This window comes from Mumia flava (assembly GCF_002797495.1).
Lineage (GTDB): Bacteria > Actinomycetota > Actinomycetes > Propionibacteriales > Nocardioidaceae > Mumia > Mumia flava.
The window spans coordinates 1,810,741-1,867,476 of sequence record NZ_PGEZ01000001.1 but is presented as its reverse complement, the minus strand read 5'-3'; the positions used below and the strand labels follow the sequence as shown (position 1 = coordinate 1,867,476).

53 protein-coding genes and 2 tRNA genes (2 of these 55 cut by a window edge) are annotated in these 56,736 nt (G+C 73.1%); 34 read left to right on the top strand and 21 right to left on the bottom strand.

The genetic code is table 11. From position 1 onward, the window contains the following. The 11 genes from pcaH to CLV56_RS08755 form a co-directional block, all read left to right on the top strand. Positions 1-595: the 3' portion of a protocatechuate 3,4-dioxygenase subunit beta gene (gene pcaH, locus CLV56_RS08805; protein WP_039358429.1), read on the top strand. Its footprint begins 194 nt before the window's first position; 595 of the gene's 789 nt are visible here — the last part of the coding sequence; its start codon lies off the left edge, out of view; it ends in the stop codon at positions 593-595. Beyond that, entirely contained in the window at positions 592-1,188 is a 597-nt protein-coding gene (gene pcaG / locus CLV56_RS08800) for a protocatechuate 3,4-dioxygenase subunit alpha (RefSeq protein WP_100414707.1), read from the top strand. Before pcaH ends, pcaG begins: the two co-directional genes overlap by 4 nt. Positions 1,189-1,193: 5 nt before the next feature. Next, entirely contained in the window at positions 1,194-2,483 is a 1,290-nt protein-coding gene (locus tag CLV56_RS08795) for a lyase family protein (RefSeq protein WP_039358426.1), read from the top strand. Continuing rightward, positions 2,480-3,733 (top strand): bifunctional 3-oxoadipate enol-lactonase/4-carboxymuconolactone decarboxylase PcaDC, encoded by a 1,254-nt coding sequence (pcaDC, locus tag CLV56_RS08790; RefSeq protein WP_039358424.1) that lies wholly within the window; start codon positions 2,480-2,482, stop codon positions 3,731-3,733. The genes CLV56_RS08795 and pcaDC overlap by 4 nt, the downstream gene beginning before the upstream one ends. Positions 3,734-3,795: 62 nt before the next feature. Next, on the top strand, positions 3,796-4,983 hold the full coding sequence (locus tag CLV56_RS08785; RefSeq protein WP_039358420.1) for a thiolase family protein: 1,188 nt from the start codon (positions 3,796-3,798) through the stop codon (positions 4,981-4,983). Continuing rightward, the gene (locus tag CLV56_RS08780) at positions 4,983-5,675 is read left to right on the top strand and encodes a 3-oxoacid CoA-transferase subunit A (RefSeq protein ID WP_039358417.1); all 693 of its coding nucleotides are present in this window, start codon (positions 4,983-4,985) and stop codon (positions 5,673-5,675) included. Before CLV56_RS08785 ends, CLV56_RS08780 begins: the two co-directional genes overlap by 1 nt. Beyond that, positions 5,672-6,376: a 3-oxoacid CoA-transferase subunit B gene (locus CLV56_RS08775; RefSeq protein ID WP_039358414.1), complete on the top strand. Its 705-nt coding sequence runs from the start codon at positions 5,672-5,674 to the stop codon at positions 6,374-6,376. The genes CLV56_RS08780 and CLV56_RS08775 overlap by 4 nt, the downstream gene beginning before the upstream one ends. 68 nt (positions 6,377-6,444) lie before the next feature. Then, entirely contained in the window at positions 6,445-8,916 is a 2,472-nt protein-coding gene (locus tag CLV56_RS08770) for an FtsX-like permease family protein (RefSeq protein WP_039358411.1), read from the top strand. Next, positions 8,913-11,576: an FtsX-like permease family protein gene (locus CLV56_RS08765; RefSeq protein WP_039358409.1), complete on the top strand. Its 2,664-nt coding sequence runs from the start codon at positions 8,913-8,915 to the stop codon at positions 11,574-11,576. Before CLV56_RS08770 ends, CLV56_RS08765 begins: the two co-directional genes overlap by 4 nt. Positions 11,577-11,581: 5 nt before the next feature. Next, on the top strand, positions 11,582-12,496 hold the full coding sequence (locus tag CLV56_RS08760; RefSeq protein WP_039358406.1) for an ABC transporter ATP-binding protein: 915 nt from the start codon (positions 11,582-11,584) through the stop codon (positions 12,494-12,496). Then, positions 12,493-13,182 carry an ABC transporter ATP-binding protein gene (locus CLV56_RS08755; protein WP_039358403.1) on the top strand — a complete coding sequence of 230 codons (690 nt, stop codon included), beginning with the start codon at positions 12,493-12,495 and terminating at the stop codon, positions 13,180-13,182. The genes CLV56_RS08760 and CLV56_RS08755 overlap by 4 nt, the downstream gene beginning before the upstream one ends. Positions 13,183-13,240: 58 nt before the next feature. Here the strand turns inward: CLV56_RS08755 and CLV56_RS08750 are convergent, their stop codons facing one another. From CLV56_RS08750 to CLV56_RS08740, 3 genes are read right to left on the bottom strand one after another with little or no spacing between them, the layout of a single operon-like run. Then, a complete protein-coding gene (locus CLV56_RS08750) occupies positions 13,241-14,197 on the bottom strand; it encodes a PDR/VanB family oxidoreductase (protein WP_039358400.1) in 957 nt (318 codons plus the stop codon). Beyond that, a complete protein-coding gene (locus CLV56_RS08745; RefSeq protein ID WP_039358397.1) occupies positions 14,197-14,412 on the bottom strand; it encodes a hypothetical protein in 216 nt (71 codons plus the stop codon). Before CLV56_RS08745 ends, CLV56_RS08750 begins: the two co-directional genes overlap by 1 nt. Further along, entirely contained in the window at positions 14,409-15,485 is a 1,077-nt protein-coding gene (locus tag CLV56_RS08740; RefSeq protein WP_039358521.1) for an aromatic ring-hydroxylating oxygenase subunit alpha, read from the bottom strand. Before CLV56_RS08740 ends, CLV56_RS08745 begins: the two co-directional genes overlap by 4 nt. Before the next feature lie 75 nt (positions 15,486-15,560). Between CLV56_RS08740 and CLV56_RS08735 the strand changes: the two genes are divergently transcribed. The 6 genes from CLV56_RS08735 to CLV56_RS08710 all read left to right on the top strand — a co-directional run bounded on the left by CLV56_RS08735 (position 15,561) and on the right by CLV56_RS08710 (position 20,861). Next, complete coding sequence (locus CLV56_RS08735; RefSeq protein WP_100414704.1) at positions 15,561-16,403, top strand: IclR family transcriptional regulator; 843 nt, start codon at positions 15,561-15,563, stop codon at positions 16,401-16,403. Between the two features lie 186 nt (positions 16,404-16,589). Then, positions 16,590-17,561: an ABC transporter substrate-binding protein gene (locus CLV56_RS08730; RefSeq protein ID WP_039358393.1), complete on the top strand. Its 972-nt coding sequence runs from the start codon at positions 16,590-16,592 to the stop codon at positions 17,559-17,561. Beyond that, positions 17,558-18,382 carry an ABC transporter permease gene (locus tag CLV56_RS08725; protein WP_100414703.1) on the top strand — a complete coding sequence of 275 codons (825 nt, stop codon included), beginning with the start codon at positions 17,558-17,560 and terminating at the stop codon, positions 18,380-18,382. The genes CLV56_RS08730 and CLV56_RS08725 overlap by 4 nt, the downstream gene beginning before the upstream one ends. After that, positions 18,379-19,158, top strand: coding sequence for an ABC transporter permease (locus CLV56_RS08720; protein ID WP_039358389.1), 780 nt, complete (start codon positions 18,379-18,381; stop codon positions 19,156-19,158). The genes CLV56_RS08725 and CLV56_RS08720 overlap by 4 nt, the downstream gene beginning before the upstream one ends. 2 nt (positions 19,159-19,160) lie before the next feature. Next, positions 19,161-20,027, top strand: a complete 867-nt coding sequence (locus CLV56_RS08715; protein ID WP_039358514.1) for an ABC transporter ATP-binding protein — start codon at positions 19,161-19,163, stop codon at positions 20,025-20,027. A 36-nt stretch (positions 20,028-20,063) separates the two neighbouring features. Then, complete coding sequence (locus CLV56_RS08710; protein WP_100414702.1) at positions 20,064-20,861, top strand: IclR family transcriptional regulator domain-containing protein; 798 nt, start codon at positions 20,064-20,066, stop codon at positions 20,859-20,861. 15 nt (positions 20,862-20,876) lie between these two features. On the opposite strand, the gene CLV56_RS08705 is transcribed toward CLV56_RS08710, so the two are convergent. Genes CLV56_RS08705 through CLV56_RS08690 form a run of 4 tightly spaced genes read right to left on the bottom strand, consistent with a single transcriptional unit; the run spans position 20,877 to position 24,746 of the window. Continuing rightward, entirely contained in the window at positions 20,877-22,415 is a 1,539-nt protein-coding gene (locus CLV56_RS08705; RefSeq protein ID WP_039358387.1) for an acyl-CoA synthetase, read from the bottom strand. Between the two features lie 27 nt (positions 22,416-22,442). Next, positions 22,443-22,898 (bottom strand): MaoC family dehydratase, encoded by a 456-nt coding sequence (locus CLV56_RS08700; RefSeq protein ID WP_039359211.1) that lies wholly within the window; start codon positions 22,896-22,898, stop codon positions 22,443-22,445. A gap of 43 nt (positions 22,899-22,941) precedes the next feature. Further along, positions 22,942-23,838 (bottom strand): amidohydrolase family protein, encoded by an 897-nt coding sequence (locus CLV56_RS08695; RefSeq protein WP_039359214.1) that lies wholly within the window; start codon positions 23,836-23,838, stop codon positions 22,942-22,944. Beyond that, a complete protein-coding gene (locus CLV56_RS08690) occupies positions 23,835-24,746 on the bottom strand; it encodes an SDR family NAD(P)-dependent oxidoreductase (protein ID WP_039359216.1) in 912 nt (303 codons plus the stop codon). The genes CLV56_RS08695 and CLV56_RS08690 overlap by 4 nt, the downstream gene beginning before the upstream one ends. Before the next feature lie 105 nt (positions 24,747-24,851). Between CLV56_RS08690 and CLV56_RS08685 the strand changes: the two genes are divergently transcribed. Then, positions 24,852-25,697 carry a PaaX family transcriptional regulator gene (locus CLV56_RS08685; RefSeq protein ID WP_211288022.1) on the top strand — a complete coding sequence of 282 codons (846 nt, stop codon included), beginning with the start codon at positions 24,852-24,854 and terminating at the stop codon, positions 25,695-25,697. Between the two features lie 51 nt (positions 25,698-25,748). Here the strand turns inward: CLV56_RS08685 and CLV56_RS08680 are convergent, their stop codons facing one another. Further along, positions 25,749-26,369, bottom strand: coding sequence for a hypothetical protein (locus CLV56_RS08680; protein ID WP_039359220.1), 621 nt, complete (start codon positions 26,367-26,369; stop codon positions 25,749-25,751). Between the two features lie 116 nt (positions 26,370-26,485). Continuing rightward, positions 26,486-26,947 (bottom strand): MarR family winged helix-turn-helix transcriptional regulator, encoded by a 462-nt coding sequence (locus tag CLV56_RS08675; protein ID WP_100414701.1) that lies wholly within the window; start codon positions 26,945-26,947, stop codon positions 26,486-26,488. Between the two features lie 134 nt (positions 26,948-27,081). Between CLV56_RS08675 and CLV56_RS08670 the strand changes: the two genes are divergently transcribed. Beyond that, positions 27,082-28,056 (top strand): ABC transporter substrate-binding protein, encoded by a 975-nt coding sequence (locus CLV56_RS08670; protein WP_039359223.1) that lies wholly within the window; start codon positions 27,082-27,084, stop codon positions 28,054-28,056. Between the two features lie 10 nt (positions 28,057-28,066). After that, positions 28,067-29,872 (top strand): tannase/feruloyl esterase family alpha/beta hydrolase, encoded by a 1,806-nt coding sequence (locus tag CLV56_RS08665; protein WP_100414700.1) that lies wholly within the window; start codon positions 28,067-28,069, stop codon positions 29,870-29,872. A gap of 72 nt (positions 29,873-29,944) precedes the next feature. On the opposite strand, the gene CLV56_RS08660 is transcribed toward CLV56_RS08665, so the two are convergent. The 5 genes from CLV56_RS08660 to CLV56_RS08640 all read right to left on the bottom strand — a co-directional run bounded on the left by CLV56_RS08660 (position 29,945) and on the right by CLV56_RS08640 (position 32,686). Beyond that, positions 29,945-30,031, bottom strand: a tRNA-Ser gene (locus CLV56_RS08660). 64 nt (positions 30,032-30,095) lie between these two features. Then, the gene (locus CLV56_RS08655) at positions 30,096-30,578 is read right to left on the bottom strand and encodes a hypothetical protein (protein ID WP_039359226.1); all 483 of its coding nucleotides are present in this window, start codon (positions 30,576-30,578) and stop codon (positions 30,096-30,098) included. A gap of 4 nt (positions 30,579-30,582) precedes the next feature. Continuing rightward, positions 30,583-30,671 (bottom strand) — tRNA-Ser (locus CLV56_RS08650). A 102-nt stretch (positions 30,672-30,773) separates the two neighbouring features. Then, positions 30,774-31,859, bottom strand: a complete 1,086-nt coding sequence (locus tag CLV56_RS08645; protein WP_100414699.1) for a hypothetical protein — start codon at positions 31,857-31,859, stop codon at positions 30,774-30,776. Further along, entirely contained in the window at positions 31,856-32,686 is an 831-nt protein-coding gene (locus tag CLV56_RS08640) for a carbon-nitrogen hydrolase family protein (protein ID WP_039359227.1), read from the bottom strand. The genes CLV56_RS08645 and CLV56_RS08640 overlap by 4 nt, the downstream gene beginning before the upstream one ends. A gap of 45 nt (positions 32,687-32,731) precedes the next feature. Here CLV56_RS08640 and mobA point away from each other — a divergent pair, with 45 nt between their 5' ends. The 7 genes from mobA (at position 32,732) to CLV56_RS08605 (ending at position 37,845) form a co-directional block, all read left to right on the top strand. Then, positions 32,732-33,307 carry a molybdenum cofactor guanylyltransferase gene (gene mobA / locus CLV56_RS08635; RefSeq protein ID WP_039359229.1) on the top strand — a complete coding sequence of 192 codons (576 nt, stop codon included), beginning with the start codon at positions 32,732-32,734 and terminating at the stop codon, positions 33,305-33,307. Then, on the top strand, positions 33,304-33,564 hold the full coding sequence (locus CLV56_RS08630) for a DUF6457 domain-containing protein (RefSeq protein WP_100414698.1): 261 nt from the start codon (positions 33,304-33,306) through the stop codon (positions 33,562-33,564). Before mobA ends, CLV56_RS08630 begins: the two co-directional genes overlap by 4 nt. Positions 33,565-33,596: 32 nt before the next feature. Then, a complete protein-coding gene (locus CLV56_RS08625) occupies positions 33,597-34,574 on the top strand; it encodes an NAD(P)H-quinone oxidoreductase (RefSeq protein ID WP_039359231.1) in 978 nt (325 codons plus the stop codon). Then, a complete protein-coding gene (locus CLV56_RS08620) occupies positions 34,571-35,446 on the top strand; it encodes an aldose epimerase family protein (RefSeq protein WP_039359233.1) in 876 nt (291 codons plus the stop codon). The genes CLV56_RS08625 and CLV56_RS08620 overlap by 4 nt, the downstream gene beginning before the upstream one ends. 14 nt (positions 35,447-35,460) lie before the next feature. Beyond that, positions 35,461-36,018, top strand: coding sequence for a bacterial proteasome activator family protein (locus tag CLV56_RS08615; RefSeq protein ID WP_039359235.1), 558 nt, complete (start codon positions 35,461-35,463; stop codon positions 36,016-36,018). Positions 36,019-36,200: 182 nt separating this feature from the next. Beyond that, entirely contained in the window at positions 36,201-36,794 is a 594-nt protein-coding gene (locus CLV56_RS08610) for a WhiB family transcriptional regulator (RefSeq protein ID WP_157805117.1), read from the top strand. Between the two features lie 139 nt (positions 36,795-36,933). Continuing rightward, positions 36,934-37,845 carry a sulfite exporter TauE/SafE family protein gene (locus tag CLV56_RS08605; protein WP_039359237.1) on the top strand — a complete coding sequence of 304 codons (912 nt, stop codon included), beginning with the start codon at positions 36,934-36,936 and terminating at the stop codon, positions 37,843-37,845. 267 nt (positions 37,846-38,112) lie between these two features. Here CLV56_RS08605 and CLV56_RS08600 read toward each other — a convergent pair whose 3' ends face one another. Both CLV56_RS08600 and serS read right to left on the bottom strand, forming a co-directional pair. Then, on the bottom strand, positions 38,113-38,925 hold the full coding sequence (locus tag CLV56_RS08600; protein WP_100415100.1) for an HAD family hydrolase: 813 nt from the start codon (positions 38,923-38,925) through the stop codon (positions 38,113-38,115). 2 nt (positions 38,926-38,927) lie between these two features. Continuing rightward, entirely contained in the window at positions 38,928-40,202 is a 1,275-nt protein-coding gene (serS, locus tag CLV56_RS08595) for a serine--tRNA ligase (RefSeq protein ID WP_039359240.1), read from the bottom strand. 43 nt (positions 40,203-40,245) lie between these two features. Between serS and CLV56_RS20845 the strand changes: the two genes are divergently transcribed. Beyond that, on the top strand, positions 40,246-41,844 hold the full coding sequence (locus tag CLV56_RS20845; protein WP_170224774.1) for a bifunctional phosphatase PAP2/diacylglycerol kinase family protein: 1,599 nt from the start codon (positions 40,246-40,248) through the stop codon (positions 41,842-41,844). A 184-nt stretch (positions 41,845-42,028) separates the two neighbouring features. Continuing rightward, positions 42,029-43,249: a DUF6801 domain-containing protein gene (locus tag CLV56_RS08585; protein WP_039359242.1), complete on the top strand. Its 1,221-nt coding sequence runs from the start codon at positions 42,029-42,031 to the stop codon at positions 43,247-43,249. Positions 43,250-43,669: 420 nt separating this feature from the next. On the opposite strand, the gene CLV56_RS08580 is transcribed toward CLV56_RS08585, so the two are convergent. Together CLV56_RS08580 and CLV56_RS08575 are read right to left on the bottom strand one after the other, a co-directional pair. Further along, positions 43,670-46,165 (bottom strand): glycoside hydrolase family 65 protein, encoded by a 2,496-nt coding sequence (locus CLV56_RS08580; RefSeq protein ID WP_100414696.1) that lies wholly within the window; start codon positions 46,163-46,165, stop codon positions 43,670-43,672. Next, positions 46,162-46,971: an HAD family hydrolase gene (locus tag CLV56_RS08575; protein WP_100414695.1), complete on the bottom strand. Its 810-nt coding sequence runs from the start codon at positions 46,969-46,971 to the stop codon at positions 46,162-46,164. Before CLV56_RS08575 ends, CLV56_RS08580 begins: the two co-directional genes overlap by 4 nt. A gap of 128 nt (positions 46,972-47,099) precedes the next feature. Between CLV56_RS08575 and CLV56_RS08570 the strand changes: the two genes are divergently transcribed. The 3 genes from CLV56_RS08570 (at position 47,100) to CLV56_RS08560 (ending at position 51,155) form a co-directional block, all read left to right on the top strand. Beyond that, complete coding sequence (locus tag CLV56_RS08570; RefSeq protein ID WP_281254209.1) at positions 47,100-47,924, top strand: ABC transporter ATP-binding protein; 825 nt, start codon at positions 47,100-47,102, stop codon at positions 47,922-47,924. A 91-nt stretch (positions 47,925-48,015) separates the two neighbouring features. Continuing rightward, entirely contained in the window at positions 48,016-49,005 is a 990-nt protein-coding gene (locus CLV56_RS08565) for an iron-siderophore ABC transporter substrate-binding protein (RefSeq protein ID WP_039343511.1), read from the top strand. A gap of 53 nt (positions 49,006-49,058) precedes the next feature. Further along, the gene (locus CLV56_RS08560; protein WP_100414693.1) at positions 49,059-51,155 is read left to right on the top strand and encodes an iron ABC transporter permease; all 2,097 of its coding nucleotides are present in this window, start codon (positions 49,059-49,061) and stop codon (positions 51,153-51,155) included. A 30-nt stretch (positions 51,156-51,185) separates the two neighbouring features. Here CLV56_RS08560 and CLV56_RS08555 read toward each other — a convergent pair whose 3' ends face one another. The 3 genes from CLV56_RS08555 to CLV56_RS08545 all read right to left on the bottom strand — a co-directional run bounded on the left by CLV56_RS08555 (position 51,186) and on the right by CLV56_RS08545 (position 54,593). After that, the gene (locus CLV56_RS08555) at positions 51,186-51,845 is read right to left on the bottom strand and encodes a class F sortase (protein ID WP_039343514.1); all 660 of its coding nucleotides are present in this window, start codon (positions 51,843-51,845) and stop codon (positions 51,186-51,188) included. Between the two features lie 7 nt (positions 51,846-51,852). After that, complete coding sequence (locus CLV56_RS08550) at positions 51,853-53,019, bottom strand: DUF6801 domain-containing protein (protein ID WP_100414692.1); 1,167 nt, start codon at positions 53,017-53,019, stop codon at positions 51,853-51,855. Between the two features lie 92 nt (positions 53,020-53,111). Further along, the gene (locus tag CLV56_RS08545) at positions 53,112-54,593 is read right to left on the bottom strand and encodes a PucR family transcriptional regulator (protein ID WP_170224773.1); all 1,482 of its coding nucleotides are present in this window, start codon (positions 54,591-54,593) and stop codon (positions 53,112-53,114) included. 84 nt (positions 54,594-54,677) lie between these two features. On the opposite strand from CLV56_RS08545, the gene gabT reads away from it, so the two are divergent. Together gabT and CLV56_RS08535 are read left to right on the top strand one after the other, a co-directional pair. Continuing rightward, a complete protein-coding gene (gene gabT, locus CLV56_RS08540; protein WP_039343520.1) occupies positions 54,678-56,042 on the top strand; it encodes a 4-aminobutyrate--2-oxoglutarate transaminase in 1,365 nt (454 codons plus the stop codon). After that, positions 56,039-56,736, top strand: partial view of an NAD-dependent succinate-semialdehyde dehydrogenase gene (locus CLV56_RS08535; RefSeq protein WP_100414691.1) — the beginning only. Its footprint extends 787 nt past the window's final position; the window shows 698 of its 1,485 coding nt (coding positions 1-698); its start codon is at positions 56,039-56,041; its stop codon lies off the right edge, out of view. The genes gabT and CLV56_RS08535 overlap by 4 nt, the downstream gene beginning before the upstream one ends.

Genomic DNA, 56,736 nt, shown 5'->3' with positions numbered 1-56,736 from the left:
CATCGAGGTGTGGGCGCCGTGCTTCGGGCACAGCGACGTCGACCCGCTCGAGGCCGACCTGACGATCCAGCACGCGGGCGAGCCGGTCGGCGAGCGGATCGTGGTCACGGGCCGGATCGTCGACGGCGAGGGTCGTCCGGTCCGCCACCAGCTCGTCGAGGTCTGGCAGGCGAACGCGGGCGGTCGCTACATCCACAAGCGCGACCAGCACCCTGCGCCGCTCGACCCGAACTTCACCGGTACGGGCCGCTGCCTGACCGACGGCGACGGGAACTACCGGTTCCAGACGATCAAGCCCGGACCGTACCCGTGGAAGAACCACCACAACGCCTGGCGGCCCGCGCACATCCACTTCTCGCTGTTCGGGCGGGAGTTCACCCAGCGGATGGTCACCCAGATGTACTTCCCCGGCGACCCGCTCTTCTCCCTCGACCCGATCTACCAGTCGATCACCGACGCCAAGGCCCGCGAGCGGCTCGTCGCAACCTACGACCACGACGTCACGACGCACGAGTGGGCGACCGGCTACCGCTGGGACATCGTCCTGACCGGCAGCCACCGCACGTACCTGGAGAGCGAGGACGAGCACGCATGAGCAGCGACGCCACGACCGACACGCCGAGCGACGCCAGCCCGACCCTGACCGCGACGCCCGGTCAGACCGTCGGCCCGTTCTTCGGGTACGCGCTTCCGTACGACGGCGACTCCGAGCTCGTCGCGCCGGGCACCCCGGGTGCGGTGCGGCTCGGCGGGACCGTCGTCGACGGCGCCGGCCGACCCGTACCGGACGCGCTGCTCGAGATCTGGCAGGCAGGGCCGGACGGCTCGGTCTCGCGCCGGACCGGGTCGCTGCGCCGCGACGGCTGGACGTTCACGGGTTTCGGTCGCGCGGCGACGGACAACGACGGCCGCTACACGTTCACGACCCTGACCCCGGGTCCGACCGAGCCCGGTGCCGCCGCGTTCTGGGCGGTCACGATCTTCGCGCGGGGCCTGACGAACCGGCTGTTCACCCGCGCGTACCTGCCCGGTGACGACGGGGCGCTCGCCTCGGACCGGCTGCTCGCGTCGCTGCCGGCCGACCGGCGCACGACGCTCGTGGCGTCGCCCGACGAGCACGGTTACGTCTTCGACGTCCGGCTCCAGGGTGCGGGAGAGACCGTCTTCCTGTCGTTTCCGGGACACTGACCCCTATGGGGGATCTGCTGTGGCCCGGTGACGAGCGAGCCGGCGACCTCGCGTCCGACGACGCGTTCCTCGCCGCGATGGTCCGTGTCGAGCAGGCGTGGCTCGACGCCCTGCACGGAGCCGGGGTGGCGCCGACGTCGACCGACCTGCTCGGTCTGGTCGGGCTCGCCGACGCCGACGCGCTGGCGTCGGCTGCAGAGGCGGGGGGCAACCCGGTGATCCCCCTGGTCCGCACGATGCGCGAACGCCTGTCCGAGCGCGGCGACGAGCAGGCGGCGCGGTGGCTGCACCGCGGCCTGACCAGTCAGGACGTCGTCGACACGGGCCTCGTCCTCGCCCTCGGCGACGCCGCTGACGCGGTGCTGGACGAGATGGCCGCACAAGCGCGCGCACTCCTCGGGCTCGTCGAGCGGCATCGGGCGAGCGCGATGACCGCACGCACGCTGACCCAGCACGCCGTCCCGACGACCTTCGGACTTCTGGCGGCGACCTGGCTGACCGGGGTCCTGGATGCCGCCGACGACCTGCGGCGGGTGCGCTCCGCGCTGCCGATCGCGTTCGGCGGCGCGGGTGGCACGATGTCGGCCGCGACGACGCTGGTGCGAGACGCCGCCGTCGGTGCGCGACCGGTCCACGCACCCCCGGCCGACCGGGCGGCCCTGGAGCTGGTGGCGCGGTGCGCGCGTGCGCTGGGGCTGGCGGTGCCGACGGCCCCGTGGCACGTCGTACGGTCGCCGCTGACCCGTCTCGGCGACGCGCTCGTCACGTGCAGCGACGCGTGGGGGCACATCGCCTCCGACGTGCTCGCGCTGGGGCGACCCGAGATCGGTGAGGTCGCCGAGCCGGCCGCGGACGGGAAGGGCGGCTCGTCGACCATGCCGAACAAGCGCAACCCGGTCCTGTCGGTGCTGATCCGCCGTGCTGCGATCGCCGCACCCCCGCTCGCCTCGACCCTCCACACCGCGGCGACGCTCGCCGTCGACCAGCGCTCCGACGGCGCCTGGCACGCCGAGTGGGGCACGGCACGCACGTTGGCGCGTCGGGCGCTGGTCGCCGCGTCGCACACCACCGAGCTGCTCGCCGGTCTCGAGGTCGATCCGCGTCGGATGCGCGAACGACTGGAGGGCGTCGGCGCGGAGGTCACCGCCGAGCGCCGCTCGATGGCGGCCCTCGTGGGGAACGCCCCCGCCGCCGACTCGCCCGACCTGATCCTGCCCGACGACCTCGGAGCCGCCGACGCGATCGTCGACGTCGTCCTGGCCCGGGCCCGTACCTCCCTGGAGATCACCGGATGACCGTCCCCACCCTTCCCGCCACCGAGCTCGCCGGCGACGCGTCGCGGCCGCTGCTGATCGTCGGACCGTCGCTCGGCACCACGTGCGCGACCCTGTGGGCGTCCACGGCGCGGCTCCTCGGCGACGTGTTCCACGTCGTCGGCTGGGACCTGCCCGGTCACGGCGGGGCGCCGGTCGGCGGTGCGTTCACGATGGCCGAGCTGGCCCGGGGCGTGCTCGAGCTCGCGGACCGGGTCGGTGTGGCGCGCGGCGACGCGGGGACCTTCGCGTACGCAGGCGACTCGGTCGGGGGCGCGGTCGGGCTGCAGCTTCTGCTCGACGACCCCGACCGCGTCGATGCGGCCGTGCTGCTGTGCACCGGCGCGAGGATCGGCGACGAGGCGATGTGGCGCGACCGGGCGGCACTCGTCCGGACCTCGGGGACGCCCTCGATGGTGGCGGGATCGGCCGAGCGGTGGTTCGCGCCCGGGTTCCTCGACCGCGAGCCGGCGACCGGGTCGGCGCTGCTGCACGCGCTCAGCGACACCGACGACGAGGGGTACGCGCAGGTCTGCGACGCCCTCGCGACCTTCGACGTACGGGGCCGGCTGGGTGAGATCGCGACACCGGTCCTGACGATCGCCGGTGCGCACGACGGCCCGACGCCGCCGGAGTCGCTGGCGGCGATCGCGCACGGGGTTCAGCACGGGCGGTCCGTGGTGCTCGGCGAGGCCGCTCATCTCGCCCCCGCGGAGGCGCCCGAGACCGTCGCCGCGCTCCTGCGGGGTCACCTCCAGCCCGTCCCGACCCCGATTCGTCGAGTTGCGGAGCCTTCTGCGGATGCGGATCGCGCCGCAACTCGACAAATCGCGGACGGGGCGGACGGGGACGCGTACGCGCGGGGGATGGCGGTGCGGCGGGCGGTGCTCGGGGATGCGCACGTCGATCGGGCCACCGAGCGGGCCGACGACCTGACCGCGCCCTTTCAGGAGCTGATCACGCGGTACGCGTGGGGCGAGGTCTGGGGACGTGACGGCCTGGATCGCCCGACCCGTTCGATGCTCACGCTCGCCCTGCTGGCCGCGCTCGGGCACGAGGCCGAGCTGGCGATGCACGTCCGGGCGGCGCTGCGCAACGGCCTGACCCGTGAGCAGGTCGCGGAGGTGCTGATCCACACCGGGGTCTACGCAGGGGTGCCGGTGTCGAACTCCGCGCTCGGCGTGATGCAGCGGGTCTTCGCGGAGATCGACGCCGCCGACGGCGCACTTTGATAGTCTGTTCATGGAACGCACGGATGTTCGCGCAGCGAACGCCCACAGTCTGAGGAGGCGTGATGCCGGCCTACGTGTACGACGCGGTCCGGACCCCGTTCGGCCGCTACGGCGGGGCTCTGTCGGGTGTACGCCCCGACGACCTCGCAGCCACCGTGGTGTCCGCGACGCTGGCCCGCTCGCCCGGGCTGGACGCGGCCGCGATCGACGACGTCGTCTGGGGCAACGCCAACGGCGCCGGTGAGGAGAACCGCAACGTCGGGCGGATGGCCGCCCTGCTCGCCGGCCTCCCCACCAGCGTCCCCGGCGTCACCGTCAACCGGCTCTGCGGCTCCAGCCTGGATGCGGCCATCGCCGGGTCCCGCGCGATCGAGTCCGGCGACGCCGACGTGGTCCTGACGGGCGGCGTCGAGTCGATGAGCCGTGCCCCGTGGGTGCTGCCGAAGCCGTCGCGCGCCTTCCCCGCCGGCAACGTCGAGGCGGTCTCGACCACGCTCGGCTGGCGCCTGGTCAACCCCGCGATGCCGAAGGAGTGGACCGTCTCGCTCGGCGAGGCCAACGAGCAGCTCCAGGAGCGGTTCGGGATCACCCGCGAGCGGCAGGACGCCTTCGCCGCGCAGTCCCACGGTCGCGCCCACGCGGCCTGGGAGGCCGGTCACTACGACGACCTGGTGGTCGGCGTCGACGGCGTGGACCTCGTACGCGACGAGGGGATCCGCCCCGACTCCTCGGCCGAGACCCTCGCGAAGCTGCGCCCCGCGTTCCGTCCCGACGGCACGATCACCCCCGGCAACGCCTCCCCGCTCAACGACGGCGCGTCGGCCGTGCTGCTCGGATCCGCCGACGCCGCCCGTACGATCGGGCGCGAGCCGCTCGCCCGGATCGCCGGCCGCGGCGTGATGGCGCTGGACCCGCAGGAGTTCGGGTACGCCCCGGTCGAGGCCGCCGACCGCGCGCTCGCGCGTGCCGGGATCGGCTGGGACGCCGTCGGGGCCGTGGAGCTCAACGAGGCGTTCGCCGTGCAGAGCCTGGCGTGCGTCGACGCCTGGCCGGTCGATCCCGAGATCGTCAACCAGTGGGGCGGCGCGATCGCGATCGGTCACCCGCTCGGCGCGTCGGGCGGCCGCATCCTCGGCACGCTCGCCGCCGTGCTCCGCGCGACGAACCAGCGCTGGGGCGTCGCGGGGATCTGCATCGGCGTCGGGCAGGGCCTCGCCGTCGTCCTGGAGAACGAGGGGGCGGCGTCCTGATGCAGGTGCTCGACGCCGACGCGGCCGTCGCGGACATCGCCGACGGCGCGACCGTGCTGATCGGCGGGTTCGGCAAGTCCGGGATGCCGTTCACGCTGATCGACGCCCTCGTACGGCAGGGTGCGCGCGACCTCACCGTGGTCAGCAACAACGCGGGCAACGGGACGACGGGGCTCGCGGCGCTGCTCGCGGCGGGGCAGGTGCGCCGGATGGTGTGCTCGTTCCCGCGCCAGTCCGACTCCTTCGTCTTCGACGACCTCTACCGCGCCGGCGAGATCGAGCTCGAGGTGGTCCCCCAGGGCAACCTCGCCGAGCGGATGCGTGCCGCCGGTGCCGGGATCGGGGCGTTCTTCACCCCGACGGGCTTCGGGACGATCCTCGCGGACGGCAAGGAGACCCGACGGATCGACGGGCGCGACCACGTGCTGGAGTACCCGCTGCGCGGCGACGTCGCGCTGGTCGCCGCCCGCAGGGCCGACGGGGCCGGCAACGTCGTGTACCACAAGACGGCCCGCAACTTCGGTCCCGTGATGGCCACCGCGGCGGCGACCACGATCGTCGAGGTCGACGACGTGGTCGAGGTCGGCGGGATCGACCCCGAGGCCGTCGTCACCCCCGGCATCTTCGTCTCCCGCGTCGTCGCCGTCGGTGCCGAGCAGCGGATCGCCGCTCGGGAAGGAGCCGCAGGATGACCACGACCGACGCCGAGACCCGTACGGCCGAGCACGCCGACCGCGGACCGCTCAGCCGGGACGAGATGGCCGCCCTGGTCGCGCGGGACATCCCCGACGGCGCGTACGTCAACCTGGGCATCGGTCAGCCGACGAAGGTCGCCGACCACCTCGCGGCGGGATCGGGCGTCGTCCTGCACACCGAGAACGGGATGCTCGGGATGGGTCCCGCTGCCCACGGCGACGACGTCGACCCGGACCTGATCAACGCCGGCAAGGTTCCGGTGACCGAGCTGCCCGGGGCGTCGTACTTCCACCACGCCGATTCGTTCGCGATGATGCGCGGCGGCCACCTCGACGTCTGCGTGCTCGGGGCGTTCCAGGTCTCGCAGGACGGCGACCTCGCGAACTGGCACACCGGCGCGCCCGACGCGATCCCGGCCGTCGGTGGCGCCATGGACCTCGCCGTCGGCGCGAAGGACGTCTTCGTGATGATGACGCTGTTCGCGAAGGACGGCTCGAGCAAGCTCGTCGAGCGGCTCACCTACCCGGCGACGGGCCTGGGCTGCGTCAGCCGGGTCTACGCCGACCTCGGCGTCTTCGACGTCGGCTCCGACGGGGTGGTCGTCCGCGAGACCTACGGGACGACCGTCGACGCTCTCGCCGAGCGGCTCGGCGTCGTCCTGCGCCTCAGGGAGGGGGCCGGCGCCGCCGCCGACTGATCCGTCCTTCCCGGTCGAGGGGCGACCTCGCGAGCACCTAGACTGACCGCCGGCCGAGAGGAGGACCGGTGGGGTCGTGGGGACTGGGCTGGAGACGCGCCCGAGCCCACGCCTGGCTGCTCCTCGCCGTCGCCGTCACGGCAGCCGCGCTGACCGCGGTCGCCGGTGGCCTGGCCGCCCTCGGCAGCGAGCGCAGCGACCGCGCCGTCGCGACCGCGCTGCGCGCCGAGCCCCCGCGCGACGCCGCCGTCCGGGTCGAGGCGCCCAGCGACCTCGTCGACCAGGTCGCCGCCGGCGACGCGGTCGCGACGACCGCCGTACGGGCGGGGTTGCGTGCCACCCGTTCGGAGGTCAGCGACGCGTTCGTGGCCGACGGGCGGGCTGTGTTCGCGGCCGACCTGCCCGACCTGGGCACCCGGGCCGATCTCGAGTCCGGACGGTGGGCGAGCACGGACGACGAGACGACGCTGCCGGAGTCCGCGGCCCGGCGCCTGGGCGTCGGCGCGGGCGAGGTCGTCCGGCTGGGCGAGCGCACGCTGAGGGTGACCGGGACGTGGCGTGCCCGTGACCCGCGCGACCCGGTCTGGTTCGCCGATCCGTGGGCCGGGTCCGGAACGGAGGTCGGGGCGGCCGGGCCGTACGTCGTCTCGGCGGCCACCCTCGCGACGCTGCCCGCGGCGCGGACCACCGTCTGGACGTTCACGGTGCCGCCGGGGACCGCGCGGGACCGTCTCGGGGCCCTGACCGAGAACCTCCTCGACACCGAGTCCGAGGCCGCGGACAGCCAGCTGCGGACCGAGGGCGGTCTCGGCGACCGCCTCGAGGACGTCACGCGGGCCGATGCGGCCGTCACGGCCGTGCAGCGCGCGGCCGCGGTGCTCGTCCTCGCCGTCGGCGCGATCGCGCTCGGCGCCGTGCTGGGCACGCTCCGGACAGCCCGCGCCCGCGAGGCGGAGCTGCTGCGGGCCCGCGGCGGGTCGCGGGTCCAGCGACTGCTGTGGCACGCGGGCGACGCGGCGGCGGTCGGCGTCCTCGGGTGGGTCGCAGCCGCCGTGGCCGTCGGTGCGCTCGTCGGACCGCCGGGCGGCGGCGCGCTCACGCTCTGCGCCCTGGTCGTCCTCGCGACCTGCTGGGCTGCGACCGGACGCGGCGAGCCGAGGGCACCGTCCGGTGCGCCGGCGCTGCTCGGCGTGCTCGTGGTGGGCGGTGCCACGCTCACGGCCGCGCGGCTGGTGACGACCGGCGAGGTGACCGCGACCGGGCCCGGCGGCACGCCGCGTCCCGACGTGCTGGCCGTCGTCGCGCCCGCACTGGTGCTCGGTGCGGCCGGGCTGCTCGCCGTCGCACTGGCCCGGCCTGCCCTCGGGCGGGCCACGCGGCTGGTCGCGCGCACGAGCGCGCGGCTGGCTCCGGTGCTCGCGCTGCGGACGGTCTCCCGCAGTCCCCGGGCCGTCGGCGCGACGGTCAGCCTGGTGGCGCTCGCCGTCGGGACCGTCGTGGTGGCCGCGGTCGCCGCCGGGGCCACGGCCTCCCTGGGAGAGCGCACCCGCGCGGCGTCGGTCGGGGCCGACGTGCGGGTGGATCTCGACGTCGAGCCGCTGGTGCGGGAGGCGAGCCCCGCCGTCGACCCGGACGACTTCGCCGACCTGCCCGGTGTCGCGGAGGTCCGGCCCGCGGTGTCGACCCAGGCGCGGGTCGCCGACGTCGAGACCAGCCTGTTGGCGGTGGGAGGTGCCGCGACGGACCGTACGGCGGTGGACGCGGACACCGAGGAGGGTGGGGTGGTCCCGATCGACGTCAGCACCGACCTCGCCGACGCGGTGGCGCTCGCGCCGGGCGACCGCCTCGACGTCGCGGTGCCGGCTGCGACCGCGTCGTTCCCCGCCGTGGTCCGCGGGGTCACCGACACCCTCGACGGCATCGACGGACGCAGCGGGATCGTGGCCGATCTCGACGCCGTGACCGCGGCGCTGACCCGGCCCGCACCGCTCGCCGTCGACACCCTCCTGCTCACCAGCACGGATCCCGTCGCGAGCGCGGACGCGGTGGTCGGGACCGCCGACCGGCCCGCCGCGGTCACGCTCGCCGCGGGGTCCTCCGACGGCTGGGACGACGTGGTCCGCGCGACGTGGACGTGGACCGGCCTGGGCGTGGCTGCCCTCGCCGCGCTGGGGCTCACCGCGACCGTGCTCGCGTCGGCCGCCGGGCGACGCCGGGAGACAGCCGTGCTGCGTGCGCTCGGCGCCGGTGCGTCCGAACGGGTCCGGTCCCGGCTCGCCGAGCTGGCTCTGACCTGCACGATCGGTGCGGTCGCGGGTGCTGTCGGCGCCGTGGTCGTCGGCGCCGCCGTGATCGCTCCCCTGGCGCGCGCGATCGTGCCCCGGGGGTCGCCGGACCTGGCGTTCGCACCCGACCCCGAGCTCGGCCCGCTCCTCGCCGGCGTCGCTCTGCTGCTCGCCGCCGTGCTCGTCGCGGCGTCGGTCACGGCGCGGGTGGTCGCGCACCAGCGGGGCCCCGGGCCGCGCGAGGAGGACGCGTGAGCGCCCCCGGTCCCGCCCGCCTGCTCAGCCGGGTCGCGCGCGCCGTGCGGCTCCCGCTCGCCGCCACCGCGGCCGCGACGTTGCTGCTCGCTCTCCTGGCGACGGCCGCGCCCGGCGCGCTCGGTGTGCTGCTCTCGGACGCGCAGGGCTACCGCATCGGGCAGCTGGTGCCCTCGGCCGCGGACCTCGGCGCCTCCGTCCAGGTCGTCCCGTCGACCGCGATGACGACGGACGACTGGCAGCCGATGCGCGGCGCTCTGAGCGACGTGCGCGACGAGATGGGGCCGCTGCTGCGCTCGGCGACCGGCGACGCGATGGTGACGGTGACCCTCGACGGCCGTACGGCGACCCCCGTCGCGCCCGACCGGCCTGCCCCGCCGTCGACGCTCGTCGTCGGTGTCGATCCTGACCTCGCGTCCCACGCCCGGATCGTCGACGGACGCGCACCCGAGCCGCCGTCCGGTCGGCGCGGCGTCGTCGACGTCGTGCTCGCCGGCTCGGTGGCCGAGGCGATGAGCTGGCACGTCGGCGACGTCCGGCTGCTCACCGGGACCAGCCTGGACGACCGCAGGTTCCGGCTGACGGGGATCTACGAGCCGGTGGAGCCGGACGGGCCCTTCTGGCGGCACACCTCGGCGGCGGTCGAACCGGTGGTGGTCGACCCGTACGGCGACAAGATCGTCACCGGTACGGGCTGGGTCGCGCCCGACGCGCTGCCCGGTGTGGTCGATCCGGGCAGCCGTGACGGACGTACGGACGTCTGGTTCCCGTTGGACGCCACCGACCTGCCGGCGGCACAGGCACCGCGACTGCTCGACGAGCTCGCCGCCTTCACGAGGATCGGGTTCACCCTCGAGCGCGCGAGCGACCAGGCGCAGGGGGGTGTCTTCGTCGGGTCGGCGGACCTCCGGCTGGCGTTCAGCACGCAGACGAGCGAGGCGCTGCGCCAGGCCCAGGTGTCCGCGTCGTCGACCACCGCGCTCGTGGCCATGCTCGCCTGCGGTCCCGCGTTCGCCGGCCTGTGCGTCCTCGTCCTCACCGCCGGGCTGGTCCGTGACCGCGCGCGCGGCCTGCTCGAGCTGGCCCGTGCGCGCGGTGGCTCCGGTCCCCAGCTGGCGCTCGGCGGTGCGGTGCTCGGACTCGCGATCGGCATCCCGGGTGCTCTCGCCGGCGCTCTCGCGGCCCTCGCGCTGCTGCCGCCGGAGGCGGCGACGCCGTGGTGGCCCGCCGTGATCTGCGCGCTCGCTCCCGCTGTGGTGCTCGCGGCCGTCGCGACGCCTCGCCCCTCGGTGGTCGCGCGGGTCCCCCGTATCGCCGTCGAGGGCGGCGCCGTCGCGCTCGCCCTCGCCGCGCTGGTCGCGCTGCGCCAGGGCGGCCTCGGCGGCGCGACGGGGCTCGACCCGCTCGCGGTCGCCGTGCCGCTGCTGGTCTGCCTCGTGGCCGTGCTCCTCGCAGCGCGGGTGCTGCCGCTGCTCGCCCGCGGCGCGGTCGCGTGGCAGTCGCGCAGGCGCGGTCTCGTCGGGCTGCTGGGCGCGGCCCGGGCGCGCGACGACCGGGTGTCGACGGTCGCGCTCGCCGCGGTCGTGGCGGCGCTCGCGATCGCGGTGTTCAGCGGCACCGTCGTCGCCACGCTGGACGCCGGGCGGGTGGCCACGGCGCAGGAGCGGGCGGGCGCCGACGTCCGGGTCGACGGAGAGGACCTCGACCCCGCGGCGGTGCGACGCCTCGGCGAGACCCCGGGCGTACGGACGGTCGCGACCGTCGCCACGACCGCGCACGTCTCACTGGCCGACCCCTCGGGCACGGCGTACGTGAGCCGGGTGCTGGTCGACGCGGACGCGCTCGGCGCGGTGCAGACGGGACTCGCGGGGGCGGTCCCGGCGGTCGACACCCTCGGCGAGACCGTCGACGGGCGGGTCCCGGTCGTGGTCTCGAGCGCGGTGGCCGACCGCCTCGACGGTGCGGAGGACGTGGAGGTCGACGGCGTGCCCGCTCGCGTGGTCGGCGTGGCCCCGTCGGCGACCCCTCTCGCCACGACCCGGACCTGGGTGCTGATGGACTCCGGGGTGCTCGGCGACGCCGCACCCGGGTCGGTCCCGGTGACGACGGTGCTCGTCGACGTCGACCCCGGTGCCGAGCCGGCCGTCGCCGCCGAGGCGCGCGACCTCGTCGCACCGGCCGAGGTCACGACGGTCCGGGCGCAGGAGGCTGCCCTCGACGGCGACCCGTCGGTGGCGGGCGTGCACCGGGCCGCGCTGTGGTCGGCGGCGGTGTGCGCGGCGCTCGTGGTCGTGGTGATCGCGATGGCGCTGCTGGGCGGAGGGGCGGCGCGGGCTCGAGACCTCGCCGTCGTGCGTGCGCTCGGCCTGTCGCGCGTGCGCGAGCGCGGGCTGCCTGTGTGGGAGGTCGGCCTGATGTCGGCGGCGGCCGCGACGGCCGGCTCGGTCGCCGGTCTCGCCCTCGGGCTGCTGGTCCTCGGCGAGATCGACCTCCGTCCGTTCACCGGCGCCGAGATCCAGCCGGCGACGACGCTCGCGCTCGGGTGGTGGCTGGTGGTGGTCGGAGGGCTGGTCGTGGCGACCGCGCTCGGGGCGCTGCTCGCGGCCGTCGGCGCGGGGCGCTACGACGTCGCCGACACGTTGCGGATGATGGAGGAGTGAGGCCGATGCCGAGTTCGACGAGCGAGCGGGACACGACGGGCGCGATCGCGTGCTCGGACCTGGTCCGGGTCTTCAGCACACGCGGCGTCGAGGTGCAGGCGCTCCAGGGCTTGAGCCTGGAGGTGGCGAGCGGGTCGGTGATGGCCGTCGTCGGCTCCTCGGGATCGGGCAAGTCGACGCTGCTGCGGATCCTGTCGGGCCTCGATGCGCCGACCGCGGGCCGAGCCACCGTGGCGGGGCACGACCTGCTCGAGATGGGCTCGGCCGAGCGGCTGGAGTTCCGGCGGCACAGTGTCGGGTTCGTCTGGCAGCAGACCGCACGCAACCTGCTGCCGTACCTCACCGCGGCCGAGAACGTCGCGCTCGCGTGCACGATCGGCCGGCAGTCGCGGTCCGCCCGGTCGGCGACCACGAGGGAGCTGCTGTCGCTGCTCGCCATCGAGGACTGCTCCGACCGGCGTCCGCCCGAGCTGTCGGGCGGGCAGCAGCAGCGGGTCGCGATCGCCGTGGCGATGGCGAACGCGCCGCGTGTCCTGCTGGCCGACGAGCCGACCGGCGAGCTCGACGACGCGGCGAGCGCCGAGGTCCTGGCAGCGATGAACCAGGTGAATGCCGAGCGCGGCACGACCGTCCTCGTCGTGACCCACGACGCGACCGTGAGCGACCACGTCGAGCGGACGGTCCAGATCCGCGACGGGCGCACGTCGAGCGAGGTGCTGCGCACGACCACGGTCGACGAGACCGGCGCCGACCGGGTGGTCGCGCGGGAGTACGCGGTGCTCGACCGGGTCGGCCGGCTCCAGCTCCCGGACGAGTTCACCTCGCGCCTCGACCTGCGTGACCGGGTCCGTCTCGAGCTGGAGCCCGATCATGTCGGGGTGTGGCCGGCCGACGAGGAGACCGAGGAGGGGGGACGGTGACGGGGTCAGGTCCCGTGCTGCGGGCCGAAGCGGTGAGCCGGACCTTTCGGACCCCGGCCGGGGACGTCCACGCGGTGCGTGGGGTGACCCTCGAAGCGCACTCCGGTGAGCTGGTCGTGGTCCGGGGGCCGTCCGGCTCGGGCAAGACCACGCTGCTCAACCTGCTCGGCGGTCTCGACGTGCCGACGGACGGGACGGTCCGGCTCGCCGGGACCGACACCGGGGCCGCGTCCGAGGCCGATCTTCTGGCGCTGCGCCGCGACACCGTCGGGTTCGTGTTCCAGTCGTTCGGGCTGCTCGGCGTGCTGACGGCGCTCGAGAACGTCGAGGTCCCGCTGCGGGTCCGCAGGCTCGCGGCGTCCGAGCGGAGCGCGCGGGCCTCGGAGGCGCTGCGGCTCGTCGGCCTCGGCGACCACGGCGAGCAGCGCCCCGACGAGCTGTCGGGCGGACAGCAGCAGCGCGTCGCGATCGCGCGGGCGCTCGCGGCGGACCCGGCCGTGCTGATCGCCGACGAGCCGACCGGTCAGCTCGACAGCCGGACCGGTGAGGCGGTGATGGAGCTGGTCGTCGGGCTCGTCCACGAGCGCGGGCTCGCCGCCGTGATCGCGACCCACGACGCCGCCGTGGTGGCCCGGGCGGACCGGGTCGTCACCCTCCACGACGGCGCCCTCCTTCGCGCCGTGTGACGCCAGCCCCGGTTCTACCGGGGCGAAACGGTGCCGGCGTCACACAGCGCGAAGGGGATCAGCGTTCGAGGACGAGCCGGTCGCAGCCGCGCTCGGCTCGTGAGACGCACAGGAGCATCACGTCGTGCGCGGCCTGCTCGGCTGCGGTGAGCAGCGAGTCGCGGTGGTCGACCCGACCGCCGAGCACCCCGGTCTCGCAGGTGCCGCACGTCCCTTCCTCGCACGAGCTGAGCACGTCGACACCGGCGTCGCGCACCGCGTCCAGGATCGTACGGTCGGGCGGCACCGTGACCTCGAGCGCCGACTCGACGAGCTCGACCACGAACGACGTCTCGCCGTCGGGATCGACCTCCCGCTCCTTCGGCGCGAACCGCTCGACGTGCAGCGACCCGACCGGCCAGGAGGCGCAGCGCTGCTCGACGGCGCGCAGGAGCGGCTCGGGTCCGCAGCAGTAGACCAACGCATCCGTACGGGGTGTTCCGAGGATCGCCTCGAGGTCGAGCATCCCGACCTCGTCGGCGGGGTGCAGCCGGACCCGGTCGCCGTACCGCGCCACGAGCTCCGCCCCGTACGCCATCGAGGCGCGGCTCCGGCCGCCGTACTCCAGCCGCCAGTCGGCGCCGGCCGCGTCGGCGGCCGCGATCATCGGCAGCAGCGGGGTGATCCCGATCCCGCCCGCCACGAACACGTACGCCTCCGCGTCGGCCAGCGCGAAGTGGTTGCGCGGGCCCCGGGCACGAACGGTGTCGCCGACGGCCAGCACGTCGTGCACCCAGCCCGACCCGCCGCGGCCCTCGGGCTCGCGCAGCACCGCGACCCGCCAGGCGTGCAGATCGTCGACGTCGCCGCACAGCGAGTACTGCCGGACGAGGTCCCCGACGTGCAGGTCGATGTGCGCGCCCGCGGTCCACGGCGGCAGGGCGGCGCCGCCCGCGTCACGCAGCACGACGGCCCGTACGTCGTCCGCCGGTGCCTCGACCGCGGCGACGACGAGCTCGAGGTCGTGCTCGGACATCACGCGTCCACGTCCGGATGGGTGTCGGGGTGGTCCAGCAGCCACTCCCACAGGGCGATCGGCTCCTCGGCCTCGCGCGACGCGCCGCACCAGCAGTAGCCGACGAGGATGTCGGTGTTGAGCTTCCAGACGATCCGGAACACCTTCGGGCCCGTGAGCATCTGGGTCGGCGCGGGCAGGTCGGCGCGCACCGGGCCCGTGCCCTCGACGGTCACGTCGACGCCCCGGCGGGCGCCGGCGTACCGGCCGCGGCCTCGGCCCGACCCGCCTCGACCTGGCGCTCGAGGATCCGTCGCGCGGCGAGGCCACCGGCGTCGATGTTGATGCTCAGCTCCTGGTAACGGTCCTTCTCCCCCTCCACGACGACCTCGAGCACGTCGAGCGCCTCGACGTCCTGGAGCACCACCGTGCGATTGTTCTCCGCGAGGAAGGCCGAGACCTCCTCGTCGTCGAGAGCGAAGTCGCGCGCGACCATCCAGAAGTCGTGCGTCGAGTGCTCGGTCTCCGGCGTGATCGCGTAGACGACCTCCACGTGGAAGGCCTGGTCGTCCGGGCCCTCGGCTGGCGGCAGCACCCCGACCGGCGCGATCCGGCTGTGCAGCAGGTAGAGGCACGGCGGGTGGTACTCGATGTCCTGCCAGCGAGTGATCCGCCCCTGGATCCCGGTGGACTTCGCGTAGAACGGCGGGCAGGCCGCGTCGTCCATGTGCCGGCTGACGTAGACGACGTCCGCCTCGTCGTCGACCTCGGTCGTGATCGGCGTCTCGGCGACCTCGGGCGTCCCGATGTAGCCGCCGTGGAGGTAGGTCTCGTGCGACAGGTCGAGCAGGTTGTCCACCAGCAGCTGGTAGCGCGCCTTCAGCGGCTCCATCCCCCGTACGGTCGTGTGGTCGGGGTGGTCGAGCCACGGGGCGCGCGGGATCAGGGCGTCGTCGGCGCGCTCCTGATCGCCGATCCAGACCCAGATCAGCGAATCGACCTCGCGGACCTCCCACGTGGGGATCCGGGCGGTCCGCGGGATGCGCTTCTGCGCCGGTGCGGCGACGCACGCGCCGCGCTGGTCGTAGGTGAACCCGTGGTAGCCGCACACCACCTGGTCGTCGACGAGGTGGCTGCGCGAGAGCGGGTAGCGCCGGTGGACGCAGCGGTCGGCGAGCGCGACCACCTCGCCCTCGCTGGTGCGGTAGAACACCAGCGGCTCGTCGCAGATCGTGCGCCCGAACAGCTCGTGGGTGATCTCGCTGCTGTACGCGGCGACGTACCACTGGTTCATCGGCCAGCTCGGCATCGTGGTCTCCTCGGACGGGTACGGGGCGCTGACCAGCGTGCCCCGCGGCACGTGACCTGTGGCACAGTGTTTCCGGTGACCGGAAGACGCTCAGGTGGCGAGGCGCCGACGTCCCTGGCGACGAAGGCGCTCACGATCCTCGCCTCCTTCACACCCGAGCGGCCGCGCCTCACGTTGTCGGAGCTGGCCCGGGAGTCGGGCCTCGCCCTCACCACCACGCACCGCGTCGTCGGCGACCTGCTCGCCTGGGGCGCGTTGGAACGCGGCAGCGACGGTGCGTACCAGATCGGTCTGCGGTTGTGGGAGACCGCGTCGCTGGCGCCGCGCGGGACGCCTCTGCGCGAGGTGGCGCTGCCGTACATGGAGGACCTGTACGAGGCCACCCACGAGAACGTCCAGCTCGCGGTGCGCGAGGACCTCGAGGTCGTGTACGTGGAGCGGCTCACCGGACGTGGCGCGGTGCGGGTGCTCACCCGGGTCGGGGGACGCTTCGCGCTGCACGCGACCGGGGTCGGGCTCGTGCTGCTGGCGCACGCGCCGACCGACGTGCAGGAGGAGGCGCTGGCCGGGCCGTTGCGCCGCTGGACCGACCTGACGATCACCGACCCGGCGCGACTGCGGGCGGTGCTCGCCGAGGTGCGGCGTACCGGGGTCGCCGTGAGCGACCGACAGGTCACGGTCGACGCGCTGTCGGTGGCGTGCCCGGTCCACGGCCGTGGCGACCGGGTGCTCGCTGCGCTCTCCGTGGTCGTGCACGCCGACACGCCGGTCCACGCCGTACGTCCGGCCGTGCAGGCAGCGGCGCGTGGCATGTCCCGAGCGCTCGGCGCTCCCTCGGCGCTGCGCCGCCCCGAGGGCATCCGCCCCCGCCCCTCCCGACCCCGATCTGGGCGATCTGGGGAAGAACCGCCGCTGTGATTCCGCCCGTACCGCCCGGATCGCGGTCGGGAGGGGCGGGTCAGGAACGGGTCGACGTGCACACGGCGCGAAGGGCTGGGCCGAGTGGTTGACGTGGGTCACATCGCGTGGGTACGTTCGATCTAAGAACGACTGTTCGACATGCGAACATCCCCGACGAACCACCACCCCCGCACGGAGGCTCCCATGACTCGCAAGCGTTCGATCGCCGCCGCCGCGGCAGCCCTCGCTGCCTCGGCCGCACTCGCCGCGTGTGGCGGCGGCGACGACGGCGGTGACGGCGGCAGCGGATCGGAGACCGACCAGGTGACCGTCGGCGTGATCCCCATCGTCGACGTCGCGCCGATCTACCTCGGCGACGAGCAGGGCTTCTTCGAGGACGAGGGCATCGACCTCACGCTGGAGACGGGCCAGGGCGGTGCCGCGATCGTGCCGGGTGTGGCGTCGGGCCAGTTCCAGTTCGGCTTCAGCAACGTGACCTCGCTGATCCTGGCGGAGAGCCAGGACCTGCCGCTGACCATGGTCGCCCCCGGCAACAGCACGACCGGCGAGGTCGGCGACGACTTCGGTGCCGTGGTCGCGCCGGAGGGGAGCGACATCGCCGAGCCGGCGGACCTCGCCGGCAAGCGCGTCGCCGTCAACACCCTCAACAACATCGGCAGCACGACGATCAACAAGGTCGTCCGTGACGACGGCGGTGACCCGAGCACGATCGAGTACGTCGAGCTCGGCTTCCCCGACATGCCCGGCGCACTGTCGAACGGCCAGGTCGACGCCGCGTGGGTCGTCGAGCCGTTCCTCGCGATCACCGAGGGTCAGGGCGCGACGCCGGTCGCCTGGAACTTCGCCGCGACCGACCCCGAGCTGATGATCGCCGCGTACTTCACCTCCGAGCAGACGGCGCAGTCCGACCCCGACCTCGTCGAGCGCTTCACGAACGCGATGGAGGAGTCGCTGCAGTACGCGAGCGACAACCCGGACGAGGCGCGCGCCATCCTCTCGTCGTACACGGAGATCGACGCCGAGACCGCCGAGCAGCTGACGCTGCCGACGTGGCCGACCGAGATCAACGAGGACTCGGTGCAGCTTCTCGCCGACCTCGCCCTCGAGGACGGGCTGATCGACTCCGAGCCCGACATCGAGGCCATGCTGCCGTGACGGCGGACGCCAACGCGCCGGTCTCCCGAGGGGCGCGGCTCCGGCCGTCGTCCCTCGGGGGCGGGACTCTCGGCCTGCTCGGGATCGTGACGTTCATCGTCTTCCTCGAGCTGCTCCCCCGCACCGGCCTCGTCGACGAGCAGTTCCTCCCGCCGTTCTCCTCGATGGTCGCCGCCCTGGTCGAGGAGATGCAGGCGCCGGCGTTCTGGAGCGCGCTGGGATCGACGATCACGGGGTGGGCGATCGGTCTGACCATCGCCTGCGTGGCCGCGACGGTGCTGGGCATCGTGATCGGGTCGGTCGGCGTGCTCCGTCGGATGACGGCCTCGACCATCGAGTTCCTCCGTCCGATCCCGTCGGTCGCCCTGATCCCGCTCGCGGTGCTGGTCTACGGCACCCAGATGCAGGCGACGCTGATCCTCGTGATCTACGCGAGCTTCTGGCAGATGCTCGTGCAGGTGATCTACGGGGTGCAGGACGTCGACCCGGTCGCGAGCGACACCGCACGCTCGTTCCGGTTCGGCCCGCTGCGCCGGGTCCGCGCGGTGCTGTGGCCGACCGCGCTCCCGTACGTCGTGACCGGCTTCCGGCTCGCGGCGGCGGTCGCGCTGGTGCTCGAGATCACCGGTGAGCTGATCATCGGGAGCCCCGGTCTCGGCAAGCGGATCGCCATCGCCCAGACGTCCGGAGCGGTCGACACCATGTTCGCCCTCGTCATCGTGACCGGTGCGCTCGGCGTCGTCGTCAACCTGCTCGCCCGCGCCGCGGAGAGGCGGCTGCTGCGCTGGCACCCCTCGGTCCGATCGGAGGTCCCCGCATGATCGGCCGCATCGGGATGCGCCTCGTCGAGATCTTCGCGCTGCCCGTCGTGCTGACCGCCCTGTGGTGGGTCCTCAGCGCGGACAGCACGAACTTCTTCTTCCCGCCACTGTCGTCGATCGTCGACGTCTTCGTGCCGACATGGTTCGAGGGCCGGATCCTCGACGACGTCGTCCCGAGCCTCCTGCGGCTCGCGGCGGGCTACCTCCTGGCGCTGCTGGTCGGGATCCTCCTCGGCAGCGCGATCGGGTCCTCGACGCGGCTGCGCCAGTTCTGCGAGCCCGTCCTGGAGTTCCTCCGTGCGATCCCGCCGCCGGTCCTGGTGCCGATCCTCATGCTCTTCGCCGGCGTCGACAACACGATGAAGGTGCTGGTGATCTTCTCCGGCTGCATCTGGCCGATCCTCCTCAACACCGTCGAGGGTGTCCGCGGGGTCGACCCGGTGCTGCGCGACACGGCTCGGAGCTACCGGATGCCCTGGCGCACGACGTACGTCCACCTGGTGCTGCGCGGCGCGAGCCCGCGGATCGCTGCCGGGGCCCGCCAGGCGCTCGCGATCGGCATCATCCTCATGGTGATCAGCGAGATGTTCGCCGCGACCAACGGGATCGGGTTCACCACGATCCAGTTCCAGCGGAGCTTCGCGATCCCGGAGATGTGGAGCGGCATCATCCTGCTCGGCTTCATCGGGCTCGGGCTGTCGCTGCTGTTCCGGTTCGCCGAGTCGCGGGTGCTGCGCTGGTACGAGGGCATGCGACGCCAGGAACGGGAGGGATGATGATGTCAGAGACCGCCACCGAGAAGAGGACCACGACCGTGCCTGTCCTGGACGTCCGCGGAGTCAAGAAGGTCTACGCCGGGTCGGGCCGCAGCGTCGAGGCTGTGCGCGACCTGACGTTCGAGGTCTCCAGTGGTGAGCTGGTGTGCATCGTCGGCCCGTCCGGGGCCGGCAAGACCACGCTCCTGCGCTGCATCGCCGGCCTGCTCGAGCCGACCGAGGGGGAGGTCGTTCTCGAGGGCGAGACCGTCACCGGTCCGCCGTCGGACATGGCCGTCGTCTTCCAGGAGTACGGACGCAGCCTGTTCCCGTGGATGACCGTGCAGCAGAACGTCGAGCTCCCGCTCAAGGCGCGTCGGACGCCGCGCGGCGAGCGTGACGCGCGGGTCGCCGACGCTCTCGACGCGGTCGGACTGTCCGACGTGACGCACGCCCACCCGTGGCAGCTGTCCGGCGGCATGCAGCAGCGGGTCGCGATCGCCCGCGCGGTCGCGTACGGCCCGAAGGTGCTGATGATGGACGAGCCGTTCGCGGCGGTCGACGCGCAGACCCGCGCCGACCTCGAGGACCTGGTCCGCAGCATCTGGAAGCGGCTGGGTGTCACCGTCCTGTTCGTCACCCACGACATCGACGAGTCGGTCTACCTCGGGGAGCGGGTGCTGGTGCTGTCGAGCTCGCCGACCGTCATCCTCGAGGACGTGGCGATCGACCTGCCGGACGAGCGCACGCAGCTCGAGACCCGGTCGTCGCCACGGTTCTCCGAGCTCCGCTCCGAGGTCTACGAGCTCGTCCAGCGCGCCAAGCGCGGCGAGCGGCCGCGCTCGGAGGACTCGTCGGCAGGCAGCTCCCCCGAGGACACAGGTGCGTGAGACCGGCGTCGACCGGGGCCCGGGGCGGGTGCCGGCGTGACGGACCCCGAGCAGACCCGTCCGGTCGAGTCGGTGCAGTCGTTGCAGCGGGGACTGGCCGTGATCCGCGCCTTCGACGCCGACCATCCGCGGATGACGCTGTCGGAGGTGTCCCGTCAGGCGGACCTGAGCCGCGCGACCACGCGTCGGTTCCTGCACACGCTGGTCTCCCTGGGCTACACGGCGACCGACGGGCGTGAGTTCTGGCTGACGCCGCGGGTGCTCGAGCTGGGCTACGCCTACCTGTCGAGCGTGTCGCTCCCCGAGATCGCGACACCGCACCTGCGACGGCTCACCGACGACGTGCACGAGTCGTCGTCGGTCTCGGTGCTGGACGGCTCCGACATCGTCTACGTCGCCCGGGTTCACACGCGGCGGATCATGACGGTCGCGATCAGCGTGGGGACGCGGTTCCCCGCGTACGCGACGTCGATGGGTCGCGTGCTGCTCGCCGGGCTCCCCGACGACGAGCTGGACGCGGCGCTGCCCGCCGGCGGGCTGGCGGCACTCACGCCGCGCACGATCACGGATCCCGACGAGCTCCGCGCCGAGCTGGTGCGGGTGCGCGCGCAGGGGTGGGCGTTCCTGGACCAGGAGCTGGAGCTCGGGCTGTGCGCGGTCGCGGCGCCCGTGCGCGACCGCGACGGCCGGGTGGTCGCCGCGGTGAACGTCTCGATCGCGACCTCGGGCGGACAGAGCGAGCAGGCCCGGGACCGGCTGCTCCCGCACCTGCTGTCCACGACGGAGGCGATCGAGCACGACGTGCGCGTCACCGCGCACGCGCGCGACGTCTGAGGCGCCGCCGCCGGTCTACCGGGGGTCGTCGGTCATCGTCCGCAGGTCGGGCTTGCGGACCTTGCCCGAGCCGGTGCGCGGCAGGTCGTCCACCAGGTGCCAGTGCGCCGGCACCTTGTAGCCCGCGAGGCGGGTCCGCGCGAACGCCCGCAGGTCGTCGACGTCGAGCCGGGCACCCGGGCGCGCCACGACGTACGCCGCGCCGACCTCGCCCCAGCGCTCGTCCGGCACGCCGATCACGGCCGCCTCGGCGACGCCGTCGTGGGCGAAGAGCACCGCCTCGACCTCGGCCGGGTAGACGTTCTCTCCGCCGGAGATGAACATGTCCTTCACCCGGTCGACGATCGTGAGGTAGCCGTCGTCGTCGACGGTCGCGACGTCGCCGGTACGCAGCCAGCCGTCGGTGAACGCGGCGGCGGTGGCGTCGGGGCGGTTCCAGTAGCCGGGCGTGACGTTCGCGCCTGCGACGAGCACCTCGCCGGGCACCCCGGGCGCGACGTCGGCCCCGTCGGCGTCGACGACGCGGACGTCGACGAAGAAGCACGGCGTCCCGGCGGTCCCGGCCTTCGCGATCGACTGCTCCGGACGCAGGAACGTCGCGCCCGGCGCGGTCTCGGTCATCCCGTAGCCCTGGCAGAACGTGAGCCCACGCTCCTGGTAGGTGCGGATCAGCGACTCGGGGACCGGTGCGCCGCCCGACATCACCGTGCGGATGCTCGACAGGTCCGCACCGGACCAGCGTGGTGACTGGGCGAGGCCGGCGAACATCGCGCTCACCCCGAACATCCAGGTCACCCGGTGCTCGGCGATCAGGTCGAAGCAGGCGTCGACGTCCCAGGTCGGCATGATCACGCAGGTGCCGCCCTTGAGGATCGTCGGGATCAGGGTCTGGTCGAGCGCGGCCACGTGGAACAGCGGCGCGCCGACCAGCGTCACCTCGTCGGTCGCCACGTCGACGTCCACGAGCAGGTTGATCGCGTTCGCGAGCAGGTTGTCGTGGGTGAGCACGGCGCCCTTGGGCCGACCCGTGGTGCCCGAGGTGTAGAGGATCAGGGCCGGGTCCGACGCAGCGACCGGCACGTCGACCGCGGGCACCCGGGACGGGTCGTCGTCGGCGCCGCTGCTCGCGAGCAGGTCCTCGTACGCCTCGTCGCCCGCGCCCGGCGCGCCGAGGGCGATCCGCGCACCCGCGTACGCCTCGAGCGCGGCGACCGCGTCGGCGTTCTCCGGTGCATGCACCAGGAGGCTCGCGCCGCTGTCGTCGAGCATGTACGCCACCTCGGGTGCCGCGAGCCGGAAGTTCAGCGGGACGAAGATCGCGCCGAGCGCGTGCGTCGCGAACATCGTCTCGACGAACGCCGGGTGGTTGGGCCCGAGGTAGGCGACGCGGTCCCCCGGGTCGATCCCACGTGCCCGCAGCGCGTGCGCGAGCGCGGTCACCCGGGCGTGCAGCGCGGCGTACGTCGTGGTCCGCCCGCCGTAGACCAGCGCGGTCGCCTGCGGCGTCGACCGGCTCCGGCGGGCCGGCCACGACCCGATTCCCTGGTTGCGCACGACGTCCCCTCCCCTGCGGCGCCCGCCTCAGGCGTACTGGCGGTAGATCGCCTCGGCGATGCAGGCGGGCTTGGAGCCGCCTTCCACCTCGACGGTGAACGTCACGCGCATCTGGACCCCGCCGGGCACGTCGTCGACGTCGCCGACCTTCCCGACCAGACGGATCTTCGAGCCGACCGGCACCGGCGCGGGGAAGCGGACCTTGTCGAGGCCGTAGTTCACGCCCATCGAGACGCCGTCGATCACGAGCAGCTCGTTGAACAACGGGATGATCAGCGACAGCGTCAGGTAGCCGTGGGCGATGGCTGTGCCGAACGGACCGTCCTTCGCCTTCTCGGGGTCGACGTGGATCCACTGGTGGTCGCCGGTGGCGTCGGCGAAGGTGTTGACGCGCTCCTGGGTGATCTCCATCCAGTCGCTCGCGCCGAGGTCGGAGCCGGCCAGCGCCTTGATCTCGTCGATCCCGTTCACGGTGGTGGTCATGCGGGTGGTTCCTTTCTCCAGGGGGTACGGATGGCCGCGCGCGTCAGCCGGTCAGGCCGAGCAGGCGGGCGGCGTTGTCCTTGAGGATCTTCGGGCGGACCTCGGGCTTGATCTCCAGCCGGTCGAAGTCGGCCATCCAGCGGTCGGGCTTGATCACCGGGAAGTCGGAGCCGAACAGCACCTTGTCCTGCAGCAGCGAGTTGGCGTACCGGACCAGCTGCGGCGGGAAGTACTTCGGCGACCACCCCGACAGGTCGATGTGCACGGTCGGCTTGTGGGTCGCGATGGCGAGGGCCTCGTCCTGCCAGGGGAACGACGGGTGGGCCAGGATGATCTTCATCGTCGGGAAGTCCACGGCGACGTCGTCCACGAGCATCGGGTTCGAGTACGCGAGCCGGATCCCGCCGCCGCCGGGGACGCCGGCCCCGATGCCGGTCTGGCCGGTGTGGAAGAGCGCGACGGCGCCGAGCTCCTCGATCGCCTCGTAGAGGGGGTAGGCCATCGGGTCGTTCGGCGCGAAGCCCTGGATGCTCGGGTGGAACTTGAAGCCCCTGACTCCGTGCTCCGTGACGAGCCGCCGTGCCTCGGCGACCGCGGCGCGGCCCTTGTGCGGGTCGATGCTCGCGAACGGGAGCAGCACGTCGCCGTGCCGGGCGCAGTCCTCGGCGATCTCGGTGTTGGAGATCCGCGGCCACCCGGTGGCGTGCTCGGCGTCGACGGTGAACACCACGGCGAGCATCGAACGCTCGCGGTAGTAGTCGGCCATCTCGTCGATCGTCGGCTGCCGGTGGCCGTGCGCCTTGAAGTACTCCTCGGACGCGCCGAACAGCGCCGGGCTCAGCGAGCCGTGCCCGTCGCGCGAGACCTCCGCGTGGGTGTGGACGTCGATCGCGGCGACCGCGTCCAGGTCGAAGGTCGGCCGGTCGGTGGGCGCGGTCACGACTGCGGCACCGTCGGGGCGGGAATCCCGTAGGTCTCGGCCTGGTCGCCGAGGTCCGCGGACCACGCGTCGGCGATGTCCTCGGCGCTCCAGCCGCCGTCGCGGAAGGCGACGGCCTTCTCGCTCGGGTGCGACCACACCGCCAGCCGGTCGCCGCCGAGGCCGATCGCCTGGCCGGTGACACCCTTGGACGCGTCGGAGGCGAGGTAGACGAGCAGCGACGCGACGTCCTCGACGGTGCCGAGGCCCTCGTCCTTGCGCATCCAGTCCGGGTACGGGCTGCCGGTCCGCTCCGCCTCCTCGATCACCGGCCCGAAGGCCGGGATCGTCTTGGTCATCTCGGTCGCGGCGACCGGGACGATCGCGTTCACGTCGATCCCCGCCTTCGCGAGCTCCATCGCCCAGGTCCGCGCGAACGCCACGATGCCGGCCTTGGCAGCCGCGTAGTTCGTCTGGCCGAAGTTGCCGCGCTGCCCGGCCGGCGAGGAGACCACCACGATGCTGCCGCCCTCGCCCTGCTCGCGCATCCGTACGGCCGCGGCCCGGGCGCAGGTGAACGTGCCGCGCAGGTGGACGTCGATCACGGCGTCGAAGTCGTCGTCGGACATCTTCCAGAGCACGCGGTCGCGCAGGATGCCGGCGTTCGTGACCATCGTGTCGAGCCGGCCGTAGGTGTCGACGGCGGCGGCGACGAGCGCGTCGGCGGTCTCGGTGGTGCCGACCGCGGCGGTGACGCCGGTGGCGCGCCCGCCGGCGTCGCGGACCGCCTCGACGACCTCGTCGACGACCGTCGCGTCGACGTCGTTGACGACGACCGAGGCTCCTGCGCCGGCGAGCGCCTCGACGTACGCACGGCCGAGCCCGCGGCCGCTCCCGGTGACGACGGCGACCTTCCCGGTCAGATCCATCGTGTGACCCCTCTCTCGGTCTGCTGGCTTGCCCGGCCAACTTAGGCACTTCTACGACGAACGTCAAGATTGTGCCCAACTTCGATCCGGTCTATCCTCACGCCCGTGGAGACCGACCGGATGCCGTCCGGTCTCGCCGAGGAGTCGTCGTCGGCGAGACCGCAGTCGCTGATGTTCAGCTTCCTGGGCGTGTACGTGCTCGGAGCCGGTGTCGCCGTCTCCTCGGGGAGCGTCATCGACGTGTTCGGGCGGGTCGGCGTCTCCGAGGAGGCGGTCCGCTCGACGCTCGCGCGGATGGTCAAGCGCGGGCTCCTGGCCCGCCACCGGGACGGGCGGCGGGTCTACGTCGGGCTCACCGATCGGGCAGAGGACGTGCTCGAGGACGGACAGGCACGGATCTGGAAGACCGGCGCGGTCAACCGCGACTGGGACGGCACCTGGACGGTCGTGTCGTTCTCGCTGCCCGACACCCGGCGCCGCGAGCGGCACGAGCTCCGCTCCCGCCTGGTCTGGGAGGGATTCGGCCCGCTGCACAGCGGCCAGTGGATCGCTGCCGGTGCGCGTCCGGTCGATGCGGTGGTCGCCGAGCTCGGACTGGCCGAGCACGTGACGGTGCTGTCGTCACGGGCGGCGGCGCCGACCGACGATCGCGACCTGGTCGACCGTGCGTTCGACACCGACGCGATCGCGGCCCGCTACCGCGCGTTCGTGGACCGTTGGGGCGCAGCGGCCCCGTTGCCCGGGCTTCCCGACGACCTCGCGCGCCAGCTGGTGCTGCACACCGACTGGCTGCAGCTCGTCCGCCAGGATCCTCACCTGCCCGCGCAGCTGCTCCCCGACGACTGGCCGGCGATCCGCGCCGACGAGATCTTCCGCGAGCTCGCCGCTGCGTACGACGCGTCCTCGGCGCTGATCGCCGACGCCGTGCTGGATGTGATCCCGGTGGCCTAGTCGTCGCGCGAGCCGGCCGAGGGTGGGCTCGTCCGGACGGGCGGCGAACCGTCAGACGACCGGGTTGCCGCGGAGCCAGTAGTCCAGCGTGTCCCCGGCGTCGACGGCCTCCTGCGAGGTCGTCGGCGCCACTCTCGGGTCGGTCGCGATGTCGACCAGGGTGTCGGTCGGGATCGGAAGGTCCAGGTCCCGCGGGTCGCTCGTGATGGCAGGGCCGGAGTACTTGACGAGCACCGTGTGGGTGCCGAGGTCGGCGACGACGACCACCAGGCCGGGGTCCTCCTGCGGGGAGAGCTCGTCCCACGTCACGGTCACGCCGCCGCCGAGGTCCGCGCAGAGTCCGTCGTCGCACGCAGGTTTCTGCCGAGGACCCTCCGGCGAGACCCCGACCGTGACGATGTTGCCCTCGCCCGCGAAGTTGATCGATGCCGCCACGGCGCGCTTCGGATGGGGGAAGGCGCGCCGGTAGTCGTCGGCCGCCCAGTCGACGCCGGCTCTGGTCGGCTCGAGGTCGACGTGCTCCGCCACGACGTACGCGAGGGAGCGCGGCGTCGCCGTGGAGTCGCCGCCCTCGGGCTCGTCGGCACCGATCACCACCACCAGCACGACGCCGATCGCGAGGACGACGGCGGCCAGGCTGCCGGTGATGAGCGCGGTGCGGGAAGACCTCACGATGACTCCTCCTGGGCACGGCCCTCCGTCCGGGAGCGTGGCCTGCAGCCGGGCGGGTCGTGCGGATCGGGGGGGCAGCGAGCCTACCGGCGCGGGCGCAGCGGGCCGCTGCCGCCTCAGTCGGAGCGGTTGGTGACGACGCGGCGCAGCAGGGCGTGGAGGGTTGCGCGCTCGGCCGCGTCGAGGGACGCGAGCGTACGGTCGAGCGCGGCGTCGGCGAGCGCGCGAGCCTCGGCGTAGCGGATCCGGCCCTTCTCCGTCGCGCACACCAGGCGGTTGCGCCGGTCGGTCTCGTCGGGGCGGCGCTCGACGAGTCCCTCGCCGACCAGGTCGTCGACGAGGGCCACGATCTGGCTCGGGTTGAGCTGGAGGGTGTCGGCGAGGCGACGCTGGTTGATCCCGTCGACGCACGCGACCAGCTCGAGGATCGAGAACGTCCGGGCGCGCAGCGCCACCGTCTCGAGGGCGACGTTGACGTTGCGTCCCGCGGCCGCGGCGGCGACCGACAGCATCAGCCCGGTGTCGCCGACGACCGCGGTCGCGGGGTCCTCGACGGTGCCTCCGGTGGTCTCGCTCATCTGGTCTCCTCGCGGCGCCCGTGCGGTGTCTTCACGATCTTAGGGTCGCAGAAATATGTCAAAAGAAGAATCGTTGACATTCTGAATCATCGGCTCCATGCTGTGACGCATCACACATCTTGGAGGACGGATCCATGAGACGACTCTGCATCGCGGCGGGCCTCGCGCTCGCGCTCTCCCTCACCGGCTGTGGTGGGGACGACGACTCCGACAGCGCCGACGCCGACGGCGTGCGCACCGTGTCGGTCGGCATGCTCCCGATCGTTCCGACCGCGGCGATGTACGCCGGGATCGAGGAGGGATTCTTCGAGGACCACGGGATCGAGCTCGAGATCGAGACCGGCCAGGGCGGCGCCGCCCTGCTCCCGGCCGTGATGTCGCAGGAGCTCGACTTCTCCTCGAGCAACCCGGTCTCGCTCCTCACCGCACGCGACAAGGGCCTGGACGTCCGGGTGATCACGAACTGGTCGGACGAGAAGGAGACGCCCGAGGAGGCCGTCAACGCCGTGATCGCCGGGGCGGACGGGGGCCTCGACAGCGCGGCCGACCTCGAGGGCAAGACGGTCGCGGTCAACACCCTCAACTCGATGGGCGACCTCACGATCCGCGAGGCCGTCCGGCAGGACGGCGGCGATCCCGACGCGGTCGAGTTCCTCGAGCTCGGCTTCCCCGACATGCCCGCGGCCCTGGCCGGCGGACGGGTCGACGCCGTGTGGGTCCCCGAGCCGTTCATGGGGATGCTGCTCGCGGAGGGCAACGTCATGGTGACCCCGCCCTGCGTCGTCGCCGCCCCGGGGATGGCGCTGCAGTACATGTTCACCTCCGGCACGCTCGCCGAGGACGACCCCGAGCTGGTCGAGGACATGACCGCCGCACTGAACGAGACGCTCGAGTTCGCCGAGGAGAACCCGGACGCCGTCCGCGCCCAGATCACCTCGGTCAACCCGAACATCCCCGAGGAGGCGGCCGCGAACCTCAAGCTCGAGGGATTCGGCACCGACCTGCGGCTCGAGCAGGCGGAGACGATCGGCGCCCTGATGGCCGAGGAGGGGTGGATCGAGAACGATCCCGACATCGACGGCCTCTTCGCGAGCGCGGACCAAGGGTGAGGGAGCCACGATGACGACCACCCCCGAACGCCGGCTGGCGGCCGGCACGACCGCGCTCGTCGCGGCGCTCGGCCTGGGACTCGGCGCCGCGAGCGCTCAAGCGACCCCGGCCGGGAAGGGCCACGGCCCGAAGCACGGCACCCCCCGGGTCGCGCCGGCCCAGCCGGGCACGCTCGAGGCGTGCGAGACGCTCGCGTCCTTCGCCTACCCCGGCACGACGATCACCGCGGCCGAGACCGTGGCCGCGGGCACGCTGACCAACGCCGGCGAGCCCGTCGGCGAGCACTGCCGGGTCACCGGGTTCATGAACGAGAGGGTCAGTCCGGTCGACGGCCAGACGTACCGGATCGGCTTCGAGATGCGTCTGCCGACCGACTGGTCCGGCCGCTACCTCTACCAGGCCAACGGCGGCATCGACGGCAGCGTCGTGCCCGCGACCGGCACGTTCACCGGAGGCCAGCTCGAGAACGGCCTCCAGACGGGCTTCGCCGTGCTCAGCTCCGACGCCGGCCACACCGGATCGAGGGGCCCGCTGTTCGGTCTGGACCCGCAGGCGCGTCTCGACTACGGCTACCAGGCCGTGGGGACGTTGACCCCGATGGCCAAGAGCCTGGTCGAGGCGGCCTACGGCCGCGCCCCCGACACGTCCTACATCGCCGGCGGCTCCAACGGGGGCCGGCACACGATGGTCGCGTCGGCACGCTACGCCGACCAGTACGACGGGTTCCTCGCGATCGCGCCGGGCTTCAACCTGCCGCAGGCGGCGGTCGCCCAGATCTGGGGTGCCCAGCAGTACGCCACGGTCGCCTCCGACGGCGGGGATCTCGCGACCGCGTTCACCCAGGACGAGCGCCAGGTGGTCGCCGACGCCGTCGCTCGCCGGTGCGACCGTCTGGACCGGCTGCGCGACGGCATGGTCCAGGACGTCGCCCGCTGTCAGGACGTCTTCGACCTCGACCGCGACGTGCCGACCTGCGCCGAGCAGCGGGACGGCAGCTGCCTGACGCGCGAGCAGAAGGAGGTCGTCAGCGACATCTTCGCCGGTGCGCGCACGAGCGACGGCGAGGCGATCTACAGCTCGTTCCCGTACGACCTCGGTCTGACGCAGTCCGGCTGGGCAGGCTGGGAGTTCGGGGCGTCGGTCTCGCTGGATCCCGGCGCTGCCGGTCTGATCTTCTCGACACCGCCCGAGTCGCCCGGCATCCTGGCGGACTCGCGGGGCTACGCGCTGAGCGTCGACGTCGACGGTCTCGCGTCGGCGATCTACGCGACGAACGAGCTGTACACGGAGAGCGGCATGGAGTTCATGACGCCGCCGAACCCGACGGACCTCGACACGCTGCGCGACACCGGCGCGAAGATGATCGTCGCTCACGGGACCGCCGACGCGGTGTTCTCGTCCGACGACACCGCACGCTGGTACACCGAGCTCGAGCGGGCCTACCGCAACAAGGCCGACGACTTCGTCCGCTACTTCGAGGTGCCCGGCATGGGGCACGTACGGGGTGGTCCGGCGACCGACCAGTTCGACGGGCTCGGAGCGCTGATCGCCTGGGTCGAGGGTGGGGACGCCCCGGACCGGATCGTCGCGACCGCCCGTGGTGAAGGCAACCCCGGCGGCGTGAACGCCGAGGTGCCGGCCGACTGGGCGGCGGACCGGTCGCGGCCGCTCTGTCCGTACCCGTCGGTCGCTCGCTACCGCGGCGGCGACCCGGACGTCGCCTCCAGCTTCGTCTGCAAGCCCAGCGGGGGCGGGAAGGGGATCGGTCACGGCCACGGACACCGGCACGGTCCCGGCCCGGGGGCGAGGCCCTAGCTCGCCCGGACCCTCGGAAGTGACGAACGCCGACGCGGCACGTGGAGAACCACGTGCCGCGTCGGCGTATTGCGGAGGTGGCGGGATTTGAACCCGCGAGAGGTTTCAACCTCAACCCGCTTAGCAGGCGGGCGCACTAGGCCACTATGCGACACCTCCCGGGTGCGGCCCCAGCGTACAAGGTGCCCGGCGCGCGTGCGCCGACTGGGTCCGCGGACGGGTTTCAGGCGGGCGGCTCGAGCGGTCGGTATCCGTGCCCTGCGTCGAGACGGGCGCGGATCTCCCGCTGGAGCTCCAGGGCCCGCGGTCCGAGCAGCGCCATCGGCACGCGCGTGGTGCGTCCCTGCTCGAGCCCGATCACGAGATCGGTGCCGCCGTGCTCGTTGGGCTTGTCGTCGACCCGCTCGACCAGGGTCCACGCCGCCGACCGCACGCCGGCGTCACGGAGCCGGTGGACCTGGTACCCGCTGGTCGTGAGCGTGATGATCCGGGCCGGCCTCAGCACCGCCACGAACGACACGACCACCGTCAGTCCGCACACCACCGCGACGACGAAGCCCCAGACCTGGGCGGCGCCGCCGATCGTGAGCAGCACGGCGGCGAGGATCGCGAGCGCCGCGGCGATCATCATGCGCACGCCGAACAGCCGCATCGCGTGGACGAGGGCGAGGCGGTACGTGCTGGTGCTCTTCGTGGTGTCGTTCATGGGGCAGAGGGGGCGGGATTCGAACCCGCGGCTGACATCTCTGCCAGCGACCGCTTTCAAGGCGGTTCCGATCGGCCACTCCGGCACCCCTCCTCGGACCGTCGCCGTGGCGTCGACCCGGTGCCGATTGTTCCATCCGCGCCCGTGCACGGTGGTTCGAGGGGCCGGGGCGGAGGCGGTGCCGTCGCGGCGGGGCTACTTCAGGGCGTGGGACCGCGCGGGCTCCGGACGGATCTCGTCCTGAGCCGAGGCGCGGCGTGCGGCGCGCTGCCCGGACTTCGAGGTCGAGCCCGGATCGAGCGAGCGGATCACCAGGCCGATGGCCAGGCCGAGGATCGCCGAGTAGAGGGTCGACAGCGCGACGTAGGTGGTGTCGGCGTTCGGGGACGCGAGCGCGGTGGTCATCACCGCCGTGCCGACGACGCCGAACGCGCACATCCACCAGCCCTGGCGGCGGTGCGAGCGCGTGCTGATCCCCCAGACCAGCGCGGGGAAGCCCACGAGGACCTCGGCGGGACGCGGGACGCCGCCGGTGGTGTCGTGGAGCCACGCCGCCGTCCGGTCGATCGCGTCGACGACCTCGGCCGAGCCGTACTGGCGGACGGCGGTGCTGTAGAGCAGCACGAGGGCGAGCAGGGCGGCGCCGCCGATGATCAGGGCGACGCCGCGGCGGCCGAGCCCGTGCAGTCCCGCTCCCAGGCTCCAGACGATCCCGAACGTGATCGCGAGCGCGACGATCAGCACGATCAGGTAGTAGCGGCGGTACTCGACGGTGGCGTCCCATGCGGCCACGGCGGCCGTGCCGCTGCTGGCGACGACGAGTGCGATCACGTACTCCCGGACCACCGACCCGACCCGGGCCGCGGGCCGGGTGATCAGCACCGCCCAGACGGCCGCGAAGACGGCCGCCACCACGGACCCGGCGGCGATCGCCCAGGACCAGGTCGTGAAGAGCGCGACGCCGACGAGTGCGAGCGCGAGCACGCCCCACAGCGTCGCGCGTCCGCCGCTGCGGCGGGCGGTCCCGACGACGAAGACGACGGTCAGCAGCCCCGCGCCGTAGCGCGCGAAGGTGTCGGGAAACCCGACGGCGACGACCGAGGTGAGCGCGACGGCGAACCCGGCGAGCCAGGCGAGGAACAGCCCGCTGATCCCGGCCGCGCGCAGGGCCTTGACGGTGAAGCGCGGCTCGCGCACGGGCGGGATGTAGCTGAGCGTGTCCGCCGCGCGCCGGCGCGGCGCGGCGCGGCGACCGCCCTGCTGGGTGCGAGCACCGCTCATGCCGGGGCTCCGCCGGTCGAGCCGGACGTGATCCGGCGGTTGGCGAGCGAGGGGTTCGTGCGGCGCGCGAGGGTGAGGCGGTCGGTCGTCAGGCTCGCCCGGACGACGCCCGGTGCCTCGCCGGCCGAGGCGACGACCACCCCCAACGGGTCGACGGCCATCGTGCGGCCGACGTATCGCCCGCACTGGTCGGCCGCGATCACGTCGACGGTGTTCTCGATCGCGCGCGCTCGCAGCAGGGTCTCCCAGTGGTCTTCCTTGAGCGGACCACGCACCCACGCGGCCGGCACGCAGAGCACGTCCGCGCCCGCGTCGACGAGCATCCGCGACATCTCGGGGAAGCGCAGGTCGTAGCAGGTCATCAGGCCGACGCGGCGCCCGGCGACGTCGACCACGACCGGGGAGACCGCTCCCGCCGAGAGTCGCTCGGACTCGAGGTAGCCGAACGAGTCGTACAGGTGGATCTTGCGGTACGCCGCGCGCAGCGAGCCGTCCGGGCCGAGCGCGACGAGGGTGTTGTACGGGAGGGAGCGGTCGCTCTCGGCCGCTCCGGTGCCGTCGGTCGGGCGCTCGAACGTGCCGGCGACGACGGTGGCGTCGAGGCGTTGCGCGTGCTGCGCCAGCAGGGTGACGAAGGGACCGTCGAGCGTCTCGGCGTCGGCCGCGAGGTCGTCGTCGGGGTCCCCGAAGTCGCGCATCGACGCCTCGGGAAGCACCACGAGGTCGAGGCGATCCGATCCGTCGAGGCGGCCGAGGACCTCGTCGACCTGCTTGCGGTTGTCGTCGGGATCGCTCGTCGCGCTCAGCTGCACCAGTGCGACCTGCATCCCTCCATCTTTGCAGCCCGACCCCAGGGTGCGGGAGGGTGGAGTGTGACCGAGACCTCCGGGTACGACGCCGTGGTGCTGGCCGGCGGGCGGGCCTCGCGCTTCGGCGGCGACAAGCTGGCGGTCACCGTCGACGGTGCGACCCTGCTCGACCGGGTGCTGACCGCGACGGCCGGGGCCGACCGTACGGTCGTCGTCGGTCCTGCCCGCCGGACCGTCCGGCCCGTCCGCTGGACGCGTGAGCACCCCGCGGGATCGGGCCCGGCGCAGGCCGTCGCGGCCGCGTTGCGGCTCCTGCCGGGTCCGGTCGACCGGCTCGTGGTCGTGGTCGCCGGCGACCTGCCGTACGTCGACGGCGGGACCGTGGCGCGTCTGCACCGTGGGCTCGCGACGCGGTCGAGCGCCGACGGGGCGCTGCTGATCGACGACGTCGGGCGGCTCCAGCTGCTGTGCGGGCTCTGGCGCCGTGCGGGCCTGGACCGGGCGCTCGGACGTAGGCGCGACTGGTCGGACGCGTCCGTGCGGTCCCTGCTCGGGGAGCTCGAGGCCGTGGAGGTTCCGGCGCGCGCAGGCGAGACCCATGACGTGGACACGCCCGAGGACGTACCGTCGGGCCCATGACGGACCAGCCCGACGAGCCCGCGAACGACCTCCAGGCGTGGAGCGACGAGGTGTGCCGCGAGCTCGGCATCGCACCGGACTACGACCTGGGGGAGATCCTGGACGCGGCTCGTGACGTCGCGCACGCGGTGGCGCGGCCCGCCGCCCCGCTGACCGCCTTCCTGGTCGGCTACGCGGCGGCGACGGCCGGAGGCACCGGCGGTGACGTGAGCGACGCGCTGCGCCGGGTGCGCGACCTTGCCTCGCGCCGCCCCTGAGCGTCGTCGCCGGCGGGAAGTACGGTGAGCGCATGCGCGCTGTGGTCGTGGAGGAGCCGGGCGGTCCCGAGCAGCTGAGGGTGGTCGAGCGACCCATCCCCGAGCCGGGACCGGACGAGGTCGTGCTGGACGTGGTCGCAGCGGGCGTGAACCGCGCGGACGTGCTGCAGCGGCAGGGGTTCTACCCGCCGCCGAAGGGCGCGACCGACGTGCTCGGGCTCGAGTGCTCGGGCGTCGTCCGCACCGTCGGGGCCGACGTGACGCGGTGGCGCCCGGGCGACCCGGTGGTCGCCCTCCTGTCCGCGGGAGGCTACGCCGAGCAGGTCGCGGTCCCCGAGGGCCAGCTCGCGCCGCTGCCGGACGGGATGGATCCGGTGCAGGCGGGCGGGCTGATGGAGACCGCGGCCACGGTCTGGTCCAACGTCTTCATGCTGGGTGACCTGCAGCCCGGCGAGACCCTGCTCGTGCACGGCGGCGCGTCGGGGATCGGGACTACGGCGATCCAGATGGGCAAGGCGTTCGGAGCCACGGTCGTGGCCACCGCCGGGTCCGACCGCAAGGTCGAGGCGTGCCGGATGCTCGGCGCCGACGTCGCGATCAACTACCGCGAGGCGGACTTCGTCGAGGAGGTCGCCGGCGCGACGGAGGGGCGCGGGGCGGACGTGATCCTCGACATCGTCGGAGCGAAGTACCTCCCGCGCAACGTCGAGGCCCTCGCGGTCGGCGGTCGGATCGTCGTGATCGGGATGCAGGGCGGCACCAGGGGCGAGCTCGACCTGTCCCGTCTGCTTGCCAAGCGCGGCAGCGTCGCCGCGACGAGCCTGCGGGCGCGTCCGGCCCGCGAGAAGGCGGGGATCGTCGCCGAGCTGGTGGAGAGCACATGGCCGCTGTACTCCGACGAGACGCTCGTGCCGGTCGTGGACACGGTGCTGGGCCTCGACGACGTCGCTGCTGCGCACCGCATCCTCGACGACAGCGGCAACATCGGCAAGGTCGTCCTGACACCGTGATCACGATCGCGGCCGGGCGGTGGACGGCGACGTCTAACCCGTACGGCGGGAGCCTGGCGCAGCTGCGGTTCGGCGACGAGGACGTCGTGGTCCCGCAGGACGGCCACGGAGCGCACCCCGACTACCGCGGTGCGGTCCTGGCACCGTGGCCGAACCGCCTGGCCGACGGCGCGTACGTCTTCGACGGGTCGAGCCTGCGGCTCCCGGTCACCGAGCCGGAGCGCGGGACCGCGCTGCACGGGCTGGTGACCGCGATCGACTGGGAGGTCCGGGAGCACCGGGCCGACGAGGTGCGGGTCGGGGTCGCCGTGCCCCGCTCCGAGGGCTACCCGTTCGACGTCGATGTCGAGGTCCGCTACGCGCTGGACGCCGAGCTCGGTCTCACCGTCGCGGTGACGGGGACGAACATCGGGGACGTGGTCGCGCCGTTCGGGTGCGGCTTCCACCCGTACGTGCGGCACGGCCCGGACGACGACCTCCAGGTGGCGGCGCGGACCTACGTGCGGACCGATCCCGAGCGCCTCCTGCCGACCGGCGTCGCCGAGGTCGACGGCAGCAGGGTCGACTTCCGTACGGCACGGCGGGCGGCCGGCGCGGGTCTGGACACCGCGTACGGCGACCTGGTCCGCGATGCCGAGGACGGCCGGGTCGGCGTGCGGCTCGGCCGCACCCGGCTGTGGGGCGACGCGGCGGTGCGGTGGATGCAGGTCTACACCCCGGAGTCCGGCGGCTGCGCGGCGGTGGAGCCCTGCACGTGCCCGCCCGACGCCTTCGCCAGCGGGATCGGGCTCATCCGGCTCCGGCCGGGAGAGGCGGCCACGATGTCCTGCGGGATCGACCGGGCGGAGTCTGGGGACGTCCGCGGTCGCTGACTACAGTGGGGCGCATGTCAGCCGAGACGTCAGGCGAAGGCTTCCACGACCGCACCGAGACGCGTCAGGTGATCGGCCCGGACGGCGGACCGGTTCCCGAGCCGGACGAGGACGAGCCGACGTCGGTGACGGACCTGGTCGAGCAGCCGGCGAAGGTGATGCGGATCGGGAGCATGATCCGTCAGCTGCTCGAGGAGGTGAAGGCCGCGCCCCTGGACGCGGCCAGCCGGGCGAGGCTGGCGGAGATCCATCGCACGTCGGTCAAGGAGCTCGAGGACGGGCTCGCACCCGAGCTGATCGACGAGCTCGAGCGCTTGAGCCTCCCCTTCGGAGAGCAGACGCCGAGCGACGACGAGCTCCGGATCGCCCAGGCCCAGCTCGTCGGCTGGCTCGAGGGTCTCTTCCACGGGATCCAGACGGCGATCTACGCCCAGCAGGTCGCGGCGCAGAGCCAGCTGCAGCAGATGCGGCGCGCGCTCCCGGGCGCACCCGGGCAGCCGCCCGGGCCGGGCGCCCACCCGGGCGACCAGACGCGCGGCGGCGAGGGCCACGGCGGCGGGATGTACCTCTGACCCGTCGCTGACCCGGGCCGGCGTGACCCCTGGGTGCGTTAGCGTGTGACCTGGGCGACACGTCTGAGTGATCGCTGAGTAGACCCGCCGCGGATCTGAGTACTTCCGCGCTGATCGGAGGGTCCGCGCCGCTGGTTCGATCTCTGTATCTCATCGGTTGAAGGGGATGCAGGATCATGGAGATGTCGACTTCGAGACTCGCCGGCCGCCGGATCGCGCTGAGCGAGGACGTCGTTCCCGCGTGTGCGCTGCTGCCGGAGGTGTACGGACTGCTGGCGGAGCCCGCCGACGAGGCGAGCGACACCCCGGACAGCTGGCTGGCACGACACAACGCCCTCGCCGCGGCGAGGCAGGCCTGCGCGGCGTGCCCGCTGCTCACGGCGTGCCTCTACCGCGCCGTGGTCGAGGCCGACGTCGCAGGCTACGCGGCGTGCACGACCGAGGCCGACCGCACGCTGCTGCGCGAGCGCCTCGGGGTCGCCGTCGCCAGCGTGGACCTGGACGCGATCGCCGGCGTCCGGGCGGGTGGGCGCGGCATCGACCACGACGCGATCGTGGCGGTGCGACGTGCCTATCCGAAGGAGACGTTCGCGCAGCTCGCCGAGCGGCTCGGCTGCTCGCTGTCGACGGTGAAACGCCATCTGCGGGGCTACCGGGGCGAGCTTCCCGAGCCTCGCCCGGCCGAGAAGGACGACGCGCGGCCCAGTCTGGAGGCGGTGCTGGACGCGTTCGACGAGGTTGTCGGGGACGCCCGGGCGCGTGCGCTGACGGCGTAGCGCGGGCGTGGGCCCTGGCGACCGTGCGGTCGCCGGGGCGGGTTCCACGAAGAAAGGGGCGCGGCGCGCTTGCGCGCCGCTTCTCTTTGCGCTTAAAGTGCATCAACTTGATCTAGTTACCAAATCTAGTGAGGACACAATGCGTAGTCTGCTCCTGCTCGCCCTCGTCGGGCTCGGCGCCCAGCTCGTCGACGGATCGCTGGGCATGGCGTACGGCGTCACGTCGACGACCCTGCTGCTCGCCATCGGCACCAACCCGGCCGCAGCCTCGGCGACGGTCCACCTCGCCGAGATCGGCACCACGCTCGTCTCCGGGGCTGCGCACTGGCGATTCGGGAACGTGGACTGGAAGGTCGTCGCCAAGATCGGCATCCCGGGCGCGATCGGTGCGTTCGCCGGCGCGACGTTCCTCTCGCAGCTCTCGACCGAGACCGCCGCGCCGCTGATGTCGCTGATCCTGCTCGCGCTCGGCGTCTACGTGCTGGTGCGGTTCACGGTCGCCGGCCTGCCGAAGAACAACCTCGGCAAGCCGCTGCGCAAGCGGTTCCTCACGCCGCTCGGTCTGGTCGCCGGGTTCGTCGACTCCACCGGCGGTGGCGGATGGGGACCGGTCGGCACGCCGGCGATCCTCGCGAGCGGGCGGCTCGAGCCCCGCAAGACGATCGGGTCGATCGACACGAGCGAGTTCCTGGTCGCGGTCGCCGCGAGCCTCGGCTTCATCGTCGGGATCGGCTCGCAGGGCGTGAACTACTCGTGGGCGCTCGCGCTGCTGATCGGCGGCATGATCGCGGCGCCGATCGCCGCCTGGCTGGTCCGCCACATCCCGCCGCGCGTCCTCGGCTCGCTCGTCGGTGGCCTGATCGTGCTGACGAACGTCCGCACCCTGCTGCGCAGCGACTGGGTGGCCGCGTCGGGCCAGGTCGCCGCCGTGACGTACGTCGTGGTCGCCGCCCTGTGGGTCTCGGCGGTCGTCTGGTCCGTCACGCAGTACCGCAAGAACCGCGACGAGGAGCGCCGCGTGGTCGACGAGGCCGAGGAGCTCGTGGCCTGACGGCCTCGATCCTCCCGAGCGGACTCCTCCCTCCCGCTGGTCGAGGCGCGAGCGGACTCCTCCCTCCCGCTGGTCGAGGCGCGAGCGGACGCCTCCCTCCCGCTGGTCGAGGCGCGAGCGGAGCGAGCGATCGAGACCCCGGTGGTTCACGCATCCACCGGGGTCTCGACATGTCCGCGGCGACGACGGACGTCTCGACACTGCCGCTGTCCGGGCGACGGAGATGTCGAGCTTCACGCTCGAATCCAGTCGCGGCCGAGCGGTCCGTCAGAGGTAGCGGGCGATCTCCACGGCGACACCGTCGTTCTCGACCGTCTCGGTCACGTCGTCGGCTGCCGACTGCACGTGCAGCGGCGCATCGCCCATGGCGACGCCACGGCCGGCCCACGCGAGCATCTCGACGTCGTTCGAGCCGTCACCGAGGGCGAGCACGTCCGCCCGGTCGATCCCGAGCCGCTCGCAGATCTTCTCGAGCCCCGCCGCCTTCGACACGCCGTCCGGCGCCAGGTCGAGCCACGCGGTGTAGCCCACGTAGTAGTTCGTGCCCTCGAGACCCAGTCCGTGGGCGAGCTCTGCGAACTCCTCCGCGGAGGAGTCCGGGCTGCGGACGATCACGCGGGTGACCGGCTCGGCGACGAGCTCCTCGATGCTCTGCCTGACCATCGTGCCGCTCAGCTCTCCGGTCGGGAACGGCTTGTTCATCCGGTAGCCGACCCCGATCTCCTCGACGGCGACAGCCGCGTCCGGGACTGCCTCCAGCAGAGCCCGTACGGCCGGTCCTGCGTCGAACGTCACGGTGTGCAGCAGCTCGACGGGCTCGTAGGAGAAGACCACCGAGCCGTTGCTCGCGACCGCGAGCCCGTCGGAGAACCCGAGCTTCTCGACCGCGTCCATCACCCCCGGCACGGCCCGGCCGGTCGAGATCACGCAGTGGATCCCGGCGTCGGCCGCACCGCGGACCGCCTCCCGGACGACGTCGGTCATCCGGTTGTCGTAGTCCACGATCGTGCCGTCGACGTCGAGCGCGAGCAGCTTCGGGACCCAGGCGGTGTCCGTCTGCTCGCCGGGGGCGGTCGTCATCGTCACGTGGTGGGCTCCAGCCTCTCGCGTCCGCCGAGGTAGGGCTGCAGGGCGGCGGGGACGCGTACCGAGCCGTCGGCCTGCTGGTGGTTCTCGAGGAGCGCGATGATGGTCCGGGTCGAGGCCATCAGCGTGCCGTTGAGGGTCGCGAGCGGCGCGACCTGCTCGCCGTCACGGGCACGGATCGACAGGCGTCGCGCCTGGAACTGCGTGCAGTTCGAGGCGCTGGAGAGCTCGCGGTACTTCTGCTGCGTCGGGATCCAGGCCTCGCAGTCGAACTTGCGGATCGCCGACAGCCCGAGGTCGCCCGCCGCGACGTCGATCACGCGGTACGGGAGCTCGAGCAGGTCGAGCCACTCGCGCTCGTACGCGAGCAGCTGCTCGTGCATCGCGTAGGAGTCCTCGGGCGTCGTGTAGACGAACATCTCCACCTTGTCGAACCAGTGCACCCGGAAGATCCCGCGGGTGTCCTTGCCGTACGAGCCTGCCTCGCGCCGGTAGCAGGGGCTGAACCCCGCGTAACGGCGCGGCAACGACTCGGCGTCCAGGATCTCGCCGGAGTGGTACGCGGCGAGCGGGACCTCGGACGTGCCGACGAGGTAGAGGTCGTCCTTCGGCAGGTGGTAGACGTCGTCGGCAGCCTGGCCGAGGAATCCGGTGCCCTCCATCGCCTCCGGTCGCACGAGCGCCGGGGGGATCATCGGGGTGAAGCCCCACGCCGTCGCACGGTCCATCGCCATCTGGACCAGCGCGAGCTCGAGCTGCGCGCCGACCCCGGTCAGGAAGTAGAACCGTGCACCGCTGACCTTGGCTCCGCGCTCGATGTCGAAGGCGCCCAGCCGCTCGCCGAGCTCGAGGTGGTCGAGCGGCTCGAACCCCTCGGCCGCGAAGTCGCGGGGCTCGCCGACGACGTCGAGGACCTCGAAGTCGTCCTCGCCGCCGGCGGGTGCTTCGGGAGACGCGAGGTTCGGGACGCCGGCAAGCAGTGCGGTGAACGCCTCACCGGCCGATCGGACGGCGGCGTCGGCCTCCTTGACCTGACCCGAGAGCTCCTTCGTCCGCGCCAGCAGCGCGGCCTTCTCGTCGCCGGAGGCGCGCGCGACCTGCTTGCCGAGGGACTTCTGCTCGGCGCGCAGCGCCTCGAACGACGCGATCGCGGACCGGCGGTGCTCGTCGGCGGCGACGAGCTCGTCGACCACGGCGTCGGACTCGCCGCGACGCCGCTGGGCGTCGCGGATCTCGTCGGGGTTGTCACGCAGCGTCCGGACATCGATCATTGCCCCAGCGTATCGGCGCGCCCCTGACCACTACCCTGATCGGGTGCCGATCGACCTCCGACGTGCCCAGCACGCGCGCCGCGGCCCCGTGCCGTGGCTCGTGGGCGGGCTGTTCCTCGTCCTCCTCGTGCTCACCGTCTCGGTGTGGCTCGACGCCTCCTGGGTCGCCGACGTCGACGGCACCGTCGGCGACGCGGCCTACGACCTCGTCCACGGGCACGGCACGTTCGTCGCGGTCCTCGAGTGGGTGGCGACGTGGCTCGGTCCGCTGGTGCTGCGCGTGGTTCTGCTCGCCGTCGCGGCGTACGCCGCGTACCGCCGCGCCTGGCGGCTCGCGATCTGGATCGTGCTCAGCGTCGTGGTCGAGGCCCTCGCCGTCTGGGGCATGAAGGCCGCGATCGGCCGCGCGCGTCCGGTCTGGGACGACCCGATCTCGACGATCGGCGGGTACGCGTTCCCGAGCGGTCACGCCGCCGCGGGTGCGATGTTCGCGACGGTGATGACGATCGTGACCCTGGTCCTCGTCCGACGGGGCCTGGTGCGTCGCCTGCTCGTCGTCGTGTGGGTGGCCGTCGGTCTGGCCGCCGCGGCCGACCGGGTCCTGCTCGGGGTGCACTCGCTGACCGACGTGGTCGCCGGCGTCGCGCTCGGGATCCTGGTGCCCGTCGTGCTCTGGCTGGTCGTCACCGCTGCCGTCTTCGCCGAGGAGCCGCCCGCGCACCCGACCGTCGCGGGTACGGGTCAGCGGCAGGTCGCGGTCGTTCTCAACCCGGTGAAGGTCGGAGACGTCGAGACCTTCCGGACCCGGGTCGCGGACGCGGCGCAGCGACACGGCTGGGCGGCGCCGGTGTTCTTCGAGACCACCGCGGACGACCCGGGGGTCTCGCAGGCCGCAGCAGCGCTCGAGTCGGACGCCGACCTGGTCGTGGTCGCCGGCGGTGACGGGACGGTCCGGGTCGTGTGCGACGAGCTGGCGCGGACGGGCGTGAGCGTGGGCGTGGTCCCGCTCGGCACCGGCAACCTCCTCGCCCGCAACCTCGGGATCCCCTTGCACGTCGTCGACGCCGTCGACAACGCGTTCGTCGGACAGGACCGTGCCGTCGACATCGTCCAGGTCCGGCTCGACGACGAGCCCGAGACGGCGTTCCTCGTGATGGCCGGGCTGGGCTTCGACGCCGCGATCATGACCGGCGCGGACGAGGACCTGAAGAAGCGCGTCGGGTGGCTCGCGTACGTGCTGTCGGCGGTCAAGCAGCTGTTCCGGTTCCCGCGCACCCGCGTGCGGATCTCGGTGGACGGCGGCGACTTCGTCAAGCGGCGCGCGCTGACCGTGGTCATCGGCAACGTCGGCTTCCTGCAGGGTGGCCTGCCCCTGCTCCCCGACGCGCAGATCGACGACGGGGCGCTCGACGTGGTGGCGATCGCACCGCCGCACAAGCTCGCCTTCCTGTCGGTGGGTCTGCGCCTGTTCACCCGCCGTCGGCGCATCGACGAGCGGCTGGACCGGATGACCGGGCAGGAGGTGGTCGTCAAGGCGAACGAGCCGACGCCGATGCAGCTCGACGGTGACCCCGTCGGCGAGCACACCAAGCTGCGCGCGCGGGTCGAGCCGGGCGTGCTGCTGGTCCGCGTGCCGCGTTGATCCTACTTTCAAGTAACCACGTCTGACCTGCGGCGATGCGACGCGGCCTCCGGGCGTTGGTTACGATTCGGTAACAGCGTCACGGGTGGTCTGGCGCGCGACTTAACTCCGGGTTCAAATCTCCCTACACGTGATGCAGATCGCACGCGTGCTCCTCGGAGGGAGAACAACCATGCATCGATCGATGCTGTCTCGGGAGGCCGGCTCGAGGAGTCGGCTCGCCGCGCTCGCGACGAGCGCGGCTCTGGTCGCCGGCGCCGGCGGCCTGGTCGTCGCGTCCGCCCCCGCGGCCTCGGCCGCACCGGTGGAAGAGGACTACGACTACACCTGCGCGGTCGACGCCGCCGGGCTGTCGCTCGGCGACCACATCGTCGGCGTCAACGCGAAGGTCGTCGTCCCGGACGCCGTGGCGCCCAACCAGGTCGTTCCGCCGCGCAAGACCCAGATCACGCTCACGCTCCCGGAGACGCTCCGGAACGCCACGTACGTCCTGCTGAGCGGCCGCACCGCCGGCGGGTACTCCGACGACGCCGCTGTCCGGCTGACCGACTCCGGCAGCGTGGACAAGACGATCCCGATCAAGAACCTGTCGTCCCCGCCGGTGCCGGTGCCGGCCAGCCCCGGCGCCTCCTGGGTCATCCCGACCGAGGGTGATGTCCCCGCCATCCGCATCCCGGCGAGCGCGACGGGCACCGGCACGCTCAGCATGCCGGCGCAGTTCACCGTCAAGGCCACGGTCTACACCGCGAACGGGGAGCCCGTCGGTGGTCCGGACAAGGTCGTCATGGACTGCTCCTTCGGCGGCGACGCCACCCTGGCCACCATGCCGATCACCGGCGCGGCCTACGTCGACGCGGCGCTGTCGGGCTCCGGCAAGGTCGTCTACGGCAAGCCCGGCCGGATCAACGCCCGGATCAACAAGGCCGTCGGCGGTCGGATCGACGCGTACTACGGGTCGCGCAAGATCGGCTCCGCCCCGGTCAAGGGCACCGCGGCTGCGATCGCGCTCAAGGCCCGGTCGCTGGCCCCCGGCAAGCGTGCGGTGACCCTGAAGCACGTCGGCGGCCAGGCGAACCTGAACCCGGTCGCCAACAAGCGGGTCACGGTCACCGTCGTCAAGGGCAGCTCGGCGCTGGCGGCCAAGGTGGCTCCGAAGAAGATCAAGCGCAACAAGACCAAGGCCAAGGCGGTCGTGGTCGTCAAGGCCAACGGCTCGAAGGCCGGCGTCGTCACCGCCAAGCTCGGCAAGAAGACGATCGGCAAGGCCCGGGTCAAGGGCAGCAAGGCGACGCTGAAGCTCAAGAAGTTCAAGAAGGCCGGCAAGGCGAAGATCACCTTCGTCTACAGCGGCAACAAGTACTTCAAGGGCTCGAAGAAGACGGTCAAGGTCAAGATCCGTCGCTGATCGCGACGACCTGATCGACTCCGTGCGGGCGGGGCGTCCACCCCCGCCCGCACGCACCCTCGGACGACGCCCGCCCCCCTGACCGATCGCGTCCACGAACCCTCCGAGGGACAGCGACCCCCGACCCGGACCCGGGTCGGGGGTCGCTGCTCGTCCGCAGCGGTCCTCCTCCGCTGGTCGAGGCGCGAGCGAGGTGGTCCTCCTCCGCTGGTCGAGGCGCGAGCGAGGTGGTCCTCCTCCGCTGGTCGAGGCGCGAGCGAGGTGGTCCTCCTCCGCTGGTCGAGGCGCGAGCGAGGTGGTCCTCCTCCGCTGGTCGAGGCGCGAGCGAGGTGGTCCTCCTCCGCTGGTCGAGGCGCGAGCGAGGTGGTCCTCCTCCGCTGGTCGAGGCGCGAGCGCAGCGAGCGATCGAGACCCCGACCCCTACGGGTGCGGGACGGTCGCCGTGATCCGCGACCCGTCGGCGCGGCGCACGCCTTCGAGCGGGCCGGGGCCGGGGATGCCGGCCTGGGCCGGACCCTGCCCGTCGAGCGGGACGACGACGGGCTCGCGGGAGGTCACGTGCACGACCTTGCCGCGCACCGAGAGCTTGGCACCGGGACCGTCCTCGACCGTGAGCTCCACGGTGCCGGCCGACACCGCGACCCGGATGCGGCTGCCCCGGATCGTGAGCCGGTACGTCAGGCTCTCCCAGCTCTCGGGCAGGCGTGGATCGATGCTGAACTCGCCCGAGTAGTCCCGGAAGCCGCCGAACCCTTGGACCAGCGCGCTCCACACCCCGCCGGTCGACGCGACGTGGACGCCGTCGGAGGTGTTGCCGTGCAGGTCGGCGAGGTCGACGTACAGCGCCTCGGTGAAGTAGCGGACCGCCAGCGACGAGTAGCCGACCTCGGCCGCGAGGATCGCCTGCACGACGGCCGACAGGGTCGAGTCGCCGGTCGTGATCGGGTCGTAGTACTCGAAGTCGCGCTGCTTCTGCTCGAGCGTGAACGCGTCGCCCTGCAGGTAGAGCGCCGCGACCACGTCGGCCTGCTTCAGCACCTGGAACCGGTAGATCACCAGCGGGTGGTAGTGCAGCAGCAGCGGACGCTTGTCGGCGGGTGTCCGGGGGAGGTCCCAGACCTCGCGCTCGAGGAAGTGCGCGTCCTGCGGGTGGATGCCGAGGTGCTCGTCGTACGGGATCGCCATCGCCTCCGCGGCGCGCTCCCACTCGACGACCTCGGCCTCCTCCAGACGCAGGCGGTTCACCATCCGGGTGTGCGCCTCGGGCCACGTGGTCTCGAGCTCGCGCACCGCACGCGCCGCACGACGGAGGTTGAAGCGCGCCATCACGTTCGTGAACAGGTTGTCGTTGACGACGGTGGTGTACTCGTCAGGACCGGTCACACCGTGGATGTGGAACGTGCCCTGGCCCTCGCTGCGCCAGAAGCCCAGGTCGACGAACAGCCGCGCGGTCTCCACCAGGATGTCGACGGCCTCCCGCATCAGGAAGTCGGTGTCACCGGTCGCGTCGACGTAGCGGCTCAGGGCGTACGAGATGTCCGCGTCGATGTGGTACTGGGCGGTCCCGGCGGCGTAGTACGCCGAGGCCTCCTCGCCGCTGATCGTGCGCCACGGGAAGAGGGCTCCGCGCTGGGAGAGGTCGGCGGCTCGTCGGCGCGCGGCGGGCAGCATGTTGTAGCGGAACCGCAGCGCCGAGCGCGCCATCATCGGGCTGGTGTAGGTGAGGAACGGCAGGACGTAGACCTCGGTGTCCCAGAAGTAGTGGCCGCCGTACCCCGACCCCGTCACCCCCTTCGCCGGGATGCCGGCACCCTCGGCGCGGGCCGAGGCCTGCGCGACCTGGAAGAGGTTCCAGCGCAGCGCCTGCTGGAGCGCGGGCTGGCCGGCGATCTCCACGTCCGAGCGTGCCCAGAACGCGTCGAGCCACGCACGCTGGTCCGAGCGCTGCGCCTCGATCCCCTCCGCGGCGACTCGCGACAGCGTGCGGCGGCAGCGGTCGAGCAGCTCGCGCGGCGGCACACCGCGCGAGGTGTGGTAGGCGACCACCTTGGACAGCCGGATGGTACGACCCGGCTCGGCCATCACCTGGTAGACGATCTTCGCCATGTCGTCCTCGCTGTGCGAGGAGACCTGGACGGGATCGACGCACTCGAGGTGGTGGTCCGCGGCCACGGCCAGAGTCATCCGCGACTCCGCGCACCGGTAGCCGAGCTCCATCCGTCCGGTGGTCTCGTCGTCGGCGTGCCAGATCGGCTCGAGCACGCGGCGGTCGAACCGCTCCGCCTTGCGCGGGTCGGCGCCCTCGCCCATGGCGGCGGCGCGGACGTGGTACTCGTCCTCGCCGTCCTGCCGGTTCAGGATCTGCGACGACAGGGTGACGGGCGCCGCCTCGTCCACCATCGTCACCTCGAACGACATGATCGCGAGGTGACGCTGGGTGAACGAGACCATGCGCGACGTGCGGATCCGGACGAGCTTGCCGGCGGGGGTGCGCCACAGGATCGTCCGCTCCAGGACGCCGTCGCGGAAGTCGAGCGTCCGGTCGTAGTCCAGGAGGTCCGCCACCGGCAGGAGCAGGGGCTCGTCGTCGACGTAGAGGCGGATGACCTTCGCGTCGGGGACGTTGACGATGGTCTGCCCGACGCGGGCGAAGCCGTACGCCTCCTCCGCGTGCTGGATGCTCCAGGTCTCGTGGAAGCCGTTGATGAACGTCCCGTGCGCGAAGGACTCGCGCCCCTCCTCGACGTTGCCCCGCATGCCGAGGTAGCCGTTGCCGAGCGCGAACAGGGTCTCGCTGCGGCCGAGGTCGGACGAGTCGAAGATCCGCTCGGAGAGGCGCCACTCGTCGACCGGCCAGCGTTGCCGGTCGAGGTAGTCGGTCACCGGCGCCGGGGTGTCGCGCGGGACCGGGGTCATGCGGCACCTCCGCTGCGGTCGTCGGTGCCGTCGTCGGTCGAGCCGCGAGCGGGGCGAGCGATCGAGACCCCCAGCACGCCGACCAGCTCGGCCAGGTCCGTGACGACGACGTCGGCGCCGTGCGAGCGGAGCACGTCGGCACCCGCCCCCCGGTCGACCCCGACGACCAGCGCGAAGTCTCCGGCGGCGCCGGCCTGCACGCCGGAGACCGCATCCTCGACCACCACGGACGCGCGGCTCGGGACGCCGAGCTGTGCGGCCCCGTACGCGTAGGTGTCCGGCGCGGGCTTGCCCGCGATGGCGTGCTCGCGTGCGACGAGACCGTCCACGACGACCCCGAAGCGGTCGCCGAGCCCGGCGGCAGCGAGCACGTCGCGCGCGTTCGCCGAGCTCGACACCACCGCCATCGCGATCCCCCGCGTCTCGAGGTCGTCGAGCAGCGCCACCGAGCCCGGGTACGCGGCGACGCCCTCGGTGGCGAGCAGGGTGGCGAACTCGGCGTTCTTGCGGTTGCCGAGCCCGCAGACCGTCTCGGCCGTGGGCGGGTCCGTCGGGTCGCCCTCGGGGAGCGTGACCCCTCGGGACGCGAGCAGCGACCGTACGCCGTCGTAGCGCGGCTTGCCGTCGACGTAGGCGAAGTAGTCGTCGTCGGTGTAGTCGGGCGTGAGGCCGCGACGCCCGAGGTAGTCGGTGAACAGGGCCGCCCAGGCGCGCATGTGGACCTCGGCGGTCGGGGTCAGCACACCGTCGAGATCGAACAGGACGGCGTGGACGACGGCAGGGGGTGGCTGCGGCGAATCAGTCACCCTCCGAGCCTAGGGCGTCCACGTTGCGTTCGGGTGTCGACCGTCCGAAGGTGTGGGGATCGATGCAGGCGAGTCGAACGCGTCACCCTGGTTCTCAACGCGGGTAGGTATGCCTTACCTTGGTTTGCGTGGAGAACGGAGCGGGAGCACCTCAGCTGCGCGGGACGGGCGTGCGCGCCGCGTACGGCCCGACCGTCGTGGTGGACGATGTCGACGTCGCGCTCGTGCCGGGCCGCGTCACGGCTCTGATCGGGCCGAACGGCAGCGGCAAGTCGACCCTGCTCCGCACGCTCGCCGCTCTCCACCCCGCCGCGGCCGGGCGGGTGGAGCTGGCCGACGGCGCGGCGATCACGGACCTGCGTCCGCGCGAGGTGGCCACCCGGCTGACCCTCCTCTCGCAGTCGAGGTCGGCACCGGGCGGGGTGACCGTGCGGGAGGTCGTCGAGTACGGCCGGCACCCGCACTCGAAGCGGTGGGGCGGTGGCGATCCCGACGGCCCGGAGGTCGTGCTCCGTGCGATGGAGATGACCGGCGTCGGCGACCTCGCCGACCGTCCGGTCGACCGGCTGTCCGGCGGTCAGCTCCAGCGGGTCTGGCTCGCGAGCTGCCTGGCGCAGGACACCCCCGTGCTGCTCCTCGACGAGCCCACCACCTATCTCGACCTGCGCTACCAGGTCGAGCTGCTCGACATCGTCCGCGACCTCGCCGACCAGCACGGCATCGCCGTCGGGATCGTGCTGCACGACCTCGATCAGGCCGCCGCCGTCGCCGACGAGGTCGTCCTGCTGGTCGAGGGTCGCGTGGTGGCGGTCGGGACGCCGGCGGACGTGCTCACCACCGAGCTGCTCTCACCCGCGTACGGCGTCACGGTCGACGTCCACACAGACCCGCACGACGGGCTCCTGCGGACGCGGGCTCGCGCGCGCCACCACGGCCGCGCGCCGATCGGCTGACGCCGATCCCGGAGCCGAGCCGCGGCTGCCTGGCGACCCGCCCCACGACCCTCCCCCTGACCGAGCACGACCGATCCGAGGAGAACCTCCAGTGAAGACCACCCGTACGCTCGCCACCGTCGCGTCGGCAGCCGCCGCCCTCGCGCTGGCCGCCTGCGGCACCACAGAAGAGGCCGGTGGCGACGAGGACGCCTCGTCGTCCGAGCCGATCACCGTCACCGACGTCCGCGGCGAAGAGATCACGCTGGACGGCCCCGCCACCCGCGTCGGCGTCACGGAGTGGAACGTCGCCGAGTACCTGGTCTCCCTCGGCGTCCAGCCCGTCGGCGTCTCCGACATCTCCGGCTTCGAGACCTGGGACACGTCCGTGGAGCTCGGCGACGACGTCACCGACCTGGGCACCCGGGGCGAGCCGAGCATCGACACCGTCGCCTCGCTCGACCTGGACGTCCTGTTCGTCACCGACCAGCTCGCCGGCGACGCCATGAAGCAGATCGAGGAGACCACGCCGGTCGTCGTGGTGGCCGGCGGCGACGCCGCCGACCAGATCGCCCGGATGTGGGACAACGTCGACCTCGTCGCCGAGGTCACCGGAACGACCGACGAGGCCGCCGACCTGCGCTCCGACTTCGACGCCACCCTCGCCGACGCCCAGCAGGCGATCAGCGACGCCGGAGCCGAGGGCGCCGCGGTGGCGTTCAGCGACGCGTACGACACCGGCGACGCGGTCTCCATCCGGCCGTTCACCGAGACGTCGCTCGTCGGAGCGGTCTTCTCCGAGATCGGGCTGTCGAGCGCGTGGAGCGAGATCCCGGGGATCGAGGGCGACCCGGGCTACGGTCTCGGCGCGACCGACGTCGAGGGGCTGACGAAGCTCGGCGACGACACGCTCTACTGGTACTACACCTCCGAGAGCGAGGGCGACGTCTACACCGACGCGCTCGCGGACAACAAGGTGTGGACGTCGCTGCCCTTCGTCGAGGCCGGTCAGGTGACGCGGTTCCCGGACGGCATCTGGATGTTCGGCGGCCCGGCCTCGATGACCCGACTCGTCGAGGCCGCGGTCGACACGGTCTCCTGACCCGGCCCAGCTGAGCTCGACACGGCCCGATCCGACGAAGGAACGCAACGACGATGAGCCTCACCGCGCAGCCGACCGTACCGCCCGCAGGCGTGCCTGCCGACGGTCGGCGCGGCGGCCCGGTGGGGCTCGTCCTCCTCGTCGCGGGTCTGCTCGCGGCGATCGTCGTCCTCGCGGCGATCGACGTCGTCCAGGGCACCGCGACCGTCGGCGTGACCGAGCTGTGGGCATGGCTGTCCGGGTCCGCCGACGCGCAGGCGGCGGCCGTGATCGTCGACTCGCGGCTGCCGCGGGTCGCGGCGGGCGTCCTCGTCGGCGTCGCCCTCGGCGCGGCCGGCTGCGTGCTCCAGTCGATCTCCCGCAACATCCTGGCCTCTCCCGACACGCTGGCCGTGAACGCGGGTGCGTTCCTCGCGCTGACGTTCGCCGCGACCGTCGGGATCCCGGCCGTCGTCTTCGGTGACCTGGCGATCGCGTTCATCGGGGGACTCGCCGCCGCCGCGGTCGTCTTCGCGCTGGCGGGCACGGACTACGGAACGGTCCGCCTGGTCCTGGCCGGCACCGTCGTCGCGATGGTGCTGCGCTCCGTGGCCACCACGCTGATCATCCTCAACCCGATGGAGTCCCAGGGGCTGCAGGCGTGGGAGGCGGGCATGCTCGGCCAGAACGGTTTCGACGCCGTCACGCTGATGGTGCCGCTGGTCGTGGCCGGGATGCTCGTGCTCGTCCTGTTCGCCCGCCGGCTCGACGTGATGGCGCTGGGCGACGACGCCGCCCGTACCGTCGGCGTGCCGGTCCGGACGACGCAGATCCAGGTCCTCCTCACCGCGGTCGCGCTGTCGGCGGCCGCGGTCACGCTGACCGGTCCGATCGGGTTCGTCGGGCTCGCGGCCCCCGCGCTGGTGCGGCTGCTCGCGCCCCGGATCCGAGGCCTGCACCGGCACGCCGCGCTGATCGGCGTCTCCGGTCTGGCCGGTGTCGTCGTGGTCCTCGCGGCGGACGTCGCGGTCCGTGCCATCTTCGGTGCGCAGCGCGCCGTCGAGGTGCCGACGGGAGTCGTCACGTCCCTGCTGGGCGCCGTCGTGCTCGTCTGGTTCGCCTTCCGGCTCCGCGCCACGCGTCTGGACGACGCCGGCAACGCACTCGACGTCCGCGGCGTCGGCGTCCGCCACCCCGGCGGGCTCGTCGCCCTGCTCGTCGTCGCGCTGCTCGGGCTCGCCGTCGGAGCCGTGCTGATCGGCGACCGGATGTTCCTGCTGGGCGACGTCGCCAACTGGCTGTCCGGTCAGGCAGGACCGGTCGTCACCAGCGTGATGGGGGCGCGGGTCCCGAGGGTGGTCGCCGCGATCCTGGCGGGGATCGCGCTCGCGGTCGCCGGCACGATCATCCAGGGCGTGTCCCGCAACCCGCTCGCCGACCCGGCGATCATCGGCGTCTCCGGCGGCGCGTCCGTCGGCGCGGTGCTGGTCGTGACGTTCGTGCCCCTGGCGGGGTTCTGGGTGCTCGTCGGTGCCGCCGGCGTGGGCGCGCTGATCGCTGCGGTGATCGTGTTCGGGCTCGCCGCCCGTGGTGGGTTCGCCACGGACCGGCTGGTCCTCGTCGGTGTCGGCGTCTCGTTCGCGGCCGAGGCGATCGTGCGGCTGCTGATCGTGACGACCGACCCGTGGAGCGCCTCGAAGGCGCTGGTCTGGCTGTCCGGCTCCACCTACGGCCGCACGTACGAGCACCTGGTGCCGCTGATGATCGGCTGCGCCGTGCTCGTGCCGGCGGCGATGATCGGCTACCGGCGGCTCGACCTGCTGTCCGTGGACGAGGACACGCCGCGGGTGCTCGGGGTCCGGCCGGCCCACGCGCGATTCGCGCTGCTGGGCTGTGCGGTGCTGCTCACCGCGGTCGCGGTCGCGGCGATCGGGCTGGTCGCGTTCGTCGGACTGGTCGCCCCGCACGCCGCCCGCGCCCTGGTGGGCCGGCGCCACCGCTGGGTGATCCCGACCGCCGCCCTCCTCGGCGCGTGCCTGCTCGTGCTCGCGGACACGCTGGGTCGCACGATCGCCGCACCGACGCAGCTCTCCGCCAGCCTGCTGACCGCGTTGGTCGGCGCCCCGTACTTCTTCTACCTCCTGCACCGCAGCCGGCGCCCGGTCCGCTGACCGCCCGATCCGGCAGGAGGTCGCGGCCCGTCAGGTCTCGGTCCGGGGGACGAACGTGACGACGACGTTCGAGTCCCAGCCGTCCTGCTCGTCGTACGCGCCGCCGCAGGTCACCAGCACGACCTTCTGGCGCCCGGACTGGTCGAACAGCCGCTCGTACGGCAGGGTCGTCTTGTCGTACATCCTCACCGAGGCGACCCGGTAGGCGTGCTCGCCCGCGTTGATGTCGCGGATCGTCATCGCGTCGCCGCGCTGCAGCTGCCCGACGCGGGTGAACGGCCCGGGCCCGTAGACCGCCGAGTCCAGGTGGGCCGCGAGCACCGTGGCGCCACGGATGCTGCCCGCGCCCATCCCGTCGCGCCACCACCCGACGATCCACGGCCGGGCGGGGATCTCGAGCACGCGTGCGTCCGTACCGACGTCGGTGACCTGGGCGTCGACGTCGATCGCGGGGATCGCGATCCGGGCCGGCCGCGTGCCCACCCGGTCGGCCGAGCCCTGGAGAGCGCCCGCGGCAAGGACCGGCCCCGAGGCCGCGCGAGGGCCGGACGCACCGGTTGCACCCGGGTCGGCGCGTCCCACTCCGAGCGCGATCAGGATCGCGGCGACGAGCAGCACCGAGCCGACGCCCCACGCCACCCAGCGGCGGGAGGAAGCCTGCGGGTCGAGGGGCGCGGCCGAGCCGGTCATCGGTTCCTCACCGGCGGAGCGGACGTCCGAGGAGTGCGGCGCCGACGAGCAGCGCGATGCCGAGGACCCCGAGTGCACCCGCCAGACCGTACCGCGTGGTGCCCTCGGGCGTGGCCGGACCGCTCATGCCCGCCGGCACGGCGATCGGGACCGGGTAGCTCCCGGCGGCGCCGCTGACGCCGGAGCCGCCGTCGCTCTGCGTGGGCGGCGGGGGCACGTCGGTCGCGGTCGGCCTGGTCGCCGGCGGGGTGGTCGGAGCAGTCGTCGGGGAGTCCGAGGGCGCGGTGGTCGGAGCAGTCGTCGGGGAGTCCGTGGGTTCCGTGGTGGGCTCGGTCGTGGGTTCGGTGGTGGGTTCGGTGGTGGGTTCGGTGGTGGGTTCGGTGGTGGGTTCGGTGGTGGGTTCGGTGGTGGGTTCGGTGGTGGGTTCGGTCGTCGGTTCCGTGGTGGGCTCCGTCGTCGGTTCCGTGGTGGGCTCGGTGGTGGGCTCCGTCGCGTCCGTGATGGGGATCGTCGCCAGCGTCGGGTCGCTGGACTCGATCGTGCAGTCCATCGTGACGCCGTCCGGACCGCCGATCATGTCGCCGGTGTTGTCGGGCCCTGAGTACAGCGTCGCCGCCACGGTGAAGGCCGCCGGCATCGCGACGGTGGCGGTGCCGGAGATGTCGCCGGGAAGGTCGATCGCGGGGACGTCCCCGGTCGTCGGGATGATCCAGGCGTCGCCGACGTTCGGCGGCACCGGGACGTCGCTCGCGCTCAGGTTCGCGATCGGAACCGACTCGCTGTAGGTGCCCGAGTCGGACAGCGCGACCGCCGCGTCGTCGGAGTAGCCGGCGACCGAGCGCGCACCGAGCAGGACGTACGTGGCGTTGCGGAGGAGCTCGGGCAGCGTCAACGTGATCGTCGTCTGTCTCGCCGCGATCACCGACCCCGGCGAGACGGACTCGGGCAGGTCGACGACCGCCTCGACGCCGACGTCCTGGACCCCGAGATCGAGCCCGGCCGCATCCGTGGCGCAGAGGTAGTCGAAGTCACCGGTGACCTCCGCCGCCTGGGCGGGCGCACCGGCGACCGCGACGACCACGCCCGCCGAGCCGGCCATCAGGCCGGCGCTCGCCAGGATCGCTGCTGCCCTGCGGCGGTGCTCGGTGCTCGTCGGACTCGTCGCGAAACGCATCCACGTTCCTTCCCTCCGTGCCGTACGCGGCCGTACGGCACCCCATTGAAAACGTGAGTTGCGCGACAGGTTACGGCAGTGGAGGGTCGCTGTCACCCGAGTGCGGGCGGGGCGGTCGTCTGCAGCGCGAACCAGAGGTCGGCACGGGCACCGGCATCAGCCACGGGGCGGCCGGTGAGCGCGTCGATCCGGCGGATCCGGCCGCGGACGGTGTTGCGGTGGATGCCGAGGCGGTCCGAGATCCGGCCGGGATGCCCCTGCTCCTCCAGGTAGGCGCGCAGGGTGTCCTCGAGCGCCGTCCCGTCGGGCTCGGCGCGCAGCCGCCCGAGGACCTCGGACGCGAAGGCGGCCGCGGCTCCGGGCGGGACGAGGGCTCCGATCCCCGCCCGCGTCTGCTCCGCCCAGCGGGTGACGGGGCGGGCGTCGCTCGCCTGGGCGAGAGCGGCGGACGCGCCGGCCGCGGAGCGCGCCGCCTCGGCGGCGGGGACCGTGGGGCCGACGCCGACCCAGGCTCCTGCGTGCTGTGCGGCCTCGACGACGCGGTCGATCCCGGCCTCGTCGACGAGCACCACCGTCGTGTCCTCGTGGGTCCCGACGAGAGCGCCGGTCTCGATGTGGTCGACGGCCTCGGTCACCGCCCCCGGTGTGCCGCCGAGGTGCAGCGCGCACAGCGGGTCCGGGACGGTGCGTGGTGGTCGGGCGAGGTCGAGCACGCGCGAAGCGCCCGCAGCGTCGCCGTCGAGCGCCAGTCGCACCCCGGCCGCGACGACCCGGCGCTCGGCATCGCGCTGCTCCGCCCGTCCGGACTCGACCAGCGAGAGCACAGCGGCGGCCGTGAGCACCGCACTGCGCTGGAACGGTGACCACCGCCCGGGTGTGGTCGCCACGAGGTACGCCCGGGGCGTCCCGCCGAGCCCGACCGGGTGGACGGCGGTGGACGAGTCGGGTCCGGAGATCGAGGTCGAGGAGCGGCGGTCGTCGGCGCGGATCCGGACGAGCGCGGAGGCGAGCACGTCGGGGTCGAGGTCGAGTGCGCCGTCGGTCACCGCGCCGTCGGGGTCGACGACGGCGCAGGCGCCCCGCAGAACCTGTGCCACCCGTGCGGTCACCCGGGAGCGGGCGTCGGGTCGGGTCGCGTCCTGGGTCAGCTCGCGCTGGAGCCGGGCCGCGGCCTGCTCGGCCGGCTCCAGCAGCGCGGCGACGGCACGACTGATCGCGACGAACCGGGTCGGTGGTGGCACCTCGAACAGCCCCAGCCCCGCCCCCGCCGCCGCCTCGCGCAGTGGCTGCGGAGCCGCGTCGTGCGTCAGGCCGACCCCGAGCCCGAGCGCGCTCACGCCGAGGGTCGCGAGCCGCCCGACGTACGCCCGCCACTGGGCTGCGCCGTGGGCGGCGGTCGCGAGACCCGTGGTCAGCAGGACCTCACCGCCCTCGAGGAACGGGGTGGGGTCGTCGAGCTCGCTGGTGGCGACCCAGCGCACGGGGACGCTGGGGTCGGGGATCCACGCACGGGTGATCCCGAGCTCGGGCACCGCGACCAGGTCGGCGACGGTCAGCGTCGGAAGGGCGTCCACCGTGCCACTCTTGCACATCGAGTCAGTTGAGACTGTGCGGTATGCCCATGCCCCGCCGGGCGGCCACGGACGTACGCTCCGTCCATGACCGATCAGTTCATCGGCGGCCCCACGCTGCCCCAGGAGCGCCGCCTCGTCACCGAGATCCCCGGCCCGCGGTCGCGGGCGCTGTCCGAGCGCCGCACGAGCGCCGTCGCGTCCGGCGTCGGCGTGACGCTGCCGGTGTACGTCACCGCGGCGGGCGGCGGCGTCATCCGCGACGTCGACGACAACCTGCTGATCGACCTCGGCTCCGGCATCGCCGTGACCACCGTCGGCAACGCGGCCCCGCGGGTCGTGGACGCGGTCACCGAGCAGGTCGCCGCCTTCACGCACACCTGCTTCATGGTCACGCCGTACGAGGGGTACGTCGCGGTGGCGGAGAAGCTGAACGCGCTCACCCCCGGCGACCACGAGAAGCGGACCGCGCTGTTCAACACCGGTGCGGAGGCCGTCGAGAACGCCGTGAAGATCGCACGGCACGCGACCGGCAAGCAGGCCGTCGTCGTCTTCGACCACGCCTACCACGGGCGTACGAACCTCACGATGGCGATGACGGCGAAGAACATGCCGTACAAGGACGGGTTCGGTCCGTTCGCCGGCGAGGTCTACCGCGCCCCGATGTCCTACCCGTTCCGCGACGGGCTGTCCGGCCCGGACGCGGCCGCCCGCGCGATCGAGGTGATCGAGAAGCAGGTCGGCGCCAAGAACCTGGCGTGCGTGGTGATCGAGCCGATCCAGGGCGAGGGCGGCTTCGTCGTCCCCGCCGAGGGCTTCCTGCCGGCGGTCGCCGACTGGTGCCGCGCGAACGACGTGCTGTTCGTCGCCGACGAGGTGCAGGCCGGCGTCGCCCGCACGGGCGCGATGTTCGCCTCCGACCACGAAGGTGTCGTGCCGGACCTCGTCACGACGGCCAAGGGCGTCGCCGGCGGGCTGCCGCTCGCCGCGGTCACCGGTCGCGCCGAGGTGATGGACGCCGTCCACACGGGCGGCCTCGGCGGCACGTACGGCGGCAACCCGGCCGCGTGCGCCGCAGCGTTGGCCGTGCTCGAGACGATCGAGGCCGACGACCTCGTCAGCCGCGCGCGCGAGATCGAGAAGCGGATGCTGAGCCGGCTCGAGGCGCTGCAGCAGCGCGACCCGCGCATCGGCGACGTCCGCGGCCGCGGCGCGATGATCGCGATCGAGCTCGTCGAGCCGGGCACCACCACCCCCGACGCGGGCCTCGCAGCCCGGGTCGCCGCGCAGGCGCACCAGCAGGGCGTGGTCGTGCTGACCTGCGGGACGTTCGGCAACGTGCTGCGGTTCCTCCCGCCGCTGTCGATGCCGGACCACCTGCTCGACGAAGCCCTCGACATCCTGGACGGCGTCTTCGCCGAGGCCGCCCCGACCGACGGAGGTACGGCATGACCGCGACGGTGGACACGACTGACCTGAGCGCCCTGCTCGCGGGCGTACCCGACGTCCGGACCGACGCTGCGCTCGCCGGGACCGACCCGGGCGAGGGCTGGTTCGCCGTCACCGATCCGGCCACCGGTGCGGTGCTGGCGCACGTGGCCGAGCACGACGTCACCGACGCCCGGGTCGCCGCCGCCGCGGCCGCGACCGCGGGCCGCGACTGGGCCCGTCGCCCGAACCGCGAGCGCTCGGCGATCCTGCACCGCGCGCACGCCCTGATGATGGACGACCACGAGCGCCTCGCCACGCTGATCACGGCCGAGAACGGCAAGACGCTGGCCGACGCGCGCGCCGAGGTCGCGTACGCGGCGGAGTTCTTCCGCTGGTTCGCCGAGGAGGCGGTGCGTCCGCACGGCTCGTACGACCCGGCGCCGGCCGGTGGCGTACGGCACCTCGTCCACCGCAAGCCGATCGGCGTCGCCGCGCTGGTCACACCCTGGAACTTCCCGGCTGCGATGGCGACCCGCAAGATCGCGCCCGCGCTCGCGGCCGGCTGCACGGTCGTCCTGAAGCCCGCCGAGGAGACCCCGCTGACCGCGCTCGCCGTCGGCGCGATCCTGGTCGAGGCCGGCGTCCCCGCCGACGCGGTCCGGATCGTCACCACCACCGACGCGCCGGCCGTGGTCGAGGCGCTGCTCGCGGACGA

Bases quoted from the DNA above. Each gene is read 5' to 3' on its own strand.
- CLV56_RS08610 (WP_157805117.1), top strand. From the start codon at position 36,201: ATGTCGACTTCGAGACTCGCCGGCCGCCGGATCGCGCTGAGCGAGGAC.
- CLV56_RS08760 (WP_039358406.1), top strand. From the start codon at position 11,582: ATGCCGAGTTCGACGAGCGAGCGGGACACGACGGGCGCGATCGCGTGC.
- CLV56_RS08550 (WP_100414692.1), bottom strand. From the start codon at position 53,019: ATGCGTTTCGCGACGAGTCCGACGAGCACCGAGCACCGCCGCAGGGCA.
- CLV56_RS08640 (WP_039359227.1), bottom strand. From the start codon at position 32,686: ATGCAGGTCGCACTGGTGCAGCTGAGCGCGACGAGCGATCCCGACGAC.
- CLV56_RS08630 (WP_100414698.1), top strand. From the start codon at position 33,304: ATGACGGACCAGCCCGACGAGCCCGCGAACGACCTCCAGGCGTGGAGC.
- CLV56_RS08580 (WP_100414696.1), bottom strand. From the start codon at position 46,165: ATGACCCCGGTCCCGCGCGACACCCCGGCGCCGGTGACCGACTACCTC.
- serS (WP_039359240.1), bottom strand. From the start codon at position 40,202: ATGATCGATGTCCGGACGCTGCGTGACAACCCCGACGAGATCCGCGAC.
- CLV56_RS08625 (WP_039359231.1), top strand. From the start codon at position 33,597: ATGCGCGCTGTGGTCGTGGAGGAGCCGGGCGGTCCCGAGCAGCTGAGG.
- CLV56_RS08730 (WP_039358393.1), top strand. From the start codon at position 16,590: ATGACTCGCAAGCGTTCGATCGCCGCCGCCGCGGCAGCCCTCGCTGCC.
- CLV56_RS08690 (WP_039359216.1), bottom strand. From the start codon at position 24,746: ATGGATCTGACCGGGAAGGTCGCCGTCGTCACCGGGAGCGGCCGCGGG.
- pcaDC (WP_039358424.1), top strand. From the start codon at position 2,480: ATGACCGTCCCCACCCTTCCCGCCACCGAGCTCGCCGGCGACGCGTCG.
- CLV56_RS08700 (WP_039359211.1), bottom strand. From the start codon at position 22,898: ATGACCACCACCGTGAACGGGATCGACGAGATCAAGGCGCTGGCCGGC.
- CLV56_RS08780 (WP_039358417.1), top strand. From the start codon at position 4,983: ATGCAGGTGCTCGACGCCGACGCGGCCGTCGCGGACATCGCCGACGGC.
- CLV56_RS08775 (WP_039358414.1), top strand. From the start codon at position 5,672: ATGACCACGACCGACGCCGAGACCCGTACGGCCGAGCACGCCGACCGC.
- CLV56_RS08585 (WP_039359242.1), top strand. From the start codon at position 42,029: ATGCTGTCTCGGGAGGCCGGCTCGAGGAGTCGGCTCGCCGCGCTCGCG.
- CLV56_RS08720 (WP_039358389.1), top strand. From the start codon at position 18,379: ATGATCGGCCGCATCGGGATGCGCCTCGTCGAGATCTTCGCGCTGCCC.
- CLV56_RS08795 (WP_039358426.1), top strand. From the start codon at position 1,194: ATGGGGGATCTGCTGTGGCCCGGTGACGAGCGAGCCGGCGACCTCGCG.
- CLV56_RS08615 (WP_039359235.1), top strand. From the start codon at position 35,461: ATGTCAGCCGAGACGTCAGGCGAAGGCTTCCACGACCGCACCGAGACG.
- CLV56_RS08670 (WP_039359223.1), top strand. From the start codon at position 27,082: ATGAGACGACTCTGCATCGCGGCGGGCCTCGCGCTCGCGCTCTCCCTC.
- CLV56_RS08655 (WP_039359226.1), bottom strand. From the start codon at position 30,578: ATGAACGACACCACGAAGAGCACCAGCACGTACCGCCTCGCCCTCGTC.
- CLV56_RS08740 (WP_039358521.1), bottom strand. From the start codon at position 15,485: ATGCCGAGCTGGCCGATGAACCAGTGGTACGTCGCCGCGTACAGCAGC.
- CLV56_RS08665 (WP_100414700.1), top strand. From the start codon at position 28,067: ATGACGACCACCCCCGAACGCCGGCTGGCGGCCGGCACGACCGCGCTC.
- CLV56_RS08605 (WP_039359237.1), top strand. From the start codon at position 36,934: ATGCGTAGTCTGCTCCTGCTCGCCCTCGTCGGGCTCGGCGCCCAGCTC.
- CLV56_RS08715 (WP_039358514.1), top strand. From the start codon at position 19,161: ATGTCAGAGACCGCCACCGAGAAGAGGACCACGACCGTGCCTGTCCTG.
- CLV56_RS08555 (WP_039343514.1), bottom strand. From the start codon at position 51,845: ATGACCGGCTCGGCCGCGCCCCTCGACCCGCAGGCTTCCTCCCGCCGC.
- CLV56_RS08675 (WP_100414701.1), bottom strand. From the start codon at position 26,947: ATGAGCGAGACCACCGGAGGCACCGTCGAGGACCCCGCGACCGCGGTC.
- CLV56_RS08750 (WP_039358400.1), bottom strand. From the start codon at position 14,197: ATGTCCGAGCACGACCTCGAGCTCGTCGTCGCCGCGGTCGAGGCACCG.
- pcaG (WP_100414707.1), top strand. From the start codon at position 592: ATGAGCAGCGACGCCACGACCGACACGCCGAGCGACGCCAGCCCGACC.
- CLV56_RS08560 (WP_100414693.1), top strand. From the start codon at position 49,059: ATGAGCCTCACCGCGCAGCCGACCGTACCGCCCGCAGGCGTGCCTGCC.
- CLV56_RS08785 (WP_039358420.1), top strand. From the start codon at position 3,796: ATGCCGGCCTACGTGTACGACGCGGTCCGGACCCCGTTCGGCCGCTAC.
- gabT (WP_039343520.1), top strand. From the start codon at position 54,678: ATGACCGATCAGTTCATCGGCGGCCCCACGCTGCCCCAGGAGCGCCGC.
- CLV56_RS08645 (WP_100414699.1), bottom strand. From the start codon at position 31,859: ATGAGCGGTGCTCGCACCCAGCAGGGCGGTCGCCGCGCCGCGCCGCGC.
- CLV56_RS08600 (WP_100415100.1), bottom strand. From the start codon at position 38,925: ATGACGACCGCCCCCGGCGAGCAGACGGACACCGCCTGGGTCCCGAAG.